Source organism: bacterium (assembly GCA_035528375.1).
In the GTDB taxonomy this organism is placed as follows: domain Bacteria; phylum RBG-13-66-14; class RBG-13-66-14; order RBG-13-66-14; family RBG-13-66-14; genus RBG-13-66-14.
The window spans coordinates 1-57,671 of the sequence record DATKYS010000132.1 but is presented as its reverse complement, the minus strand read 5'-3'; the positions used below and the strand labels follow the sequence as shown (position 1 = coordinate 57,671).

Sequence of the window (57,671 nt, the reverse complement as noted above, 5' to 3'; positions counted from 1 at the left end):
CGCATCCGCCGTGGACCTCACCCCCGCCGAGGAGGAGCTGGTCCGCGGCCTGGGCCTGTTGACGCTGAAGCCGACCATCACGCTCCTGAATGCGGACGCCGACGGGCGCGACCTGTCGAAAGATTTCGATCAAATGACCGCCGAGCCGCTCGTCATCCACGGGAAGCTGGAGGGCGAGCTGGCCGGCCTGGAGCCTGAAGAAGCCGGACTGATGAGGAGGGAGTTCGACCTGCCCGAAGACGGCGTCCAGCGAGTGATCAGGGCCTGTTACGACACCTTGGGCCTGTCGAGCTTCTTCACCTCCGGCGAGAAAGAGACCCGGGCCTGGACTCTCCCGCGCGGCGCATCCGCCCTCGAGGCGGCGGCCTGCATACACTCCGACATCGCCCACGGCTTCATCCGCGCCGAGGTGGCCCACTTCGAAGACCTGCGCGAGCACGGCTCTATCGCCGAGCTCAAAAAGAGAGGCCTCTACCGCATCGAGGGCAAAGACTACCCGGTCCAGGACGGCGACGTCATCCTCTTCCGTTTTTCCGTATAAAGGAGACAAGGGGTTTAAGCCCCTTGCCGGCACGAGATAGACGACGATAATCAACGACCCAGCGCAGGAGGCACCCTTGAGCAAAACCGTGGCACAGGTGCTCGCCCAGGCCATAGAGGCCGAGATAACCGGTTTCACCACCTATCTGGAGTTCGCCCGGCAGACCAGGGACGAGACCGGCAAGAACATGTTCATCACCCTGGCCCGGGAGGAGGTGGACCACTACGAGATTCTGCGGCGGCAGTTCAACGACGCCTTCGCCGGGAAGCCCATCGAGCCGATAGAAATCTCGCAGACGGAGATTGCGGAGCTCGTCCCGAAACTCGATTCGGTGGCGAAGAGGACCGCCGGGGCCGAGGGCGCCAACGAGCTCCACGCCATCAAGACGGCCATTAACCTGGAGCGGGAAGCCATAGACTATTACACCGAGTGGTCGCGCAAGGCCGACGATGCCACCGTCCGCGAGACCTTTAAAAACCTCGCCCAGATGGAGGAGGGTCACTTCGAGCTGCTCAGGTCACAGCTCGATTACATCAACAACACCGGCCACTGGTTCGGCATCAACCAGTGGACGATGGAGGACTGACCGTTCGCGGGTTTTTAAAAAGGCGGGCCGGGCCCGCCTTTCGTTAAAACTACGGCTTGAAGTGGATGATGAGCACCACCGCCGCGGCCCATAGTAAAACGTCCACCAAAAGCGAAACGTCCTTGGAGAGGATGGCCGAGGGGTTGCCGCCCAGCCGCCGCTGCTCCACGTCGTAGAGGTAGCGGAAGACGCCGTAGAGAACGAGGGGGACCGTGTAGACGAGCCCCTCGGTCCCGAACCGCTCCACGGTCGAGGGCCAGAGGGTGTAGAGGCTGTAGGCCACCACGGTGGCGGTCGTGACCACGGCGGACATCTGGTCCAACAGGCGCGTGGAGTACTCGCTCAGGGTCTTGCGGTGGCTCTCCGCGCCTTCGGCCAGGGACGTGAGCTCGGCCCGGCGCTTCTCCAGGGCCAGGAAGAGCGCCAAAAAGAGCGTCACCGCCAGGAACCAGGGGGAGGACTTCAGGCCCGGCGAAAAGTCCACCAGCGCCTCCACGCCGCCGATGGCCCGCAGTACGAAGCCGAAGGCGACGAGGAGGACGTCGAGGATGACCACCTTCTTGGCCCAGAAGCTATAAATCAGGTTCAGGCCGAGGTAAACGGCGCCGACGATGAGGAAGCCCTCCGTGACCGTCCAGGCCGCCAGGAGCCCCCCGGCGGCCAGAACGATGGACCAGGAGTAGGCCAGCGACCGGGGCACCAAGCCCGAGGCGACCGGGCGGTTTTTCTTGTGTGGGTGCGAGCGGTCGCGCTCGGCGTCCACGGCGTCGTTGAGGGCGTAAACCGCCCCCGAAAGGAGGCAGAAGATGCCGAAGGCCTCCAGGGACCGCAGAAGCGCCGCCGGGGAGGTGTAAAGCTGCGCGAACACGACGCCGGCGAAGACGACGACGTTCTTCAGCCACTGCCTGGGCCGCATCAGCCGGATCAAGCCGTAAAGTTTCCGCATGGGTTCCCTCGGAACCAGTATAAACCAGTCCGCGGACCGCCGCTACATGGACTCGGGGGCCGATATGCCCAACAGGCCGAGCCCGTGGGCCAGGATTTTCTGCAACGACCGGCATAAAGCGAGCCGCGCCAGCGCCGTCCCCCGTTCCTCCACCAGCACCTTGACCTTCTTGTAGTACGGGTGGAAGACGCCGGCCAGGTTGTGCAGATAGGCGGTCACGCGCTGGGGGGCGTAGCCCGCCGCGGCGCCCGCGACCACGCCGGGGTAGAAGATTATCTGCCGCAGGAGTTCCCGCTGACGCTCGCCCGCGTCGTCGTCGGTAAAGAGGGGCGTCAGGTCGGCTTCCGCCAGTGAGGCATCGCCAAGCTCATCCTCGCTAAAACCTTCCTCCCGGGCCACGGAGAAGATGCTCTCGATGCGCGCGTGGGCGTACTGGATGTAGTACGCCGGGTTCTCCGAGGACTGCTGGACGGCCAGGTCCAGGTCGAAGTCCAGGTGCGCCTCGGGCGAGCGCTCGAGGAACATGTACCGCGCCACGTCCACCCCGACCTCGTCCAGAAGCTCGTCCAGGGTGACGATGTTCCCCTTGCGCTTGCTCATGGAGACGATTTCGCCGCCGCGTTTGAGCGTCACCCAACCGGAGATTAAAACCTCCAGCCTGTCCGGCGGGATGCCGGCGGCCTGGAGGCCGGCCTTGGTGGGGAGGATGTGGCCGTGGTGGTCCGGTCCCCAGATGTCAATCATCAGGCGTCCCGACTCGTCCCCGCCGAGCCGTTCCCACTTGTCCAGGTGGTAGGCGATGTCGGTGAGGAGATAGGTCGGCTTGCCGTTGGAGCGGACGATGACGCGGTCCTTCTCGTCGCCGTAGTCGGTGGTCCTGAGCCAGACCGCGCCCTCGGACTCGTAGGCGATCCGTAGCTCTTTAAGTAGGTAAAGGGCATCCCGAATTGGGCCTGGAAGTCGCTCAATGTATAATTCATCGTTTAAAATATAATTTTCAAGTACGCTCCTATAGGATGGACGAACCGATGGGAAGTAGAGATAGTGCTCTTTATAAAACTGTTGGAACAAACAACCAAATCGTTTTAATGTAATTTGTTGCTTTTCCAGCTGAGCAACTACACTGTTATTTACTTCATCTATATATGCTTTTTCGTCAAAGATCATTTTTCGCGTAGTCGCCATGTATTCTTCTATAAAGCTCTTATAAACAGTGTCAGCTACATCAGAAGTAGTATCACCTGCATAGCCTCCCTCGTTACCCAAATCATAAACATTATTTGGTATCTCATATCCAGCCTTACGATACTTGTCCCTATTCTCCCGGAACACGCTCTTGCCGAACTCGACCACTTGGCTACCAGCATCGTTGACGAAATACTCTTCCGTGACCTGGTGGCCCACCGATACGAGGATTTTCGCCAACGCGCTGCCCAGGGCCGCGGCGCGGCCGTTCACCACCAGCAGCGGACCCGTCGGGTTGGCGCTCACGTACTCCAAGTTGATCTTTAGCGGCTTCTCGGCGGGCCAGAGGAAGGGCTTCTCTTCCGCGAGAATGGACTTCACCGGCTCGGCCTGCGCCCCGGCGGCGAGGTGGAAGTTCAAAAAACCCGGCCCGGCGACCTCGATCCGCTCCACCAAATCCCCAAAAACCTTCTCCAACTCTCCGGCCAATGCCTCGCCAATCTGCCGCGGGCTGCGCTTCAGCGGACCGGCGAGCTGCAACGCCAGGTTGCAGGCGAAGTGCCCGAATTTCGGCTCCGCCGAGGGCGAGAGGTCGAAGGCGGGCGGGCCGTCCGGGAGGTCGAAGAGCCCCTCGGCCGTTTTGCCGATTATCGCCGACAGGCTTTTCTTTAAATCTTCCAGAGGCATAAAATCATTTGTGGTACGGGTGTCCGGTGAGGATGGTGAAAGTGCGGTAGAGCCCTTCGATGACCACCAGGCGCGCCAGCTCGTGGGGCAGCGTCCACGGTCCGAGGGAAAGCATGAGGTCCACCTTCATCGGCTCCAGCCCCGCGGCTCCGCCGAGAATGACGTCCAGGCCCGGCTTAGTCCGCCTTGCCCCGTCGAGCCATTTCGCGAACTCCTCGCTGGAGAGCTGCCGCCCCCGCGGATCCACCTGAACGGAGGCGAATCCCCCCGCGCGCTTGGCGGCCAGGGCGACCGCGGCCCGCCGGCGGGCCCATTCCGCCCCCCCCTTCTCCCCCTCCTTCAGGGGAACTTCACGCACCTCCACCAGATGAAAATTGCAGAAGCGGTTCAGGCGCTCGATGTAGAATGCGAGCCCGTCGCGGACGAAATCGCGCCGCGTCGGGGAGACGGTGAGCAGCCGGACGGTGAACACTTAAAGTCCCAGCTCCAGCGCCGGCGCGTCGCCCCAGAGCCGCTCCAGGTCGTAATACCGCCGCACCGGGCGACGGAAGACGTGCACGACCACCTCGAAGTAGTCCAAGAGAACCCAGTTACAGGTCTCGAGCCCCTCGCGATGGAGCGGCTTGGCGCCCTTCGGGACGAGGTCGCGCTCGATTCGCTCGCACAGCGCCCGGACGTGGTTGTCGGTGACACCCGAAGCGATGACGAAATAGTCGCTCATCGCCCCGATACCCCTAAGGTCGAGGGCGACGACCTCCTCCGCTTTGCCCTCGTCGAGGCAGAGCGCGATGAGGCGGACCAGCTCCTCTCCCTCGGGCGGTGATTTCCGGGTGGTGCTCATTTTAAAGCCCGTTCCAGGGTCGCTATCTGGGCCAGGGCGTTCGGGTGGACCTCGAGCCCCTGAGCGGCGACGAAACCGGTGGTGCTCTTCAGACGCTTAACCAGGGCGGCGACGGGGTCGCGCCCGGCGGTTTCTCGAATCTCCTCCACGCCCTCGTGCGCGCGGCCCGGCTCGATTGCGTCGGCCAGCATCAGGGAGCACAGAAGCGGCGTCGGCGAGGGGTGGCCGATGGTGTGGTACCGGACGGCGAAGAGCACGCCCGCGTCGCGCAGTCCCCCATCGTAGGCGAACTGGGCCGCCAGGGCGGCGTGGGCGAGCTTCCAGGGGTAGCGCGCCTCAATCTCGTCCAGGGGGAAATCGGGTGTGGGGCCGGAGCCGTCGCGGTGTGAATCGTGCAGGATGCCGGCCAGATAGGCCCGCGAGGACAGCGGCACACCGGCGACCGGTTCCTCGTCCGGCAGGGAGAGCTCGCGGAACCTTCCCTCCATCCCCGGGGAAAGCCCGGCGGCGACCTGGGCGGTCCTCAGCACATGGCCGCCCCGGCGCTCGTCCAGGGCAGCCAGAGCGGCCTCGATGAGTCGGGTTTGATAATCCAATTCCGCGGCGAGTCCTTAACGCAGCAGCCGCGCCATGTCGGTGATTATTCCGCCGGTGGCGTCCCAGACCTTGGCCAGGTTGGCCTTTTCCGTCGCCACCACGGCCAGGGTCAGCTGGTTGGGCAGCCGGGAGAGGACGATGACGCCGGACTGGAATCGGGTGACGGATTGGACTACGGCCCCGTAGTTGAGCTCCTCGCCGATCTGCTTGAAGGAGAGGTAGCCGCTGGCGCAAATCGCCCCGATGGCCTCGACGTCGGCCTCCTCGGAGCCGGCGGAATCGAGCACGAGCCCGTCCTCCCCGACCACCACGGCGACCTTGACCTCTTTGACCACGAGCAGGCGTTTCAGGATTTCCACGACCTCATTCACTGCTCGACTCCTTTGTCCTCTTCCTCTACCTCTTCGTCTTTCCGTCCGGCCATGCCGGAGAGCCAGCTCGAGAAGGTCTTGAAAGCGGGTTTATCGGATTCTTCGGTGGGAATAATCGGAGCCGTGTCCTTCACCGGGGGTATCTCCGGGGGCACCTCGTCTTCGGGCATCACCTCGACGTGCTCCGGTTCCACGAGGGCCAGTTCCTCGGTGTCGGGCGGCGGAGGCACGGGCACATCAACATTGATTTCGGGCTCGTCGCCGGCGTGCCTCACCGGCTTCTCCCCTCCGGCTTTCGACGGGTCCGGGGGAACCACGTCCTTTTCAGCGACAGTTTCCCGGGGCTCATCATCCACGATGTCGAGGGGCACCACCGGGGGGATGAGGTCCAAATCTATCTCCGTGGGTTCGCCGTTCGAGCCGGAGTCAGCCGGTTCCACACCGGTCGCAGCCTTCCCGGTGATCGGCGGTGAATCAGCACCATCGCCGCTTCCCCGGGATTCCCCCACCGAGACCTCCGGTCCATCCACGGGCGGCTCCGTCACCGGCAGAGCCTCGCCGGATTCCCGGGATGAGGGGAGGGATCCAGCCCGCATCACGTTCTCGAAGTCGAGGGTGTCCGGAGGCCTCTCCTCGACCTCCTCGATCTCGCCGGAGAGAGGCTCGGTGGCCGGGATCTTCGTCGCGGTGGATTCAATGTCTATCTCGATGACCTCACCCTGGTTCTGCGAGAGGGCCTTGCCCTCCAGTTTCGCCAACTGCTGGGCCGCGGCGTCGTTGGACGGGTCGAGTTCGAGGATGCGGCGGTAGATGGTGGCCGCCTCGCCGTAGCGCCGCTGGTGCAACCTGACGTTGGCCATGGAGGAGAGCGCCACGAGGTTGTCCCGGTCCAACCGCAGGATGTCCTCAAAGGTGGTCTCAGCCTTGGGGTAGTTGCCCAGGTCCAGGTAGCACTTGCCTAAAACTATCTTGGCGGGGATGTAATCGGGACGCCGGCCCATCCCCCGCTTGAGCACCGCGAAGGACTCCTCGAAGAGGCCGCTCTTGCGGTAGGCGTCCGCCAGGGGCACGAAGGCTAGGGAATCGGGATCGCGCGCCAGGAGCTGTGTGTAGCGCTCGATCTCCGGTCCGAGCTGGAAACGTTTAGCCATTTGGGCGAACATCTCCCTGGAGCGTTTTTCACCGAACCCCACTGAAGTTTAGCCCGCTGACGTTTTTTAGTCAAGGGTAAGAATTGTAAGACGTTGCCCCACCGTGCTATACTGCCCTAAAAGCCTCTCAACCCAAACCGAGGACGCCGATATGAGGTACATGCTGCTCTTCTGCCTGCTGACGGCCTTGCTCGCCCCGAGCGCGGCCCGGGAGGAGGTCACCTACGACCCCGGCGACGGAGAGGAGACGACCACACCCACGACCCCCGACGCCGAGGGCAACTTCCACAAACCCGGGGCCATTTCCGCCGGGCTGATGCTGGGTTACATGACCTGGCCCGTGAACGGCTACGGCCACGACGGCGGCGGCTTTCTGGTCGGGGTTTCCGGGGCGTACTACTTCGCGGAAAACCTGGCGGCGAAGCTGGGCCTGGATTTCGGCCTCGGCGAGTACACCAACATGATCCACGTGGACCTGGGGGCCCAGTACAACATTCCGCTGAGCGAGATGTTCACCGCCTTTCTGGGGGCGGGCATCGCCCTGGACATGGGCTCCTGGAAGGCCTTCGATTACGCGGACCGCGGCGATGACGACCCCGAGGACAACGCCGACCCGGTCTACCACGACGGCGACAAGACCAACGTGGGCTTCAACATCAACGGGGGGATAGAGGTCTTCGTCATGGACTTCCTCGCCCTGCGGCCGACGACCTTCTTCGACTTCGCGGGCAGCGTCCACTGGGCCATCGGCCTGGGCGTTAACTACTACTTCTAGGGCGGAGGGCGATGCCCCGGCGCATTTTCGTCATCCTTTCCCTTCTTTCTTGCGGGGCGGCGGCGGTGCCCTTCGCCGGTATCCGCGGCGGCGTGGAGGGCTACACCTGGCCTTCCGGCGGTGGCTGGCGGACGGCTTTCGGGCTGGAAATCTTCCTCGACACTGACGGCGCCGCCCTCGAGTTCACCTACGGCGTAAACTTCGAGTTCAACACGGTGAACCGGATGACCCTGGGCATCATCCGGTACTACGAGATAGCCCGGCGGCAGGCGTTGCGCTTCGGCTTCGGCGCCGGGATGAGCTACCCCTTCACCTGGCAGTGGTTCAACTGGGACCTGCGTTTGGATCGCGCCTGGTGGGAGATGAACCTGGACGGCGGCTGGCGGTGGGAGATCGCCCACGGTCTGGCACTGTTGGCCGACGTGAAGCTCTCGGTGGGCGCCGGCCGTGAATGGAACCTTTTTGGCAATGGGCCGATCGAGACCGGCGTGGGCCTGACCGGCTGGCTGGGGCTGATCGTATACCCCTGAACAGGAACCGGGAATCGAAGACGACCTAGGTTGTATAGGTGCGGCTTTATTTCCCTCGGAAAATAAAAAAAGATTCGACGGTACTTACCGGTAGAGGAGAATATTCGTAAGCCCTCAACCCGGTTGCGCTGACGTAGGGGCGGGTGTCCACACCCGCCCGTTTTAACGAGGCAGCCCTCACCCCCGACCCTGTGCCTCGCAGACCTCCCACGTGGATAGGGGAGCGGGCCGACCTAAAGGTCGGCCCCTACAGAATCACGACAACACGAAAAAGGGCGGGAAATATCCCGCCCTCTTTTTTTTATACGGCCAGAACACCTAGTACATGCCCATGCCGCCGCCGCCCATACCGCCGCCTGGCATCGGCTTCTCCTCCTCGGGCTTGTCGGCCACCAGCGCCTCGGTGGTGAGCATGAGCCCGGCGATGGAGGCCGCGTTCTGCAGGGCGATGCGCGTGACCTTGGTCGGGTCCACGATGCCCAACTTGAACATGTCGCCGTACTCGTTGGTGTAGGCGTTGAAGCCCGCGGAGCCCTTCTTGGCCTTGACCGTCGCGACGACGACCGCCCCCTCTACGCCGGCGTTGTCGGCGATATGGTAGAGCGGCTTCTCCAGGGCCTTGCGGATGATTTCCACGCCGGTGGCCTCGTCGTCCTCGAGCTTGAGCCCGTCGAGCTTGGCCATGGCACGCAGGTAGGCGACACCTCCGCCGGGGACGATGCCCTCCTCGACGGCGGCCCGGGTGGCGTGCAGGGCGTCCTCGACGCGGGCCTTCTTCTCCTTCATCTCGGTCTCGGTGGCCGCGCCGACCTTGATAACCGCCACGCCGCCGGCCAGCTTGGCCAGCCGCTCCTGGAGTTTCTCTTTGTCGTAGTCCGAAGTTGTCTTCTCGATCTGGGCCTTGAGGGTGTTGATCCGCCCCTCGATATCGGACTGGGAACCGGCGCCCTCGACGAGGGTCGTGTCGTCCTTGTCCACGGTGATGCGCTTAGCCTTGCCCAGGTCGTTGAGGGTGGCGTTCTCGAGCTTGAGACCCAGCTCCTCGCTGATGACCTGGCCGCCGGTGAGGATGGCGATGTCCTTGAGCATTTCCTTGCGGCGGTCGCCGAAACCGGGAGCCTTTACGGCGCAGACCTTGAGCGTGCCGCGGATTTTATTGACGACCAGGGTGGCCAGAGCCTCACCCTCCACGTCCTCGGCGATGATCAGGAGCGGCCGGACGGACTGGGCCACCTTCTCCAGCAGCGGCAACAGGTCCTTCATCGAGCTGATTTTCTTCTCGTGGATGAGAACCACGGCATCCTCCAGCACCGCCTCCATGCGCTCCGGGTCGGTGACGAAGTACGCCGAGAGGTAACCGCGGTCGAACTGCATGCCCTCGACGAGGTCCAGGGTCGTCTCCATCCCCTTGGACTCCTCGACGGTGATGACGCCCTCCTTGCCCACCTTCTCCATGGCCTCGGAGATTTTCTGGCCGATCTCCGAGTCATTGTTGGCGGAGATGGTGCCGACCTGCTCGATTTCGCGGGAGTCGGACACTTCACGGGAAATATCCTTCAGGCCCTCGACGATCACGGCCACGGCCTTGTCAATCCCGCGTTTGAGGCTCATCGGGTTGGCCCCCGAGGTGACGTTGCGTATCCCCTCGCGGAAGATGGCCTCGGCGAGAACGGTGGCGGTGGTGGTCCCGTCGCCGGCCACGTCCGAGGTTTTCGAGGCGACCTCGCGGACCATCTGGGCGCCCATGTTCTGGAAGGGCTCCTCCAGCTCGATCTCCTTGGCCACGGTGACGCCGTCCTTGGTCACGGTGGGCGAGCCGAACTTCCGGTCCAGGACGACGTTACGCCCACGGGGACCGAGTGTGGCCTTGACCGCCCGGGCGAGCGTCGTCACGCCCTCGAGCATATCTTTGCGCGCTTCCTCGGAAAATTCCAGGATCTTAGCCATCGGGTGTCTCCTTAATATCTGCGACGGCACAGCCGTAAAACGAAACGTGTGTCTTTAGCTACTCGATGACGCCCAGGACGTCGTCCTCGCGCATGATGATGTACTCCTCGCCGTCAATCTTGACCTCGTTGCCGGAGTACTTGCCGAAGAGAATCTCCTGGCCCTTCTTCAGGCGCATGGGGAGGAGGTTGCCCTCCTCGGTGCGCTTGCCCTCGCCCAGCGAAACGACCTTCCCGCGCTGGGGTTTTTCCTTGGCCGTGTCGGGGATGATGATGCCGCCCGAGGTTTTCTCGGTCTCATCCACGAGACGCTTGACCAGAATCCGGTCTCCGAGAGGCTTGAACTTCATGTCTCCTCCGGGAAAGGCTGAGGTTGTTTAAAAAATGAACCGAAACACTGGAACAGGATAGTCCATTGGGTGGTAAAGCAAGCAGCGTGCCAAAGGAAATCGGCCGCCACGGGCCGTTTTACGACGCACCGTCCCCGATTTTAAAGCGCCACCTTGACACCGCCGCAGGGGAGAGTGCCTTTTTGGCCTAGCCGCGGTCCCTCTTCTTTATCCTCGTCTTGAAAATCCTCCGCGCCGGAGGGTCGGCATAAGCCTCGACGGCCAGGGCGGACTTCGGCAGGAGCCGCCACCAGGCAAGCCCCAACAGCACGAAGCCGACGACGACCGCCCACTGGTTCGTCGTCAGCCCCAGCCAGAAGGCCTGCTTGTCGGCCCGGAGAAAGTCCATCACGAAGCGGATAGTCCCGTAGCCGAAGCCGTACACGAGGAAGGTCGCCCCCTGACGCCTTTTTTTGCAAAATTTCTCGAAGAGTATTATCCCGATGAAGAGGAGGAGGTTCAGCCCCGACTCCAGGAGTTGGGTCGGGATGAGCGGGACATCCTTCAGCCCGCAGACCGAATCGGGGTGGGTGAAGGTGACGCCCCACCAGGCGTGGGTGGGCTTGCCGTAACAGCAACCGGCGGAGAAGCAGCCCTGGCGCCCCAGGGCCTGGGCCAGCGGCAAGGCCCCGGCCAGGGCGTCGGCAACTCCGAGGAAACCGATCCCCTCCTTCCGACGGGTGCATAGCCAGAGCGCCAGACCGCCCCCCAACAGCCCGCCGGTGATGCTGATGTTGCTCCGACCGAAGAGGAAACCCAGGGGATCGGCCCAGAAGTAGTCCAACCGGAGGAAGACCGTGAGCAGCTTGGCCCCGAAAAGACCGGCGGCGATGACGATCACCGACAGGATGAGGACATCGTCGAAGGGCAATCCCAACATGCGCCTGCCGCGCCGGGCGAAGACGAACAGGCCGACGAGAAGCGCCACCATGAACCAGACGCCGTACCACCGGATATCGAAGGTCTCACCGGTGAGCGGGTTCGGGATGTCGCGGAGAAAAACGGGGTACACGGAAACCTCGCGCGCGTTGGGAGCGGTTATCTTACCAGACGGCCCCCGGCTTGTGAAGCGGCACGGTTACCTCCGCCCGCTTGCCCGTCCCCGGCTAAACCTTTATAATGGCCTGAAACACGCCCGAAGAGGTTTGCATGCCGCCCCACACCATCACCCACCGGGTTCTCTACGCCGAGACGGACCAGATGGGCATCGTGTACAACGTCAACTACCTCGTGTGGTTCGAGGCGGCGCGCACCGAACTCCTCCGCGAGGCCGGCCTCCCCTACATCGAGATGGAGCGGCGGGGCTACTACCTCCCCGCGGTGGAAACGGGCGCCAGGTTCGTGAATAGCGCGAGGTACGACGACCTGGTCGAGGTCACCGCCGTGGTCGGCGAGCTCAGGCCGGTCAGCCTGCGCATTGACTACGAGATTCACCGCGACGGCGAGCTCCTGGTCACCGGCTTCACCCGGCACGCGGTGACGAACCGGGACGGTACGCCCCGTCGTCCGCCACCCTGGCTCACCGACGCCTTCAAACGGTGTCTTCCAATCTCGGAATCCCGTTGAGCGAGTTCCGCTACATCTACCTGGACAACTCGGCCACGAGCTGGCCCAAACCGCCCGCCGTCGCCCGTGCGATGACCCGCTTTCTCACCGAGGAGGGCGGTTCGGCGGGGCGCGGCTCACACACCCGGGCCATCCACGCCGCGGGGTCTGTCTTCGCGGCGCGGGAGGCGGTAGCCCGGCTCCTGGGCGTGACACAGCCGCAGCGCATCTGCCTGGGCCCCGGCGCCACCTGGGCCCTGAACCAGGCCCTCTACGGCCTCCTGAAACCGGGTGACCGAGTCCTCGCCTGCGTCACCAACCACAACGCCGTGCGCCGACCGCTCCTGGACCTGGCCCGCCGGGGGGTCATCGGGCTGGACTGGTTCGCCCCGGCCGATCACACCCGGCCCCACGATCCCGCTGCCGTGGACCGTCTGCTCGGTGAGAAGCAGCCGAGGATGCTCTGCCTGAACCACGTGTCCAACGTCCTGGGAACGGTCCAGCCGCTCGCCGAGCTTACGGCGGTCGCCCACGCGCACGGCGTCCTGGTCCTGGCCGACATCGCCCAGGCCTCCGGCGTCGTCCCCCTCGAATTGGAGAAATGGGGCGTGGACGCGGCCGCCTTCACCGGCCACAAGGGGATGCTCGGACCACAGGGCACCGGCGGCCTGTACGCGGCCGAGGGTGTCGAGCCGATTCCCCTCCTGCGCGGCGGCGGCGGGACGCCCATCACCGAGGACATGCCCGAGGAGTTGCCCGAGAGGCTCGAGTGCGGCACCTACAACGTCGTCGGCCTGGTGGGGCTCACCGCCGGCATCGAGTGGGTTCTGGACCGGGGCGTGGAGGAGTTGCACCGACAAAAGACCCGCCTGCTGAAAAAGCTCCTGGACATTCTGAAAAAAAACGGGGCCCGGCTGATCGGACCGCCCGACGTCGAAGGCAGGGTCCCCCTCGCCACGTTCACCATCCCGGGCCGGGACGCCAACCGACTGGCCGCCGACCTCGAGGAGCGCGGGGGGATTCAGGTCCGGACGGGCCTGCACTGCGCCCCGGGAGCACACGAGCTGGCGGGCACCCATGAGACCGGGGCCGTGCGGGTAAGCCTCGGGGCCTTCAACACCGAAGACGACCTGGACGTGCTGGACCGGACGCTGGGGGGGATACTCGCTTGACGGGTTTCGCCTACTACACCTTCGGCTCGAACACACGGACCATGATGGCCTACCGCTCGATCGTCAGGGAGGGGATCGAGGCGAAGCTCGTCCCCAACCCGCCGGGCGACCCCGACTGCAGCATGGCGGTCCGCATCCCGGCCGAGAAACAGGACCTCGCCGAGGACACCTGGACCGGGGCGGAAATCGGATGGAAGATCAAGGTGGTCGGCTAGGTATCCGTGCATTGAAAAGGCCGGGACCGCCGGCCTTTTTTAATCGAAGATGTTCAATCCGCGCCGGCCGCGCTCGAGCCGGCGACGTACCCCGAGGACCAGGCCCACTGGAGGTTGAAGCCCCCGCACTCCCCGCACACGTCGAGGACCTCACCCGCGAAGAAGAGGCCGGGGTGTATCCGGCTCTCAAGGGTCTTCGGCCCCACCTCCCGTGTGTCCACGCCGCCGAGCGTCGCCGCCGCCTCGTCCCACCCCAGGGTGCCGGTGCAGACCAAGGGGTACGCATTCAGGAGGCCGACCAGTCGCTCCCGCAGCTCCCCCCGCATCTCCCCGAGAGCCCCGCCGGGATCCATCCCCTGCCGGCGGAGCACCGCGGGAAAAACCTTCCGCGGCAGGACGCCCAGGAGAAGGTTTCCCAGCTCGCGTTTGGGGTGCGCTTCGGCGCGTGATTGCAGGAACGTGGACAGTTCTTCCGGCCCCATCTCGGGCAACAGGTCCAGTTCCAGGTCCATCGGACCGCTCTCGACAGCCAGACCGATTTCCACGGAGAGCCCCAGGGCCAGCGGACCTGAAACACCGTAGTGGGCGAACATCAGCTCCGCGGGACCCGCCTCCAACCCCAACCGGGGAGCCCGCAACGCCGCCGTCACTTTCACGCCCTGGAGGAAGTGGCCCAAATTCCCCGCGACGGTGAGCGGGACGATGGCCGGGGCCACCGGCGTAATCCAGTGCCCGAGCTTCCCGGCCAGAGTGAAACCGTCGCCGTCCGAGCCGGTCTTGGGCGCCGAGCGACCGCCCGTCGCCAGGACCACCGCCCGGGTGGACCAGCTCCGACCACCCGCCCCCGCGACTACCCAGGGCGGGCCGGGGGCCAGCCCGACGACCCGCGCGTTGGCGACCACCTCGCCGCCGGCCTCGCGGTAGGAGAGTTCCAGGGAATCGGCGACGTCGGCCGCCGAGAAGGACCGGGGGTAGTAGTGGCCGTCCCCCTCGTCCACACAGGGAACCCCCAATTTCGAAAAAAAGGCCAGGGTGTCGGCGACGGGGAACCGGCGCAGGGCGCCGTAGCAGAATCGCGGCTCGGCGCCGCGGTAATGCTCGATCCCGTCGGCCAGGGCGTTCGTCAGGTTGCAGCGGCCGTTCCCGGTGACGAGAATCTTTCGTCCCGGCCGGGGACCGCGCTCCAGGATTAAAACCCGCGCGCCGCTCCGGGCCGCGGACAATCCCGCCGTCAGACCCGCCGCGCCACCACCGACAACGACCACGTCGTAGGTCATCCCTTAATCACCGCCAGCGGTTCCAGGCGGACGACCCTGCGCGCCAGCCCCGCGCCCTCGCAGACCGCGGCCACCTCGTGAACGTCCTTGTACGCCAGGGGGTGCTCCTCGTAAAGCGTGTCCCGCCCCTCCCAGCGGACGGTGACGCCCCGCTCGCCCAGTTCCTCGACAATTTTCCGACCCCGGAGTGTCCGCACCGCCTCCTTGCGGCTCATCCGCCGACCGGCCCCGTGACCCGTCGAGCCGAAACTCTTCTCCAAAACGCCGGGTATGCCGAGGAGCAGGTAGCTGGCCGTGCCCATGTCGCCGGGTAGAATCACCGGCTGGCCCAGGGGGCGGAAACGCTCAGGCAGGTCGGGATGGCCGGCGGGAAAGGCCCGGGTCGCCCCCTTGCGGTGGACGAGTAGTTTCCGCTTCCGACCGTCCACGACGTGCTCCTCGAATTTCGCCACGTTGTGGGCCACGTCGTAGATCTGGCGGAGTCCATCCGGCCGGACGCCGAAAATCTTCTCGAAGACGCCGCGCACCTTATGGGCGATGAGCTGGCGGTTCGCCCAGGCGTAGTTGGCCGCCGCGGCCATCGCCGCCAGGTAGCGCCCGCCCTCGGGGGAACCGATCCGGGCGTAAACCAGCTCCCGGTTCGGCCAGTCCCCCCCGCCCGCCCGGAGCAGCTTCAGGTAATCGTCGCAGACCTGGTGCCCCAGGCCGCGGCTGCCGCAGTGGATCATCACCGTGACCCGGTCCACGGTCTCGACGCCCCACTCGGCGGCCACGTCGGGATCGTACACCTCGGCCACGCGCTGCACCTCGAGGAAGTGGTTCCCCGACCCCAGGGTGCCCAACTGGTTCCGCCCACGCTCCTTGGCCGTGGCGGAAACGGCCCGGGGATCGGCCCCCTCCACCGCGCCCTCCGACTCGCAGGCGGATAGGTCCTCCCCGAAGCCCCGCCCCAGGGCCACGGCCCACCCGGCGCCGTCTCGCATGACGCGGTCCAGCTCATCGTCGGAGAAGGACTCCCGGGTGTGCGAACCCACGCCGCAGGGAACTCCACTGAAGAGGGCGTCGGCCAGCCGGTCCACCCATTTCCGGACCTCATCCGCGGTCAGGGGTGTCGTCAGGGCCCGCACCCCGCAGTTGATGTCGTACCCCACGCCGCCGGGGCTGACTATTCCCTCCACGGCATCGAAGGCCGCCACGCCGCCGATCGGGAAGCCGTACCCGTGGTGGATGTCCGGCATCGCAAGCGCCTCGCCCACCCCGCCCGGCAGGCACGCCACCTCGGCTATCTGCCGCAGGGCGCCGTCGGCGTGCGCGCGCTCCAGCTCCTCCTCGCCGACGAAGATCCGCGCAGGACGGAGCATCCCGCGAAAATACCACGGCTCGATGCGCCACTCGAACTCACCCAACCGGACGATGTTTTTCGGCAACGACATTCACGGCCCCCTCGGTCGCAACCCGAGAATAACCGATGCTTCGGTCGAGCGCAAGGCGCCTCCGAGCCGCTTCTTGACAGCCTCTACACCCTCGGTTATACTCGCGAGCGCGCTGGAGAGATGGCAGAGTTGGTCGAATGCGGCGGACTCGAAATCCGCTGTGGGCGTATGCCCACCGGGGGTTCGAATCCCTCTCTCTCCGCCACCAGCGCGGGGCGCTGGACCCCGATTCCGCGGGGAGAGGTTTCATCCATTTAAAAGTTACCGCCGCGAGCGGAGCCTGCTTAAAAATCTGTCAGTACAATGCACCGCCAGCGTAGCCGCGACGAACGGTTCCATACATTCAATAACAACCGCCGCGAGCTGTATTAATTCAAGTATTAAAGATGCAGCCTAACGCCCCACTGACAGCTTCGAACTCCAGGCACGCGGAGAGGTGTCCGAGTTGGTCGAAGGGGCGCGACTGGAAATCGCGTAGGGGACTTATCCTCCCCTCGAGGGTTCGAATCCCTCCCTCTCCGCCAGCGGCTGAGCCGCCAGCGTAGCCGCGACGAACGGTTAATCCATTCGAAAGTCAACGCCGCGAGTGGAGCCCTTTTTCAGTTCCTTATTTTTTCTTGAAGCGCGGGGCGCTGGACCCCGGTTCCGCGACGAACGGTTAATCCATTCGAAAGTCAACGCCGCGAGCGACGCATGTTTACAATTCCGCCGTTTCTGTTAATGTAGGGCGGCCCCGTAGGACGAGTCCTCTGCGGGCCGCCGAGAACGGGAAATTTACCTTCCGTACGCAACGCAATTGTAGCTAATTTTAAAAATTCCCCCCGCGACTGTGCCCCCCCCAAGATGGGGGGGTTGAGGGGCTTCAAACGGAAACCGGGCTCCGCACGCGGCGGTGATTGTCGAATCGAGAAAAATTCCCCCCGCGACTGTGCCCCCCCAAGATGGGGGGGATGGGGGGTTTGAGGGGATGTAGCTCAGCTGGGAGAGCGCAGCCTTCGCAAGGCTGAGGCCGGCGGTTCGAGCCCGCTCATCTCCACCAGTCGCAAACGGGCCTGCCTTTGGGCGGGCCCTTTCGAGTATCACGCTCACACCTCCGCAGTAGGGGCGGGTGTCCACACCCGCCCGCGGGCCGACCTAAAGGTCGGCCCCTACGAGGGCGTTGCGCTTCCTTAATGTAGGGCGGGGACTTTAGTCCACGCCGTCTTTTATCAATAGTGGCCCTCACCCTCAATCCCTCTCCCGGAGGGAGAGGGAGGTCGCGGGCCGCCGTTTCCACATTCCCTACCCCGACCCTCACCCTGGCCCGTCGGCTCCTACGAGCTTTCCTTAAATGTAGGGCGGGGATTCCTATCCCCGCCGCTTTCCACCCCTCACCCTAGCCCTCCCCCCAACGGGGGGAGGGGACACGCGGCAGCCCTCGCCCATCGGTCGCCCCGAAAAAAAGGCCGACCAAATGGCCGGCCCGTTTGACTACACAAGGGCTCGGAATCAAGTGGCCAGGACCGCCGAATGGTCGGCGTTGGCCAGGGCGCAGACCAGCTTGACGGCGCCGGCGAAATCGTCCATGTGCGCCATTTCGCTGGGTTGGTGGACGTAACGGGTCGGGATGGAGATGACGCCGCAGGGCACGCCGGTCTTCGTGAACTGGATGGCGAAGGCGTCGGTGGCGCCGCCGCGCAGCACCTCCATCTGGTACGGGATGCCCTTCGCCACGGCCGTATCAACCATCAGCTTGCGGACCTTAGGCGAGACGATGGTACCCTGGTCCATGGCCTTGATCGCCACACCCTTCCCCAGCTCGACGTTCATCGGCTCGACGAGGGGCGTGTCCCCCCAGCCGGTGATGTCAATGGCGTAGCCCACGTCGGGGGTGACGCTCCAGGCGCTGGTCCGCGCCCCGCGGACGCCCACCTCCTCCTGGACGGTGAAGACGAAGTGGACCTCGTTCTTCGCCTTTTTCTTCAGCTTCTTCAGCGCCTCGACGAGGACGGCGCAGCCGATGCGGTCGTCCAGCGCCTTGGAGATGAAGACCCTGCCCTGGGCTACTGTTGAGCGCACGAAAACCCCGAAGTCTCCCACGGCGATGAGCTTCTCCGCGTCCTTCTTCGACGTGACCCCCACGTCGAGGAACAGGTTGTTCCAGTCCGTGTCCTTCGGCTCGGTGCCGAGTTGCTCCCGGCCGATGACGCCGACGGTACCGTTGGCGAACTGAACCCGCCGCCCGTAGAGCCACAGCGGTTGCACCCCGCCCACGGGGGAGATGCGGGCGAACCCTTTTTCGTCTATGTAGTGCACCACCACGCCGATCTCGTCGGTGTGGGCGGCGAACATCAGCTTACTGCCGCCCGAACCGATCCGGGTCAGCAGGTTGCCCATCACGTCGCGGCGAAGCTCGTCCACGTGCGGCTTCACCATCTTCTCGATCCTCTCCACAACCCGTTCCTCGTGACCCGAGGGGCCGTAGAGCTGGCACAGGGCGCGGATGGTTTCCTCCATCGGTAGTCCTCCGGACTCTTCGGCTAGGGCTTGAATTCCTCGAGGCGCCGGATGACGGCGGCTACCAGCCGCTTCGTGTTCCGATAATCGCCCTTGTCGAGGATGCCCACCGGGGAATGGATGTAGCGGACCGGGACCGAGATGGTCACGACGCGCACGCCGGCCATGCTCCGCTGCACGACGCTGGACTCGGTGCCCCCCGTCACGAACCTCTTGAACTGGTACGGGATGTTCTCCTCGCGGGCGATGTTTTGGACGAACTCGAGCCAGGCGGGGTCGGCGATATGGGAGCGGTCGAGGATGGAGAGCGCCGGTCCCCGTCCCAGTTCGGTGGAGGGCGAGGCGTCGCGGCCGATCCAAGACGGCGGTCCCTCACCGGCGGCGGTACCCTCGACGGCGATGTAAACGTCGGGCTTCACCGCGTTCCCTATCACCCGCGCCCCCCGGACGCCTATCTCCTCCTGGGTGGTGAAGGCGGCGTAGAAGGGCGTTCCGCCGGTCAGTTTCGGCGATCCCTTGACGACTTCCGCGATGACGGAACAGCCGGCCCGATCATCGAAGCACTTCCCGAAGACCCGGCCACCCTGTTCGAAGTATCGGGTGTCGTAGTAAATCCCGTCCCCCACGGCGACGAGCTTCTCCGCCTCCTCCTTCTTCGAGCAGCCGATGTCCACGTACAGCTTGTCGTAGTCCAGGACTTGCTCGAACTCCTCGCGCTTCTTGTGCAGATGCGGGCTCTTCATGCCGATGACGCCCGGTACCCCGGAATCCTCGTGGCGGACGACGACCCGCTTGCTCAGAAGCACGCGGTCATCGGTGCTTCCCATCTTTTGGAACTTCAGGTCGCCGGAGCCGGTGATTTCGCTCGCGACGAAGCCGACCTCGTCCATGTGGGCCGAAAGCAGGAGGCGCGGCCCCTTATAGCGGGCGCGGCCGGACACCCGCACGATCAGGTTGCCCAGGGTGTCCACCTGGTGCAGGTCCACCTTCTTGGAGATCTCGCCGAGGATTAGCTCGCGGACCTCTTTCTCGTATCCCGACGTACCGAAGGCGTTGGAGAGCTTGTCGAGCATGGATGAATCCTTTACCAGTCCACCGGCGGGATGACCGGCAGCCCATCGGCGTCGGCGATGGCGAGGATCAGCCGGCCGGCGTTCTTCACGTCGCCCATGTCCAGCATCTCCACCGTGGAGTGCATGTAGCTCAGAGGGATGCCCAGGTTGATGGTCGGGATGCCGGAGTGCAGGGTTTCGACGGTGGACCCGTCGGTGCCGTAGGGGCTGGGCCAGAAGAACTTCTGGTGGGGGATGTTCTGGGCCGCGGCGACCTTAAGGGTCGTCTCGACCAGGTCGGGGTAGTTGTTGAGACCGAAGCTGACCGACGGCCCCTTGCCGAGCTCGACGGAGTCCTTTTCCGGAACGCCCTCGTGGCGCCCCTGGTCCACGTCTACGACGATCGCACAGTGCGGCTCGATCCCGTAAACCGCCGCGTAGGCGCCGACTCCGGTACACTCCTCCTGCACCTCGGCGACGGCGTAGATGTCGTGCTTGTGCCGCTGGCGCCGGGCGAGCCGGAGCGCCCAGGTGAGGGCGGCCACGGAACAGCGGTCGTCGGCCCCGGCCATCACCCGACGGTCGTTCTGCAGCTCGACGAAGGACGTGGGGTAACCCACGGGGTCGCCCACCCGGACTCGTTTCCGCACCTCGCGCTCCGGGAGCCCGGTATCCAGGTAGAGGTCGTTCCAGGAGGTGACCTTATTCTTCTCGCCGGCCTGCTGCAGGTGGGGGGGGACCGAGCCGACGACGCCCTTCACCGGCTCGGAGCCGCACACGGTGAGGAGCTGACCCGGCAGGATGCGCCGGTCCACCCCGCCGACCCGGTGCAGGCGCAGGTAGCCGCCCGGCTCGATCTTGTGCACCACGAGGCCTATCTGGTCTAGGTGGGCCAGAACGGCCAGGCGGAGCCTTTCAGCCTTGGGTCCGTCTCCCCGCTTGAACCCGATGACGCTCCCCATCCGGTCCGTGCGCAGCTCGTCGGTGTACGGCTCCCAGAGATCGCGGACGACCTGGGCGGCCGATTCCTCCATCCCGGTGAGCCCGATGGTTCCGGTGAGCTTTTTGAGGATCTCTTCCAAGCGGGCTCCCCTTTGGGTCGGTTCCTTCGAGGGCACAGTATACGGGGAATCCCCGGTATGGTCAAGGGGCAAGTGCGGTGGCGAAGCCGTAAAAACGGCGGTGTGCACGGACGCAAACCGCACCCCCGAACCGGCGCCGCAGGTTGACACGACAGCCGGGAAGGCCTAAAATCTCGCTTTGCGCGGGTTTTCACCGGGTTGCGAACCGGAGTCGAGTCCTTATTTTTGATGACACTATATAGAACATGAATATTCTGACACTTCAAGAGCTCACCCTCCGTTTCTACCGCTTCTGGGCGGACCAAGGCTGCCTTATAGGCCACGGCTACGACATGCCCACGGGGGCGGGGACCGCCAACCCGCTGACCTTCTTCGGCGTCCTGGGGCCGCAGCCGTGGCGTACCGCCTACGTGGAGCCCTCGCGCCGGCCCGACGACGGCCGCTACGGCGAGAACCCACACCGCTTCTACAAGCACTTCCAGCTCCAGGTCATCCTCAAGCCCTCGCCGGCCGACATCCAGAACGTCTACCTGGACTCGCTCCGGGCGGTGGGCATCGAGCCGCTGGACCATGACGTGAAGTTCGACGAGGACAACTGGGAATCCCCCTCCCTGGGCGCCTGGGGCACCGGCTGGCAGGTGCTCCTGGACGGGATGGAGATAACCCAGTTCACCTACTTCCAGCAGATGGGCGGCGCCCTGCTCAAACCGGTCACCGTCGAGTTGACCTACGGCCTTGAACGTCTGTTGATGCACATCGCCGGCGTGGATGACGGCTTCGAGCTCCTCTGGTCGCCCGACGTGAGCTACCGGCGGGTCCAGCAGATGTCCGAGTACGAGAACAGCCGCTACTCCTACGAAACGGCCGACGTGGAGCTTTACACGAGGCAGTTCGACGAGCTCGAGGCGGAGATAGAGAAACTTCTCCAGGCGGAAGAGCCGCTCATCTATCCCGCCTACGATCTCGTCAGCTACGCCGCCCACCTGTTCAACGTCCTGGACGCCCGGGGGGCGGTGGGCGTGGCCGAGAGGGCGCGTTACCTGGGCCGGCTGCGCAAGATTACCTCCGCTCTCGCCGCCCTCTACCTCGAACGAATCGAAAAGAGGCCGGACTGGATTCTCGGTTCCGGGGCGGTGGTTGCGTGATGGACTTCCTTCTGGAAATCGGCGTCGAGGACCTGCCGAGCCGCTTCCTCACCCCGGCCCTGGGCGACCTCGCGGCCCTTCTGCGCGAAAAGTTGACCCAGAATGACCTGGGCTTCGTCTCGATAACGGCCCTCGGCACCCCGCGGCGGCTGGCGGTCCACGCCTCCGGGCTCGCGGACCGGCAGCCGGAGAGGACCGACCTCAAGCTCGGCCCTCCCATCCACGTGGCTTACGACGGCGAGGGCAATCCCACCGCGGCCGCCATCAGCTTCGCCGCGAAATTCGGCCTCACCGAGGCCGACCTTGGGATAGCCCAGACGCCCAAGGGGGAACGGGTGCAGGTGGAGATAAAAACGGGCGGAGCATCCACGGTGGACCTGCTCCCCGGCATCTCGGAGGCCCTCGTCACCGAGCTGCCGCTGCCCAAGGCCATGCGTTGGGGCGCCGGCGAGGTGAGGTTCCTGCGGCCCATCCGCTGGCTCGTGGCCCTGGCCGACGACGCGGTGGTGCCGCTGGAAATAGGCGAGATCAAGGCCGGGCGCCACTCTAGGGGGCACCGTTTCCTGGCGGACGTCGAGTTCGAGCTGCCCGACGCCTCCCTGGACACCTACGTCCGCGCCTGCCGGGAACACGACCTCATCCCCGACGGCACCACCGTGGACGACGAGGGGGGCGTCCAGTCGCCGGGAGAACGGTATTCGTATCTCAAAAAGCGTCTGGAAGAACTGCTCTCCGCGCACGGCAACGTAATTTTTGACGAAGAGCTGCTCCTCGACGTCACCAATGGGGTGGAGCATCCGACCTGTCTGGAGGGCGGGTTCGAGGAGCGGTTCCTGGAATTGCCCGAGGTGGTGGTCTCCAGCGTCCTGAAGGAGTATCAGAAGTACTTCGAGGTGCGCGACGCAACAGGTGCGCTCCTGCCGCGTTTCATCGTCGTGCGGGACGGTGGGGACAGGAACGTCGGGGGCGTCGTCGCCGGTCACGAGCGCGTCCTGCGGGCGCGGCTCACCGACGCCGCCTTCTTCTGGGATCAGGACCGCAAGCGGTCCCTGGTTTCGTTGACCGAGGAGCTCGCCGACCTCCAGTTCATCCGCGGTCTGGGAAGTTATTCCGACAAGAGGAACCGCCTCCTCACCCTCGTGCAGTCGGTCAACGCGGAGGGGTTTTGCGGCGCCGACCCGGCCGTGGCGGGACACCTCGAGCGGGCGGCCTCCCTGGCCAAGCAGGACTTGCTCACCCGTCTCGTCGTCGAGTTCACCGGCCTGCAGGGGCTGATCGGCGGCGAGCTGGCGCGGACGCAGAAGGAGCCCGAGCCGGTCTGGCGAGCCGTCTGTGAGCAGTACCTCCCGAAAAGATTTTCGGGCCGGGCGGAGGAGCTGCCGCAAACGGCGGCGGGATGCCTCCTGGCGCTGTTGGACCGGTTGGACACCCTGGCGGGGTGCTTCGCCATCGGTCTTTCCCCCACCGGATCGAGGGACCCCTACGGGCTGCGCCGCGCCGCGCGGGGGATCATCGGCATCGCCGCCGGGGTGGAGGGACACGAGCCCACGGGATTCGACCACGCGCGGCTCGACCTGGAACCGCTCCTGCGGATTGCGGTCTCGAATTTCAGCGGAACGACCAAGAGGGCTTTCGACGAGGGCGAGGTGTACGGGAAGCTGGTGGCCTTCCTCGCCGAACGCGCCCTCCGCCTGCTCGGAGAGCTGGGTCTGCCGACCGATGCCGTTCGGGCGGCGCTGGGGGCCTACCCGACCCGCCCCTGGTCCGCCTGGCGCTCGGCCCACTCCCTCGCCCGGGCCAAGGGGAGTACCGAGTTCGCCGACGTGGCGACCGGCTACAAACGGGCCTGCAACATCCTCCGCCAGGCAGCCAGGGAATTCGACCTCACCGAGTTTAAGCCCTTCGATGCGGCCAGGCTGGAGCAGGACGAGGAACGCAGGCTGGCGAAGCTGCTCGCCCGCGACGGGGAGGGGGTGGCCGCCGCAGTCCGGCGGGGAGACTTCGACGCCGCTCTGGGGAAAATCGCCGGCTTCCGCGAGGCAATAGACCGCTTCTTCGACGAGGTGACGGTTTTCACCGACTCCGAGGAGCTCCGCGACAACCGCCTGGCACTATTGAACGAGCTGGTGGGCGTTTTCGGCCGTGTGGGCGACCTCTCTTTAATCCAGGCCGAGTAGGCGACCCCTCCGGAGTGTGCGACCCGCGCCGCGGAGGGTCTCTTTATACCGTCCCGAGAGGGGAACCGGGAATCAAAGAACGTCGTATCCTGTTTGAGATTAACGTATTCCGCCGTTTTCAATCCCCGAAGCCCCGCCCGGGAGTTATCCGTTGCGCCCTGTCGTCCCGGTAATCCTGGCCTTCCTCGCCGTCCTCCTCGTCGTCGGCACACTCCGGGCGAGACCCGACGACGGCTACCGGATCGAGAGGTTCTACTACCGGATCAACCCGCCCAAACGCCACCCCTACGAGGCGTTCTTCACCCCCGAGCTCGAGAACCCGAGAACCCCCGGCTTCTACGAGGAGCTCGTCCTCGAGCCCTTCGCCTACGCACCTCCCACCGCCGAGGAGCTCGGGGAACGGCTCTGGAGCTACAACCGCACCTACGACGCCTTCGGTGATCCCTACCCCTACCCCTTCAACCTCGACGAGTGGTCCGAGCGGGTGGCGAATCTCCGGTTCCGCGAGCGGACCTACGCCCGCGAGGCCGACGAGGGGCTCATCGGCGACATCTCCATAGACTGGCTCGCCACCACCCTGAAAATCACCGGCCGCAAGCTCTTCGTCCTCGGCTACACGTCCAAAACCTACGTAAATCCCCCCGACCCACTCCTGGTGGGTACCCAGGGTGATTTCAACATGGACCAGGAGACCCAGATCCGGGTCGAGGGGACCATCGCCGAGCGGGTTACCGTCAACGTGGACTACGACGACACCCGGGAGAACGACTCGCGGAACAAGCTGTCCCTCATCTACACCGGCCGGGAGGACGAGCTCATACGCCGGGCCGAGCTGGGCGATGTCAACCTCTCCATCCCCGGGACGCGGTTCGTCAGCTACTCGGCGAAGAGCCTCTTCGGGGCCAAGGTCATCGGCGGGCTGGGCGAGTGGTTCACCTTCACCCTGATCGGCTCCCGGGAGAAAGGCATCACCGAGGAGGAGGAGTTCACCGGCACCGGCCAGCTTCAGCGGGAGGACATCCGGGACACGAGCTACTCGGAGCGGATCTACTACCGGGTGGACACCAACCCGGCCCACTTCGGACCGCAGTTGCAGATAGCCGAATCCCCCATTGACGGCAGCGCCCTCATCGAGATCTACGTTTATTCCTACGGCCAGCAGCGCGACCCCACCTACACCTACTACTCGCTCGACGCCCAAATTTACTCGGACGGCGAGGGGGGCAACCCCACCGACCCGCCCATCCCGACAGGCGATGATCCCATCAGTTCCAACTTCTGGCGCCGGTTGGAGAACGTGCAGGATTTCTACGTCAACAAGGCGACCGGCAGGGTCACCTTCTCCACCAGCATCAGCACCACCGATTACGTGGCGATCAAGTACAAGGTGGCCAGCCCCTCCAGCCCCACCGGCGTCATCTACTCGGTGGGCTACGGTGGAGGTGCGACGGCGAACCCCAAGCTCGTCAAGAGCGGGATCATCAACCCGCTTTTGACCGGGTACATGTACCACAACATCTACTACCTGGGGGCTTCCGGGCTGCAGAACGACTCCGACTTCATCCTGGAGATTTTCGACCTCCAGGACCGGGCCAACGACGCCGACGACTTCGACGGGGACGGCAACACCTCGGAACCGCTGTTACGCGTCTTCGGGCTCACCCGCGCCGCCGACGGCTCCGACGACCGGGTCAACATCAACTACATAGACTTTGCCAACGGCCTCTTGATCTTCCCCAAACGCTACCCCTTCCAGAAGGAGGGTGAGGAGGGCACCGACGAGGACGCCTACGACGAGAGCTACTCCCGGCGCAACCACCGTTACGACATCCACGTGGAGTACCACAGCGCCTCGGCCGTCCGCTTCCTCAAGCCCAACATCATCCCCGGCTCCGAGGAGGTGACGCTGAACGGCCGGCGCCTGGTCCGCGACGTGGACTACATCATAGATTACGACTCCGGGTACATCGAATTCCTGGTCCCCGGCGCCGACTCCTCGGACGCCGACCTGAATATAAAATATGAGTACAAGCCGCTCTTCGGCGAGGCCGGCAAGACGCTGGCCGGCGGCCGGCTGGAGTTCAACCTCGGCGACGTGCTGTCGCTGGGGGGGACCTACATCGGCGAGTGGACCGACTTACCGGTGGACAAGCTGGAGATTCCCGAGCTGCGGGCCATCCCCAGCTCCCATCAGGTGATGGACGCCGACGCCAGCCTGAACGTGCGGAACCAATTCATGACCGACTTCATCAACCTCCTGCCCTTCGTCGAATCGAAGGAGGAATCGAACATCACCCTCGAGGGCGAATGGGCCTACAGCTTCTACGACCCGAACCGGGCGGGTCGGGCTCACGTGGACGACATGGAGAGCGCGCACCAGTCCATCTCCTTCCCCGCCGACGGCGACGAGTGGGGCCCGAGCTCACCGCCGGTAACCCAGGACGGCGCCTACGACCAGGCCTACCGGAGGCTCATGAAGGTGGGGGATGAGGAGTGGATCCGCAGCCAGATAAACGACGAGTGGAACGAGGACGTCGTGCGCGTCATGGTTTTCGGCGCCGACGAATCGCGGCCGTTGCCCCAGGAGGCGGGGCAGTGGGACTCCGTTTGCCGGATAATCTCCCCCAACGGCCTGGACCTCGAGGAGAAAAACCTCAAGTACCTGGAGTTCTACCTCTACCGCCGCGGCGAGATCAACGGCGGCGTGCTGCACTTCGACATCGGGTTCATCAACGAGGACTCGGACGGCGATTACACGGGTTTCGGCTACGAGGGCTACGACACCGAGGACGAGGGGCTGCACGAGGGTATCTCCGACGACCTCTCCGATCCCGGCGAACTGGACGGGCGGTTGAACTACTCGGAGGACGAGCGCGGCTGGACCTTCAACAACACGGGCGACGGCGGCATCTACGACGAGGTCGTCATCGGTCGGAACAACTCCCTCCTCAACACAGAGGACCTGGACTTCAACCTCACCCTGGACACCACGGAGCAGCACTTCGGCTACGCCCTCCCCCTGGCGGACATCCCCGAGGAGTACCTGGGGCGCGACCTGGGCAACGGCTGGCTGGCCATCCGCATCCCCCTGGAAACCGACGAGACGCGGCCGGGGGACTACATGCCGCCTCTGTCCAAACTGATCAAGGCCATGCGCATCTGGATCGAGTCCGAGAACACCGGGGATTTCGTCGGAGGCGAGGACACGGCCGTCCTCGTGTACAACCTCCGGCTCACCGGCGTCCGGTGGGAGGCGCCGGTCACCGAGCCCGAAAACCCGAGGAATCACTTCGCCGTGGGCACGGTGAACTCCGAGGACAACCAGGACTACGAGCCGCTGGAGCAGCGCGAGGACACGCAGGGGTTTTTAATCCGCGAGCAGGCCCTCGACCTTGCCTACAACCTCGTCCGCTGGAACGACTGGGGCTACGACGGACGTTTCGGGCGGGGCTCCTTCCAACCGAATCCCCGGTTCCGCGACACCGGCGAGCCGGACAACGGCGAGGGGGACGGCATCCTGAACACCGAGGATACGAACCACAACGGCATCCTCGACCCCGGCGAGGACGTCGGGTGGTCCGGCTACGACCCGGAGGCCACCGGGGCCGGCAACGGTGTGCTGGACACCGAGGACGTCATCCGAGGCTACACGGTGCAGGAGTTCCTGGAGAGCCGCGACTTCACCACCCACGACCGTCTGACCGTATCCATCAACAACCGAAACCTGGACAGATCAGGCGAAGACCTCTTCTTCATCCGCTTCGGCACCGACGAGAACAACTACTACGAGGCGGCGATGCCCCTGGCGGCGCCGGGCTGGAACAAGCTGGAAGTGGACTTCACCGAGCTCATCGCCCTCAGGCAGGAGTACGAGGCCCTCGACCCCGAGGTGCGTCCGGAGACATACACGAGGAACAACCTCACCGTGGCCGGGTCTCCGCAGTTGGTACGCACGTACGAGGTCACCTGCGGCGTCGGGACCACCAGCCCCATGAGCGGCGCCTTCCAGCCGGGAGGGGGACTGGGTCGGGTCTGGGTAAACAATATAGACCTGGAAAACCCGGTCGTGCGCGAGGGGCTGGCTCAGCGGGGGAGGCTCTCGCTGAAGTTCGGCGACGTGCTCACCGTGGAGGGCAGCTACCAGAAGGTGGACGGGGACTTCCAGTCCATCGGGCTCCGGCGCACCGGGGTCACGGCCGAGGACCTGGACGGGGCGGCCACCCTGGCGCTGGGCGCTTTCATGCCCGACGATTGGCGCGTCAACATACCGCTGACCGGCTCCATGACCCACTCCACCGTCTACGTGGAAAACATCGCCGATTACGAGGGTTCCGTCGAAGACCTGGGCAAGACGGTCTCGGACACCGCCAAGGCCAACCTGGCCTTCTCGAAGACGGGCTGGCCCACGCTCGGCTTCTCCTACACCGACTACCGAGGGTTGAACGAGACGGCCCGCCGCAACGACCACGATGAGTCGGCGAGCGCCAGCTTCGATTACTCGTTAATCTCCGAGCTCTTCTTCGTCCCGACAAAGATAAACGCCCGGTACCTCTACAAGAAGGACTCCACCGATTACGACGAGGAAACGGGGCGGGTGGACACCATTACCGGAAAGGAAGAGGTCACCACCTCGGTAACCTGGCAGTTCATCCGCGGGCTGTCCTTCTCCCCCAGCTTCTCCATCTCGGATACCCGCGACCTGCTGCACTCCGAACCGGTGAGTCACACGCAGAACTCCGGGCTGATGCTCTCCTTCAGCCGATTCCGCCTGGCTCAGCCGTCGCTGGATTTCGGCACCACCTACTCGGAGCTCTTCAACCCCCCCTCGGATTACGCTTCCGAGACCTACGACGTGAGCGTCAGCAACAACTTCTCGGCCAGCCTGCCCCTCTCACTGGGAACCCTCATCGAGAAGTGGTTCGGCTCCTGGACGACCAACCTGAACTACACCCTCCGGAGGAGCTCGACTTACGACGAGGTCACCCAAAAGCCGCCCCCCGAGTACGTCTGGGGCTGGGACCACATCTGGCACGAGGCCGGCGAGCCCACCTATTCGGGGCGGGGCTACTCCTATCTCGTCTCGAACCGCTTCCGCCCGCTGGAGTTCTTCCGCGGATTCGACGACCCCGAGCTGGCGAGCTACGACGTCCTTCTCGGGGAAATCAAGTACTCTTTCTCCACGGACCTCTCCGAGGCCTACGGCAGCAGCAGCCGGACCTGGACCGAGGTCTGGCCCGCCGCCGAGCTCACCATCACCGGGCACAAGTATTTTCCCATCTTCGCGTCCCTGTTGCAGCAGTCCACGGTCAAGCTCTCCTACCAGAAACAGACGACGAAGTGGATCGGGGTCAGCCTGTCGCGGACGTACACACCGAGCATCTCCTGGCGCGCCGCCTGGTCTGACGACCTCTCCACCATGCTCTCCTACACCGAGGCCTCGACCATAACCGACGAGAGCGGGTCGGCGTACGGCATCGGCGACACCCACCGGGTCACCAACACGTACAACCCCGGGGCGAGCCTCACCTACGTGATGGAGCTGCCGGGCTCCTTCCGCATCCCCTTCCTCGGCGAGAACGTGCCGCTGCGCAACGAGCTGCAACTCACCGCGAGCTACAGCCTGACCATCGTCGAGAACAGCGTCTCCGGAGGCAGCCAGACGCCGCCCGACGACACCAATCGCCACACCGCCTCGCTCACCGGCGGGTACTACCTCACCACCAACATCCACGCCAATCTGACGCTGACCTACGAGGACTTTACCAACAAGACCTCGGTGGGTTACGACTACTCGAGCTTCGACGTGAAATTGGCTCTGGAGCTGAAGTTCTGACGCGGGACGGTGACGAAAAGGGGTACGGGTGCGGACACGCGCCCCCACGTCATCGCAATCCGCGAGGCGCGGGCCGGGGTTGGGGGTCGAAAAAAGGCGGGGACCGAACCCCGCCCGTTTTTAAAACACCGACTTCGCCAGAGCAAGATGTACGAACCTGAAAAAAAGGCGGGGGACCAATCCCCCGCCGTTTGAAACACCGAGGGCTACTAGAACGCCGGCAGGGTCTTGCCGACCAGCGGCTCGGAGAACTCCATCCCGGTATCGGGGTTGACCTTCTTGCGGATAATCTTGAAGTAGTACTCGGCCGAATCCCAGGTGTAGAACATGATCCAGCCGGAGAGCGTCTCGCCGGGCAGGATGGTCGCGGTGTCGGGCAGATAGGTTTTGCGCGGATCGCGGGAATCCTTCTGGTCGGACGCCATCGGCTCGTCGAAGTTGGTCTCCAAGGACTTGTACAGGCGGCAGTTCGCCAGCTCGAACTCGTAGGGCTCGGGGCCGCCCATGTACTCCGGATCGTTGCTCCGGTTCGTGATCTCGATGAGAACGAAGACCATGTACCTGTACGGCTCGGCGTTGAGCCTGTCGCCGCCGGAAAGCTCGATGGATGTCTCCCGGGTGTCGCTTTTAACCGAGAGGTCTACGGGGCTGTCGTCGGCGATGTGGCTCGGGATGCCCATGAAATCCTTGGCGTAATACTGGGAGGCGTAGTCGTCAATGATGACGGTCTTCAGCTCATCGGAGTACTTGAGATAGGCCCGCTTGGTGAGCTTCTCGGTGTGGATGGTGTCGTTCATGATGTAGAGATAGCCCTTAGGCGGAACGGGGCCCTCGTATACCAGGTCCTCGGGGGGTTCGGGCCAGCCCATGTACACCGTGTATGCGCAAACCACGCGGGTGCCGGTTTCTATATCCACCTCCTCCTTCAAGGCCGTCTGCACCTTGGCCAGCATCTCCTGGGTTTCCTCCATATGCTCGCCGCGCTCCACCTTGGTCAGGTATGTCTCGGCCGGGAGGAGGGCCACATCGAGGCCTTTCTTGTCGAAGTTGTCGAATTCGATGGACCCCATCTGGAACCAGCAGTCGTTGATGCTGTTCAGGACGCGTTCGTTGCCGACGCCGTGGTCCGTCAGAATATCGAGTATGTCGTCGAGCGGCAGCGAACCGGGGTCGGCGATGCTCTCGAAAATGTCACTGTACTCCACGAGGCAGGCCTGCCTGTACTCCTCCAGCGCGGCCTCGTACTCGTATTTCCCGTATAACTGGTCACCGGCGCCGCGATGCCCCTCGGTTCGATCCAGGGACAGTAGGTAGACGACGCCGAGGCAGATGATGAAGAGGACGAAGGTGACCAGAACGTTGAGATAGCGCTTCGCGCCCAATTCGACCTCCCGGGGTAAAGTCAACCAGCACCCGGCTTTTTGACTTACGGCTCCGCCGCGCCACACAACCGCCCGCGTCCGACCGGGGCGGACTCCCCGAAGGGCTAAGGCGATATCATTTACCCGTTCGCCCCACCTTTTATCACCGACACCGGCCCACCGGACCGATGGTGGCGGGGCGCGGAGTCGAACCGCGGACACGCGGATTTTCAGTCCGCTGCTCTACCAACTGAGCTACCCCGCCCCGCGGCCTTTTTACAGCAGGGCGAGCGTAGCAAGAACGGGTCGGACATGTCAAGGGTTCGGCCTATTCCACGAATTCCAGCCCGGCCAGAATCGCGCTGGCCAGACGGTCCGCCCCCTCGGGATCATCCCCGTACATCACGGGATCCAGGCAGTTGACGGTGACGTTCACCGTCTCGGTGTTCCGGCGCAGGAAGAGACTCCAGCCGTGCCCCATGAAATCGCTCGAATACTCGGCGCAATAACTCTCGTCCGCGCCGTAGGCCGCGAGCGCTTCGGGATGAAGGTACCACTCGCCGACGGGGAGGAGATTCGAACCGTACAGCAACCCCTCCTGCATGTCCGCCCACTGGGTGACGTCGTCGCTGCAGTCCACGCAGGTGGACACCTGGACGTTCCAACCGTCCGAAGGATCGGCGTAGAAGGCGGTCACGTCGGCCGAGTCGCTCAGCGACCACCCCGCGGGCAGGGGCACGGCCAGGATGCCCTTGGCCGGCGTCACGACCTGGGGCAGCTCCACACCGTCGTTCTCGTAGCGCATCCCGGAAGGCTCCTCGGGAGGACCGGGCACCTGGACGAAGAGCGTGGAGACGTTGAAGTAGTTGTCGAGGTACACGACCAGCCCCAACTCTGGGTACGACGCCCCGGCCGCGCGCACACCCAGGGGGGGACGACCGTAAAGGGCGACCACTTCGGGCCACGTCGCCCCGACCCCTATCCCCTCGGGGGTGATGATGGCGGGTGGCGGTAAATCCGCCATACCGCCCAGGGCCAGCCCGACGATGGGGAAGGTCATGGAATCCATGTCGTACTGGCCGATGACGGTGAAAGCGTAGGGTCCGTCCTCGAAGAAGTACCAGAAGGGGTAGTCCATTTCCTCCATCCCGCCGCCGACGCGATTGTACATGTCGGAGACCAGATCGCCCAGCTCCAGCTTCCCCACGAAACCCCGACCGGGGGTGAAGGGGGTGTCGCCGAAGAACTCCCAGTAACTCAAAGAACCCTCGGGCATGGGGTAGGTGGCCTCGGCGAGGAGCGCCCCGACCGCGAGAAGCAGCAGGGCCGTGACGGCTTTCCGGACCATGGTGTCTCCTTTGAACTCCAGGGAAATGGGCTGTCCCACACCCGATCATCATACCACAACGACGCCGGAGGCATCCGCTTGCCCCGATGCCGCGTATGGGTGTAAGCTACAGATTGGAGAGCACTTCGCTCGGAGCACGGGCCACCTCACGGCGAACGACGACCCGGGAAGCCGATTTGACGGATAAGGAAAAGAGACGCCTCAACCTGCACTGGCAGTTCGCCATCCTCGTCGGGCTGCTGGTCCTCGTCACCGCGACGGGGCTTACCTGGTTTCTGGTCGCCTCCGAGCGGGCGAACCTCTACCAGGGACTCCAGACCTCGCTGGTGCGCCAGGGTCGGACCGTCGCCCGAACGCTCTCCCCGATCGCCCGGGATCCCGACGCGGGGGAGGGGATCGTGCGGACGCTGGCCGAGGTTTTGGAGGACAACCCGCACCTCACCGGCGCCTACTACTTCGACGACCGGGGCGGCATCTACTCGGCCGACGAGGAGATAGTCCCCCTGAACGTCGGGGGGGAGCCGGCGGAGCTGGGATCTCTCCGGGCGAGGGAGGAGCTCGTCTCCGACGGCGGGTCCTTCTGCCTCACCCTGCCGGTGTACCACCCCGCGCGCCCGCCGGGTGATTTCACCACCCTCGGGAAGCTGCGCCTGGTGATGTCGGCGGAGCCGGTGCGCCTGGCCCTGGAGCGGGCCACGGTCAACGGCGTCCTCATCGGCGCGGCGGCGTTCCTCATCACCACGGGCCTGGGCGTTCTCTTCATCCTGCGGATCCTGGGACCCCTGAAGGAGCTCCAGCGTGGGGTGAGAAAGCTCGGGGCGGGCAACATCACCTACCGCCTGAAGGCTTCCGCCAGGAACGAGCTCGGTCGGTTGGCCGCGGCCGTCAACGACCTGGCCGAGAGACTGGAGAACCCGCGCGACGCCTCCGGCGACAGGGGGCGTCTCCTGCGGGACCTGGAAATCGCCCGCCAGCTCCAGCTCTCCTACCTGCCCGACGAACCGCCAGACTACCCGGGCATGGCCGTTGCCGGCCTCTGCGAACCGGCCTTCGAGGTGGGCGGCGATTACTACGATTTCATCCCCATAGATGAACGGAGGCTGGGCGTGGTCGTGGCCGACGTGTCGGGGAAAAGTCTCCAGGGGCTCATGGTCATGCTCATACTGCGCACGATACTCAAGAGCACCGCCCCGCGGCATTTCGACGCCCTGCCCACCCTCTGCGAAACCAACACCCTTCTCAGCCCCGACATGCGCTCCGGCAACTTCGTCACCTGCCTCTACTACGTTTACGACTCCCGCAACGGAAGCCTGGACGTGGTCAACGCCGGGCACAACTCGATGCTCGTATTCCGCGCGAGCGAGAAGCTGGTGGAGGTCGTCAAGACCCGGGGACGCCCCCTGGGTCTTATCGAGCCCGACGAGTTCTGCCGGACCCTGGAATCCACGACGCTTCGCCTGGAACCGGGGGACACCGTTCTCCTCTACACCGACGGCGTCTCCGAAGCCATGAACGAAGAAATGGAAATCTTCGGTGACAGAAGGCTTCAGGATGCTTTCGCCGCCTCCGCCGAGCTCGCGCCGCCGGAGTTGGTGAAAAGGCTGGCGGAAACGGCGCGCGCATTCGCCGGGGAGAAGAGGCAGTTCGACGACATGACCCTGGTCGCGCTGAAGGCGCTCGAGCCGGAAGTCGAGGAACCCCTGGACGTGGACCTGGCCGAAGAGGTCAGCCTGACGGTGGACCGATACATATCCGAGGGGGGGTAAATGGTTCGCACGGACTCAGGCGAGAGGCCCCCGCGGGGGCCTTTGGACTCGGGATGACTCCCGGACACGTGACCGTGGTCGGAGGGGGGCTGGCGGGCTGCGAGGCGGCGTGGCAGCTCGCCCGGGCCGGGCATCCGGTGCGGCTGTTCGAGATGCGCCCCGGCAAGGGGACCGGCGCACACACCGGCGGCGGGCTGGCCGAGCTCGTCTGCTCCAATTCGCTCAAGAGCGTCGAGCTCCACAACGCCCACGGCTGCCTGAAGGCCGAGCTGGAGCTCCTGGGGTCCCTTTTAATCGAAGCGGCGAAGATTTACCGGGTGCCGGCCGGTTCGGCGCTGGCCGTGGACCGGGAGCTCTTCTCGGCGGAGGTGGAGCGTAGACTGACGGCCAATCCGCTCGTCGAGGTCGTCCGGGAGGAGGTGACCGAGCCCCCGGAGGCTCCGGCCGTCCTGGCCACCGGCCCGCTCACCGGACCGACGCTCATGGGAAGGCTGGATGAGGAGCTGGGTCGCGGGCGGCTTTTTTTCCACGACGCTACCTCGCCCGTGGTGACGGCGGAGAGCCTCGACCCGGAGAAGGTCTTCCCCGCCGGGCGCCACGGCCTCGGGGACGACTACATGAACGTGGGCCTCTGTGCCGAGGTGTACGAGAATTTTTGGCAAAATCTGCTCACGCTGCCCCGGGCGCCGGTTCACGCGGTGGACCGGGAGTTGGTCGGGGACGCGTTCGCGGTCTTCGAGGGTTGCCTGCCGTTGGAGGTCCTCGCCGAGCGGGGCCGGGACGCCCTGCGCTTCGGTCCGTTGCGACCCGTTGGTCTCCGCCGGCCGGACACCGGGCAGTCTTACCACGCCGTCATCCAGCTCCGGGCCGAGAATCGGGAAAGGACGCGGTACAGCCTCGTCGGCTGCCAGACCCGCCTGACCCCGTCGGCCCAGCGAACACTCCTGCGCTCCCTGCCCGGCCTGGAGCGGGCCGAGTTCGTCCGCTACGGCCGGATGCACCGCAACGGCTACCTGGACGCCCCGGCGCTGCTGGAGGCGAGCCTGGAGCTTCGGGGACGGCCCGGCGTCTTCGTCGCGGGGCAGCTCTCGGGGGCGGAGGGGTACGTCGAGGCAGTCGCCACGGGCCTTCTGGCGGGAAAGAACCTCGCCCGCCGGTTGTCGGGGTCGGAGCCGATCGTTCCGCCAAGGGAGACGGTGCTGGGCGGTCTGGTGAGAACCCTGTCCGGCGCGGACCGTAACGACGAGGACGATCCCCCGTGCCCGGTAAACGCCCACTACGGACTCCTGCCGCCGCTTTCGACCCGGGTGCGGGGAAAAAGGGACCGGCGGACGGCGCTGGCGCTCCGGGCCCTGGCCGCGATGCGCGCCTTCCGGTGGCGGATCGAGTCGCCGGGGGCGTAGCTCCGTTCATGTGTAAGGCAAGGGGCTAACCCCTCGTCCGGAATAACTTCGTTTTGCCGGGGACACGGCTTCCTTTTTTGGTACACTTGGCCGGAACCGCACCCGGGGAGAGACAGATGATCCGCAACGTCCTGGTCGGCACCGACGGCTCGCGCTACGCCGAGGGAGCCGCCCGTTACGGCGTCTGGGCGGCGCAGGCCGCTGGCACCAAGCTGATCGGCTGCTACGTCCTGGACATCCGCCTGCTGGATGGGCCCTTTTTCGCCCGTCTGGCGGCGATGCTGGGCTTCGCCCCGGCGACCGACTTCCGCGCCGCGGCCGAACCTGTCCTGCGCGGCCTGGGCGAGACGGCCCTGGGCTTCATCTCCGAGCTGGCCCGCAAGGCGGGGGTTTCCTACGAGGAAATCATCACCAGCGGCCCCGTCGCCACCACCCTGGTCGAGAGGGCGCAGAGGGCCGATCTCGTCGTCATCGGGCGCCAGGGCGACCACGCCGAGTACGAGAACGACATGCTCGGCAACGTCGCCGAGGGGGTGCTCAAGCGGGTGAACACCGCGGTCATGCTGGCCCCGGCCGATTTCGAGAAGCCGTCCCGCGTCGTGGTTTTCGCCGACGACAAGCCCTCCGCCGAGGAGACCCTGCGGTTCGCCGCCGACCTCTCCGGCGGGCACCGGATTCTGGTCATCCACGAGGGCGGGACCCGCGCCGACGCCGAGAAGCTCCTGGCGAGCTACGACCGACCGGCCGAATACGAGGAGCTGACCCTGCCCCTCGAGGAGCGCATCGCCGATCTGGACCCCGGCGAGCTGGTCGTCATCGGGGCCACCGGGAGCGCGGATCACCTCATCCTGGAGCCTAGGACCCAGCGCGCCATCCGCGACGCGACCGGACCTATCATCGTAACCGCGTGAGCCACCTAATCTTCTGGATTTTAGGCGTCATCGCCTCCTGGCCCCTCCGCCCCGTCATCGGTCCCGCCGGGACGATGGTCGCCGAGGTGCCGAAGGGCTGGGAGGTGTCCTACCGGGATCGCTCACTCCTCGCCGAACGGGCCGACGGCGCCGCCGGATTCAGCCTGACCCTGCTGCCGAAACTGGAAGCCCCCCCCACCGACGGGGGGCTCGTGTCGTTGGGAGGGCTTGGGGGCGCGGAATTGTTGGGCCCCTTCATCTCCCGGGAGCTTGACGGGACCTACGCCCGCACCGTGGAGTACCGGCGGGGGAACCGGTTCGGGCTCTTCGCCGGCATCTACGCCGCGCGCCGACTCTGGCTCTGGAAGCTGGAGGGGCCGTGGCGGGAGCGGGACCGGCTGGCGGCCCTGGGGACGGTGGCCCTCCGGGACCTGGATTGCCGCCTGCCCCTGGCGGTCGCCCAGGAGAGCCGCGACTTCGGCGGGGAGCTCGTCATCCGCGTCGGACCGGGTTTCCGACTCGCCCTGCCGCAGGAGTGGCGGATAATCCCCGCCGGGGCCTACGATTATCTGGCCGAGCTCACCGACGAGAGGGCGCCGGTGGCCGAGATCGGGGTCATCGTTTCGGGAGCGGCCGCCGACAACGAGAACCGCGCCCTGTTCCTGGAAAGCCTGCTCCTGGACGCCGAGAGCCACCGCCCCGGATTCCGGCTGCTCGACTCGACACCCGGCGAGGCCGCCGGTCTGGCGGCCCAGAGACTGAACGGCATCTACCGGGTGGACGGCGTCCCCTTTCGCTGGCGCTGCGTCGTTTTATACGGCAACCGCGGGACCTACGCCATCCACGGTGAAACCGCCGAGGCGAACCACCGCTCCTTCGAGGCACTCTTCGACCGGGTGGTGGAGAGCCTGCGAGAGGGCTCGGTAAGCACGTGGTACGAGACCCTGTGGGAGTACCTCTCCACCCACCTTTTAACCGCATTCTTCCCCCTCTTGATCGCCGTGGCCGCCGGGCTGTACTTCGGCCTGCGCTGGCTGTGGCGCTTCCTGTTGAAGTACACGCGGTAGACAGACACGCGTGAAAAAGGAGAGCCGACCGGCTCCCCGCAGATCAAAAAGAAAACCGGGATCATTCGGGCGCCGACTGCGTCAGCATCAGGTGGACGATCCCGCCGTCCGTATTCAGGAAACCCCCGGAGAGGTGGCCGTCGTTGACGACGACGAACTCGCCCTCGCCCACGGTCTCGCCGGGGTAGGTGAAGGTCGCCAGACCGCCCAAATCCCCCAAAAACTCCTTCACCAGCTTCCCCGGTTCGGGATGGCCGGGCTCCTCATCCAGGACCGCCACCTGGGTCGCGTAGGCCACGCCCAGCTCCCCGGACAGATCGCCGAAGAGCGCCGCGTTATCGAACACGTCCAGCCCCAGCACGTACCCCCCGCCGAAGAGCAGCACGCCGCAGGCGCCGTCCTCGGCGAACCCGTTGAAAATATCCCCCAAATCCCCGGCGATGCCGCTCACCACCGAGTCCTCGAGCACAACCCGGTAGGCCGACGTTTCGGAGTACCGGCCCACGCTCTCCTGCACCTCGGAGACCTTGGACCAGACCGTCCCCTGGTCGGCCTGGAGGTTCACCGCGCCGCGAACCTCGTTGCCGACCACCATCTTGGCCGCGGTGAACGCCGTCGGTCCGCTGGTCCAGCGGCCGGACTCCACGCAGTAAACGGGCAGGGGACCGCGCCCCTGACCGATCACGAGCACGTCCCGGGCGAAGACCCGGTCCTGCTTCGCCCCGCGGATCATCTGGCCGGCCATGATGAAGAGCGGCCTCTTCGTCTCCCAGACGAGCTCCACCGCGTTCACCTCCGCCGACTCCAGCTCGTTGACTCCCAGGAGGCCCTCCTCCCCGGCCTCGGCCAGGGTGAGGTACTCCCGCGTCCCGGGTTTATCCAGGTACAGTGGGAAGACCCAAGCCCCTCCCACCCGCTCCGGGGAGCCGAGCCTGAGCCCGCCGGCCAGGGCCGCGAGGGTGTCGGTGTCGAGTGGTTCCAGGGTCGCCTCGGGCTCCGCGCAGAGGTTGGACACCTGTTCCAGTTGCGGCTCGCCGGCGTTCTGCGACGGGGACTCGTTTTCCTGGGCCGAGAGCGACCCCAGGAAGCCCAGGGCGACGAAGACGACGAGAACGATGAGAAAATGCCGTATCCGCATGACGACTCCTCGGGAGAAGGGACGATTAGTATTCTACGTCCCCGTTCCGCTCCAGGTTCCTGTAGGAAAAAGGGACCGGTGGTCCCTTTTTAACGATTCCCACCGGCGCGCCGCTATTCGGGGATGCGGCCCCGAATCCACCCCAGCTCGGCGTCGGGGAAGGAGTGAAATTCCGGGATGTAGGGGCGGATGTCCAGGATGGGGCTGCCGTCGGTCATGTCCCCACCGGCGACGACCAGCACGTTCCCCTCGCGGCGGAGCAGCCGGACGATGTCCAGCCCCAGCCCCGACGGCCGCCTCGGCGAGCAGCAGGCGAAGGCGCCCACCTCGTGGTCGTAGAGGTAGGGCTTGGTCACGAGGGTGCGCTCCCGCTCGGAGACGAGGTGGAAGTGGAACAGGACGATGAGGTGGGAATAGCCCTCCAGGCCGTCCAGACAGGCGTCGTAGGGCGGGAAAATCTCCAGGCGCGACTCGACGTCCTCGCGGAAGACGCCCTGAATCGGCCCCTGCGCTTCGGGGGTGTACGGGGTGTGGGCCACGCCGCAGGGCCGTACGACGACGGAAGGGCTATCCTCCATCGCCGGCCTCCAGAACCGCCCGGGCCCCGTCCACCAGACCGCGGGCCGTGTCCTCGTCGGGCGCCTCGGCGAAGATGCGCACGATGGGCTCGGTCCCCGAGGGCCGCAGGTGGAGCCAGCGGTCCCCCCAGTCCAGCCGGAGACCGTCCAGCTCCGAGAAAGCCGCGTCGGGATGGACGTCCCGGAGGCGGTCGTAAACCCGGCGCAGGACTCTCTCCTCGGGCATAGGGGCCTTCCGCTTCAGCATCACGTACACGGGGAGTTCCTCGACGAGACCCAGAATCCCCTTGCCCGACCGGGCCAGGAACTCGACGATGAGCGCCGTGGCGACCAGGGCGTCGCGTCCAAGGTGCAGGCGGGGGTAGATGACGCCGCCGTTCCCCTCGCCCCCCGCGAGGCAGTTTTTTTCGACGATGGTCTCGACCACGTTCACCTCGCCCACGGGGGTTCGGTGGACCTTCACCCCGAAGCGGGCGGCCACGTCGTCCAGGCCCCGGCTGGTCGAGACGTTGGTCGCCAGGTCACCCCGCTCGCCCCGGTCCAAAAGGGCCCAGCAGGCCAACTGCAGCGTCCGCTCCTCTCCGATGGGCTTCCAATCGGTCCCGACCAGAGCCAGGCGATCCACGTCGGCGTCGTAGGCCAGCCCCAGGTCGGCCCGCGATTCGACCACGGCCTGGGACAGCTCGGCGAGGTTCTCGGGCACCGGCTCGGGGTCGCGGGGGAAGCGCCCGTCGGTCTCGGCGCCGAGACAGCGGAACTTCACCCCCAGCTTCTCCAGGAGGCTCGGTATGACCGCGCCGCCGGCCCCGCGGCAGCAGTCGGCCACCACGTTCAGGCCGGCGTTTTTTATCTGCCTCGGGTCCACGAGCCCGACCACCTCGTCCACGTGGCGGGCGACGAGGTCTTTTCTCTCGGAGACGGATCCGATTCGGTCGTGGGACACCCAGCCGTACTCGCCGTTGGAGTGGATTTTCTTCAGCCGGGAGAGCTCCTCGGGCGGGATGAAGGTCCCCCTCGCGCCGACGAATTTCAGGCCGTTCCAGGCGGCGGGGTTGTGGCTGGCGGTGATGATCATCCCTCCGGCCGCCCGTAGCCACTCCACGGCGAGTTGCACGGTGGGGGTGGGGCAGATGCCCAGATCCACCACATCCCGCCCGCAGCCCGTCAAGGCGGCGATGACGGCCCGTCGGAGCGCCGGCCCCGAAGTCCGGCTGTCGCGGCCGAGGATCACCGGACCCGTCGGTAAAATCCCCGAGAAAGCTGCGGAGAGCTCGAGAGCCAGCTTGGGGTCCAGGCCGTCGCCCACTATTCCCCGCGCCCCGGAAACGGAAAACCGGAAGAACAATCGGCCTCCAGTGAGTCTCAAAGGGTATTAAAAAGAGTATAGGCACCGTCTTCCTGGTTGTCAACGAGCGCATTTTCGGCTAGAATGACGTTCGAGCACTGCGAAACTAAAAAAAACCGCCCCCGACGGGACGCAAAATGGAGGACCATTGGCCGAGAAAATCACCAAGGACATGATCATCGAGGACGTCGTCCGGAAGTACCCGAAGACCATCCCCGTCTTCATGGCCCACGGCCTGCACTGCATCGGCTGCCACATCGCCAACTACGAGACCATCGAGCAGGGCGCCCTGGGCCACGGCTTGGACGACGTCGCGAACCTGTTGAAGGACCTGAACGAAACCGCCGCGGACACGGGCGGCAACTGAGCATGGCGGATAAAATCACCCGGGACACGACGATGGCCGAGCTCATCGGCCGCTCCCCGCGGCTGGCCGAGGCGGTAAAGCGGATAACCGGCTCAGACTGCGCCGGTTGTCCCGCAGCCGGGGACGAAACCCTGGAGCTCTACGCCATCCTCCACGGGCTCGATCCGGACGACCTTTTACGTGAGCTTAACGCCGTCGAGCCGTAGGATTTTACGACGACGAGCCCCTGCCGCACCGCGGCGGGGGCTTTGGCGTGGGTGGCTAGACGTACATAAAAAACCGGAACGACAACGGTTCACCCGGAACAGCCCGGTCGTCCGAAATATAAAAAATACACGCCGGCTCTTGACATTTCCTTATTTCAGGCTATTCTTACAGTGGAGGATCTGCCAAATCCCCCCGAAATCGGAGGCTGCGCGATGAGAAGAGGATTGCTCGTATTCGGCATCCTCACCCTGGCGCTGGCGGCCCTGGCGGAGGTCCACGAGGTCAGCATCGGCGACAACTTGTTCAGTCCCGCGATAGTCACCGTCTCACCCGGAGACCGCGTCCGTTGGACCAACGACGGCGCGCACACGCACCGTACCAAATCCGTGGACGGGCTGTGGGACTCGGGATTTTTGGATCCCGGCGAAACGTACACCCGCACCTTCAACACCTCGGGCTCCTTCGATTACAACGACCCACAGTACCCCTACGCCACCGGGACCGTCATCGTGGAGCCCAGCGGTGTGGCGATGACCAGTTGGGGTGTAATCCTCAGCCTTTACCGCTAGGATCGCCGAAGGGAAAAAGCCCGCAAAACGACGAAGAAAAACGCCAGGGGGGGCGTTTTTTATTTCAGCTTCGTGGCGGCCCGGGCGGGGGACGCCCGCGAGCCGGCGAGAAAAACGCCCGAGGGGGCGTTTTTTTAATCGTTATTGAGCTGTATTCCGCCACCGTCAACAGAAACACTAATATGCGCGGGAGTCTTTTTCTCAGCTCGACGTATCGCGGTATTCCGGGGCGCAGACCCGCCTCCAGCCGACCCTACTGGCTGGTGAAACTGAAGAGGACGATCAGACCCACGGTTACGGCGGTCACGATAATCGGCTCCAGAATCGGCGTCTCCTCCTCCTCGGGCGACGTGGGGCCGATGTCGGCGTAGCGGGTGTCTATCAACTCCTCGGCGGCCGTGGTGGACACGACGTCCTCGGCGGAGCCGGTGATGTCGCCGGCCCAGGCGTACCCCTCGCCCGAGGAGCTGGGGATACGGAAATGAACCACCGCCACGGCCTGACGTTTCACGCCCGATCCAGCCCGGGTGTAGATGACCCGGCACTCGACCAGACGGTACTCCAGGGTGCCCGGTTTGGCCACGGTATGGGTAGAGTCTTCGGTCCGGGACGGGGAGGACGGAGAGGACGAGGGGGTGGATTCCACGGGATCCTGGGCCCCGGCGGTGTTACCGTCAGCACCCGCTCCGGACACCACCATCTCCTTCTCTTCATGCGCTTCCCGCAGCGCCTCTTCCGTCTCGCTCTCCTCCTCGGGCGCGGCCACGGCCCCGACGAAGTAGCCCCGTCGGGTTAAGATGCTGATGAGCTCCTCTTCCAACCTATCGTGCAGGGCGGTCTTGTCCCCCTTGGAAACGTCGCTGATCCCCTGGATGAGGCCGGGCATCATCTCCGGCCTGCGGGCCAGGATTTCCACGACGTCGGTCAGGGCCATGATCTTCAACTGGCCGTCGGTGGGCGTGTCACCGTGGACGTTGAGGGGGAGGTCCGTGCAGGCGAGGGCCAGGAGAAAAACGAACGGGACGGCGTAAATGAGGGAGCGATTCATGAACTGATCTCCCTTTTTCTGGTCAGTCCGCTGGATTTTACGGTTAAGAACGAGGGGCTGTCAAGCCCGCGGTTTATCGGACCTGCCGCGGATACGTTTTCTCATCGCCGCCGGGACGGATCAGCCCTCGAGGACGGCCACGGCCTCGATTTCGATGACGGCCCCCCTGGGGAGGGCTCCGACCTGGACCGCCGAGCGCGCGGGCGGGTCCCCTTTAAAAAACCCGGCGTAAACCTCGTTCATCCTGGAGAAAAGCCCCAGGTCGGTCATGAAAACGGTGAGCTTGACCGCCCGATCCAGGGAGCTTCCGGCGGCTCGCAGAACCGCGTCCAGGTTCGCCAAGACGCGCCGGGTGGCCGTCTCGATGTCGTTCTGCTCGAGCTCGCCCGTGGAGAGATTGAGCGGAATCTGGCCCGCCGTGAAGACGAAGCCTCCAGACACGACCGCCTGGCTGTAAGGGCCTACCGCTTGCGGAGCCTCGTCGGTGGATACGGTGTGGCGCTGCATCGAAACCTCCTGGTCTTTATACGTCGGGGGGCGGCTCGGGTTTCCCCTTCCCACCGGGAACCTCCGTGGGCTCCGCCCGCTTCTCGGCGCTCTCGTGGTAGTCCCGCGCGGCCCTCCGGCGCACACCGAGGATCAAGAGGGCGTCGAAGAGGGGGTTGAACCGGGTGGGCAGGCTGCCGAGGACGATCTTCGCCCGGCGCGCCAGCTCCCGGGGGAGGGATCCCGCGTCGGAGGCCTCCAGCTCGGCCAGGGTCCGCTCCAGATTCTCCAGATACCCCTTGGCCTGGAAGGCGCGGGCGGCCTCCGTCGCCACCTGGCGGACCAGGCCGGCGGCGGCCGCCTCGAGCTCCTCCCGCTTGGCCCGGTTGTCCAGAGCGGCCCGCATCAGCTCCACCGCCTGGTCTGAGATGACGTCCAGGGTCCGCTCCACCAGGTCATCGTCGGGAACGAACCCCTCGAACCGCTCGGCGGCGAGGGTCGTCAGCCGGGTCGTCTCGCAGACCTTGACCGGAACATCCTCGGGCTTGACCCCGAGGCTCTCCGCCAGACCCCCGAGGTCAATCGCCTCCGCCTCCCAATCCTGGGCCAGCACCTCGCGGAACACATCGCCCTGGAGAAGGTCCGGATCGAGCACCTGCCCCACGAAGCCCATTACGTTGCGCTGAAACACGTAATCGCCGTAGTTGAGCCAGAACAGGTGGTGCAGTATCGGGATGCCCCGGGGCTTGGCCTCGGGATTGGTGAAAAGGTTGAGCATGACGAGGTTCATCCAGGCCAGGCGGTCCTCGTTCCGGCCGACCAGGTTCACCTGCGCGCTCAGGGCGATGACGGTGAGTCCCATCCGCGCCTGGTCGTCCACGATTTCGTCCAGGCAGGTCCCGATGTATTCGGCCATCGCCTCCTCTTTGCCCCCCTCGGGCGGCTTCTTCGAGGCGATGTAGTCGGCGATGACCCGCGGGTCGAGGCGGACGTTGGACCACTCGGGGACCTTGACGAGTGCGGCCACGGCTGCGCCGAAGCCGTCCCGGTCGTCGAGCAGCCTCTTCTCGCCGTCGGGGTCCCGTTTCTGCAGGGCCTTCAGCGCCTTCTGCGCGTTGGAGCGCAGCCTGGCGAAATCGTGGCGGCGGAAGGCCACCCCTTCCCGCTGCGTGCGGAAAGCCGGCCGTTTGACTTTATCCCGCTTACTCAAGGGCGATCCACCTCGGATAAAAAAAGAAGCGGCTGGACGCGCCGTTCCCCATCCCCGCCGCGACGTTCAGAGCTGCAACCAGTTGCCCGCTTCGTCGAGGTAGTACATCCCCGGGGCGAGTTTCTCCCGGTAGTAGCGGGCGAAGACTTTCTCCACCTCGGCCCGGGGGTCGGGGAAACGGGCCAGCTCCGGCGTGGTGACCGCCAGCCGGTCGTATACGAGGCCCCGGTTGTTGTTCTCGCGTCCGACGATCTCCTCGGCGTAGACGCCCCCCTCGCCGGCGGGGGTCACCGCCAGGTAGCCCCCGGCGGTCTCCCCGATGAGCCCGGTCGCCTTCAGGCGGGTGACCTCATCGGCGGTGTAGAGCGTGTCCAGGAGCGCGGTCAGGGCGGCGGCCTTCTCCGGGTCCAGCTCACCCTCGAATATCAGGGGCTCGTAGCCGTAGATGAGCTCCCCGGTCGCACGGACGTTGGAAACCATCCACACGTCTTCCCCCAGCTCGGCGTAGCTGCCCAGAACCTGGTTTTCCAACATCGTCTTGGCGTCCACCAGCTCGACGTTGAACTGGGCCTGAACGCAGCCCAGGGAGCCGAGCAGGAGGAGCGCGGGAAGCGGAATCAGGGCTTTTGCGGCGGCACCCATTTCCACCGTGGATGGTATTCCCGTTAAACCGTTGTGTCAAGGGAGCCCGCGGGCTAGAACGTCACGACGAAGCTCAGGAGGTGGTAAATCTGGTCGGCGGTCTGGTTCTTCAGAAACGTGTAGTTGAGGATGTAGTTGCTCTGGGCCAGGTTCGTCTGGATGCCGCCCGCGGCGCCCAGGCTGCCGTCACCCACCCCCAACCCGAGGCTCCACAGGTGCTCCTCCTCACCCGTGTAGGCGTAACCGGCCCGGAAGGTCAGGTGGGGCAGCAGACGCTGATCCAGCCCGACCCTTACCTCGCGGAAGGCCTCGGCCCGGCTGTTGACCAGGTTGCGTACGTCCAGGGAGAAGACGACGTCGGGAAAGGGGAACCACGCGGCGCCGACGTTGATGGTCTCGTCGCCCAGGCCCTCCAGGTTGGCCCGACAGCCGGGGAGATTATCGGGGAGGTCCACATAGGTGGCGGCCACGTAGGCGCGGGGGATGAACTCCCAGGTGGCGCCCACGGTAAAGCCGTAGCCGCTCCTGCGCTCCCAGTCAACGACTTCATCGAGAGCCCCACCCTCACGCACCACCGGGTACTCGCGGGAGTAGTAGCTCCCGCTCACGGCCAGCGTGACCCCCTCGGGGAAGCGGTATCCCGCCCCGAGGGTGTTGGTGCGATCGGCCCAGAGCCCCTTGACGTGGAAGAAATGGGGGTCATCGAAGGTCGCCGGATCGGCGAGGCTCTCCTCCCAGAGGTTGCAGAAGGCGTAGAATCCACCGACGGAGTAGCTGAGCGCTTTGGCGCCCACCAGGGTGGAGAGGGCGAGGGTGGCGAAATCGGAGCCCGGAGAGCCGCCGAGCTCCACGTCCTGCATTCGGGCCTCCTCCCCGAATCCGCGGCAGAGCCAGTACATGGTGAGGCCCAGGTTCAGCACCCCGCCGAACCCCTCCCCGTGGACGAAGCCGGCCGGGTTGTAGAGCGCCGCCTCGAACTCGCAGGGTACGGCCAGAAAGGCGCCGCCCATCGCCAGGGGACGGCAGTTTAAATTTGAAAGGGTGCGGTAGTAGGCCTCCGTCGCACCGGAGGAGACGGCGAGGAGCGCCAGAAGCACCAGGAGGGTCGCGAATAATCTCACGGTGGTGATTATACGGCCTGGGGCGGCCTAAGACAATAGACGCCAATTCGGCCCTTGATACAAAGGGCGGAGCCGGGTATCCTTGGGGCGTGAACCTTACACGTTGGCGCAGTGTTTTGGGAAAAGAGCCGCCCGCCGTGGCCCTCATCGCCGGTCCGGAGGCGGGGCTGCGGAGGAGGGCCCTGGCAGCGCTGCGCGACACCCTGGGGGCGGGAGCCGACCTGGAGCGGTACGGCACCGACGTGGCGCCCGGCGAGCTCGCCGACGCCGTTCAGACGCTGCCCCTTTTCGGCGCCGCACGCCTCGCCGTCATCGAGGGGGACACCCTCCCGGCGGAGCTGGTGGAGACGGTACTCAAACTTCTCCCTAATGTCAGACCGCCCAACCACCTGGCGGTGGTGCTGGAACGGCTGGACCGGCGCACCCGCCTGTCGAAGGAATTGCAGGACTCCACCGTCGAGTGCGAGCCGTTGAAAGAGGCCGACCTGCGCAAGGCCGCCCTCCACTTCCTCGACGAGCGCGGTGTCAAGGCCGCCCCCCCGGCGCTGGAGCTTATCCTGGCCGTCGCCGGGAACCTGGACACCCTGGAGAACGCCTGCGAGAGCCTGTCCCTCCTCGTGGAGAAGGGGGGCACGCTCACCGCGGAGCAGGTGGCCCAGGCGGTCGGCACGGCGCCGGGTTTCGATCCCTTCCGTCTGTGCGACCTGGTCACCGCGGGTCGGGAGGCCGAGGCCTGCCTCATGGCCGCCCGATCCCTGGCCGACCCGGCCGAGATGCCCCGCCTCGTCGGCCTCCTGGCGCGTCACTACCGGATTTTACAGCTCATCCGTTTCCACTCGCGGCGCGACCTCGAAAAAGGCGAGCTGGCGCGTCTGGCGGGGGTGACTCCCTACTTCCTCGACGGTTACCGGCGGGCGGCCGGACGGCACACGCCCCGCGAGCTGTGGGAGGCGCAGTCGGCGCTGCTGGGCTTCGATGCGGCGGTGAAACGCGGACTGCCGGCCATCGAGACCGCCTTCCTCGAGCTCGTCCACGCCCTGGCCGCGAAGGGGCGGGGCGGCTGGCCCGCATTCCTGGAGGAGCTCACCGGGGCGTGAGGCTCAGTCCTCAAAATCCCGGATGTACCAGCCCGCGTTCGTGCGCACCACGGTGAAGCGCCAGACCCGCGACGACTCACCCCGGTGTACCCGCGCCGTAACCTCCCGGCTCTCCAGCACCTCCCCCTCGCCCGGGCGCTCCGCGCCCACGGTGACCTCGCCCCAATTGGTGATTCCCGCGCCATCGAGGTTTTTAAGCTTCTCACCCAGCCCGGCGCCCTCCTCACCCACCCCGGGCGGGTAGAGCATCTCCCCGAGCTTCTCGTCCTGACCGAGCTTGGCGGCCAGGAGAAAGGCTTCCACCGCCGCGGTCGGATCGCCGGCGGGGAACCCCAGGGGCTCGGTGACGTCGGGGGTCTCGGCAGCGGTGGACCGCGGGTCCTGAACGTACTCCTCCCGGGGCGGCTTGCCGCCGCAGGAGGCCAGGAAAACGAGGGTAATCAAAACTAGAGGAACCCTTCTCATAAACCCTCCCGGTGGTTCGAACGGGGCTACGGTAACACAGGGGGAACCCGCCGGCCAAGCGGCAAAACCTGGATAACTGCGGGCTCTTGCCGCTATAATTGGTGGCGGAAAGGCGGCTGAACCGTGCCCAAAGGGCTCTTCGCAATCATATTCTGCCTGCTCCCGGCGGTCGGTGCCGCCGCCTTCACCGGCGAGGCGGAGGCGGAGGAGCTCATGCTGGAGCTCGTCAACGCCGCCCGCGCCGAGGATGGCGTGGCCCCCCTCGCCATGGACCCCGCCTTCACCCAGGTCGCCCGACAGCACTCCTGGGAGATGGTTACCCTGGGCTACTTCAGCCACGAGTCGCCGGTTTCGGGGAGCGAGACGGTTCCCCAACGCGTGGCCAACGCGGGGCTGACGGAGGTCTGGGTCGGGGAGAACATCGGGGCCGATTACCGCAGCGGGCCCTACGACTGGGCGACCCTCACCCGGTCCACCTTCGAGGGCCTGATGGATTCGCCGCCCCACCGGGCGAACATCCTCGACCCAGATTTCAACCGGGTGGGCATCGGAATCGTGCACAGCTCCCGGGGGGACCTGGAGGGAATCCACGTCACGGAGGTGTTCACCTCGAAGCGCATCGAGCTGAACCCGATATCCATCGTCTCCGACGGCGCCTTCTACAACGTGAAGCTGACCGGCTGGCTCCTGGCCGACGGCTGGCCCGGCTGTTTCGTCCGCGGTTCCGCCCAGGAATTCGCCCCGATAACCCCCGACCCCGACGGCTTCTTCGCCACGGTGATCAAGCTCAGGCAGGAGACGGGAACCTACACGCTCAAGCTGGGAATCGGCCCCGAGGAGTTCGGCTCGAAGGACATCTTCAACCAGTTCAACGTGGACACGAACCAGCCGGTGGAGCGTGCGCTACTCATCAACGGCGCCCATTAGCCGGGCGCCGTCCATCGAGCGGCTCCCGAGGCGGGGGCGGAAAAAGGCGGGTCGGAACCCAACAAGACAAGGGGCTTAAGCCCCTTGCCTAATTTCGTCGTCGCGGACACATGGACACAAGGCTCTATTCGAGATAGATGCTCACGTCGGTGACCTCGCCGGTCTCGTCGTCCACCTGGTGCACCTCGACGATGTTCCCCGTCACCTCGCTCTCGACGACCCGGATGATTTCGTCGAAATCGAAGTCCACCGATTCGCCGTTCACGTCTATCCGCTTGGGCACGAACAACTTCGCAATTTTCGCCAGACCGATGGGCAGGCGGACGTCCACGTTGGTTTTGTCCCCCTGGCGGACCTTGATCATGAGGAACCTGTTCCGCCCGGCCACGGCGGGGACGTCCCCGACGAGGAGCCGGTCCGCCTCCTCGGCGGAGAGCTCGCCACCTACCACCCGATCCAGCACCTCGCGCCTCTCCTCGGACTTCATCTCTGCCTCCCGTAGTGCCGTTATTCGAGATAAATTTCCACGTCGGTAATCTCGCCGGAGTCGTCGTCCTCCTGGTGCACCTCGACGATGTTGCCCTCGACCTCGGACTCCACGAGGTTGATGATCTGGTCCATGTCAACGTTGAGCGGCTTGCCGTTGACCTCGATGTCCTTGGGGATGAACATCTTGGCCAGCCGGGCCAGGGCGAGCGGTACGCGCACGTTTACGTTGGTCTTGTCGCCCTGATGAACCTTGATGATCAGGAACTTGTTGTCGGCCCGGACGATCCTCGGTGTGTCGTCGTCGGGTCCGGCGGCGGTGAACAGCCGTTCGGCCTCGTCGGTGGTGACGGTCCCGTCGGCCACCATCTCCAGTATTTTCTTTCTCTCCTCGGCGGTCATCGTTCCTCCTCTTCGTTCATCTCCTCGAACCGTTTGGAAACCTCGTCGGCCGTCATCTCGCCGGCCGCCAGCATCTCCAGCAACCTGAGCCTCTCGGCGGCCGCCCGTTTGGGGTCCGGTCGGGGGAATCGGTGCCCCACGCCCAGGATGTCGGCCAGCTCGGCCAGCCGCTTTTTCACCGTGGGGTAGCTGATGCCCAGGATGCCCTCCATGTCCTTGATGCTCCCGCCGACGGCGACGAAGTGCTTCAGGAAGGCGCGCTGTTCAGAGCTCAGGCGGCAGAAATCGCAGAGGGTGAAGTCACCGCGCAGAGTGGCGCGGCAGCTCTTGCAGAGGAGCTCGGTGACGTTGAACTCCTTGCCGCAGACGGGGCAGTGGCCGGGTATGGGATAGGGCATTTTCGGCTCCTCGGACGATTTTGGCTCAGTACGGATCCCGTGCGTCTGGTAAAATGTCCAGGTTGGCGACTTCTTCTTTGCGCGTTCACCCGGTCCGAGAGAAAGTGTAGCGAGAAACATTTATAATGTCAAGTGCAAAATTAATTTAATTAATAAACGCATGAATTATTTTAAACCATGAGCCGCATCCTGATCGCCAGCCGAAACCCCGACAAGCTCCGCGAGCTCCGGGACATCCTCGGAACCGAGGGGTACCACCCGGTCTCCCTCCTGGAGCTCGACCCCGCGGGCACCCTCGAGATTGCCGAGACCGGCCGGAGCTTCACCGAAAACGCCGTCCTCAAGGCCACCGCCGTAGCCGAGAGGTTCGGCGACCTGGGGCTGGGCGAGGACTCGGGGCTGTCCGTGGACACCCTGGGCGGCGCGCCGGGTATCTTCTCCGCCCGGTACCACGCCCTCGACGCCGAAATGCTTCGCGGCATTTATCCAGAATACCCCGGAGGCCGTCCGCTGACGGCGACGGACGTCCCCGCGGATTCGCTCAACAACGTGCGGCTCCTCGCCGAGCTCGAGGGATTCTCCGACCGCATCGCCCGCTACACCTGCGCCGTCGCCCTGGTCACTCCGGCGGGGGAGGTTCTCCTGGCCGCCGTGGGGAAGGTGGAGGGGCGGATCGGGGACCGGCCGGTAGGCGACGGGGGATTCGGTTACGACCCCCTCTTCATCCCCGAGGGGTCGGAGCTTACCTTCGCCCAACATTCCCCGGAGGCCAAGCACGCCGTCAGCCACCGCGGCCGAGCGCTGAAGCGGCTCGTGGACTTCCTGAAAGAGGAACGGCCGTGAGGAGAATCGTCGCTCCACTCGTGGCGCTGGTCCTTACCGCGGGCTGCCGCTACACCTTCAGCCCCAACCTGCCGCCGGGAATCGAGTCGGTGGCGGTGCCCACCGTCGCCAACGCCACATTCGAGTACGGCATCGAGCAGGAGCTCACCGCCGCCATCATCGAGGAACTCCTGGTCAACTCGCCCCTGACCGTGGCCCCCGAGGCGCGCGCCGACTCCCTCCTCCTGGTCACCATCACCAGCTACGTCACCCGCGCCGTGGCCTACGACGTGGAGGAGGCGGTGAAAAAACGCGAGCTCACCGTGGAGCTCGAGGTGGTCTTCCGGGACCTGGACGCCAAACGCGACCTCTGGCGGGACACCTCCCTCTCCGAGCGCGTGACGTACTACGACGTCGAGACCGGCGCGGGGAGCGGGACCGAGGCGGAGGCCTACACCGAGTCGGTCAACCTCCTGGCCCAGCGTGTCGTGGACCGCATCGTCGAGGGCTGGTGACCGGTAAAACGCGCCCCGTCCGTATGATCGAAGCGCCGTCCGGCGGGGGGCGGTCAGTCAGAAGGGGTTGCACACCCTTGCATCACCCTCGATTTCTGCTATACTTCAGGGGAAGAATACCCGCCCCGAACGGGAAGTGGCCGTGAGAGTCAGACCCCCGTTATTGCTCATCGTTTTCCTGTCGGCGACGATCGCCCTCGCCCAGGCGCCCCGCGTATCCTCCGTCGAGTTCTCCACCGACGCCGGCGGCGACGAGATAGTCACCATCACCGGCGACGCCTCCCTGGTTTACGACGTCTTCTCCCTGGAGGACCCGCCCCGGGTCATCGTGGACATCAAGAACTCGGTCCACCAGTGCGACCCCCTGGTCAAGGTCGAGACCGGCCATAACATACAGCGCATCCGCTCCAGCCAGTACTCGGAGATACCCTCCAAGATAGTCCGCGTGGTCATTGATCTGACCCGGTTCGAACCCTACTACCTGACGAAGGAGGGCAACACCATCGAGGTCCGCTTCCCCGCCCCGCCCGGGGGACGGCCCGAGGAGCGGATTACGGCGGAGATAGCCGCGGTCGGCGACATCGAGGTGCGCGAGCTCATCGGCAAGACCCGGATAGAGATTACCGCCGACGCGCCGCTGAAGTTCGATTTCTCTAAGACCGTATCGCCGCGGACCTTCGTGCTGGACCTGATCGGCGCCCGGGTGGACCTCGACCAGCCGACCCTCTACCTGGACCGGGGCGGATTGGTCAAGGTCAGCGCCACACAGTACTCCACCACCCCCCAGCGCATCGTCCGCGTCGTCACCCAGACCACCGGCGACTACCCCTACCTCATCACCCGCCGGGGCAACGCCCTCTACCTGGACGTCATCACCGAGGAGACCGATCCCTTCGCCGGCCTGAGCTACGGCTACACCTCCAGCGTGGACCTGGAGCGCGTGGAGACCTACGTCACCGCCGAGGTCGCCGAGTCGGGCGTCGGCTCCACCTCCTACCACACCACCGAGACCTACACCGCCGAGACGGGCTACGGCGGCTCGAGCGGGGGAGGCACCATCCCCTCGGGCAAGCGCATATCCATGGACCTGAAGGACGCCGACATCGGCAACGTCCTGCGGATGCTGGCCTTCGAGACGGGGATGAACATCGTGGCCGGGCCCAACGTCACCGGCAAGGTCACCGTCGCCCTGCGCGACGTGCCCTGGGACGAGGCGCTGCGCGTGATTCTGGCCGCCCACGGCCTCTCCTACCGCGTCGAGGGCTCCATCATCCGGGTCAACACCCCCGAGGAGCTGGTGAAGATGGCCGAGGCCGAGGCCGCCTCGCCCGTGGGCACCGAGATAATCACCCTGCGCTACGCCACGGCGGCCAGCCTCAAGGCCAGCTTCGAGTCCATGATTTCGGACCGGGGCCAGATTCAGGTCGAGCCGCGGACCAACTCCCTCATCGTCACCGACACCCTGGAGCGCCGCGACCGCATCCGCCGACTGGTCGAGCAGCTCGACGCCCGCACCGCCCAGGTGATGATCGAGGCGAAAATTTTCGACGTGCGCATCACCACCCTCACCGAGCTGGGCATAGACTGGGAGTTCGGTCTCCGGGGCAACTCGGTGGTCATAGACACCCCGTCCAACGCCGGCACCCTCACCGCCACCGGCCGCACGGCCCTCGACGCCGCCACACTCCAGGCGACCCTCCAGGCCAACGCCGCCGACACCGACACCAACATCCTCTCTGCCCCCCGCATCACCACCCTGGACAACCAGGAGGCCCGCATCCTCGTCGGCAGCCGCATCCCCGTCAACCTACTCGACGAGAACGGCAACACCTACGTCGAGCTCTACGACGTGGGCATCAAGCTCTCGGTCACCCCCCACGTGAACTCGGTCAACGAGATAACCCTGGACATCCGGCCGGAGATTTCGGAGATGTCCCGCACCCCGGCGCCGGGGCTCGAGTTCCAGGTGGACACCACCGAGGCCAGCACCACACTGTTGCTGCAGAACGGCGAGACCGGCGTCATCGGCGGCCTCCTGCGGCGCAAGACCGAATCGATTGAGCAGGGGGTGCCGCTGTTATCCAGCATCCCGGTACTGGGCCTGTTGTTCAAGAGCACGTCGGATTCCGACGAGGTGCGCGAGCTGTTGATATTCGTCACCCCGCACCTGGTCCGCCCGGAGTAAACTCTGTGGTAGAAGCAAATAATAAATTATACGATTACCTTAGAGATTTATCAAAACCACATGAAGAACTATATGAATCTATTATTAAGCCACTTATAACGGCATTTCCAATAGTTGGTTCATCAATAGATAATATTATTAGCTATCGAATTACTAAAAGGAGATTTGATGTATTAAAAAGATTACTATTCGAAATAGCAGCGGGTTTGAATGAATTATCGAATAAGCATATATTAGATGATAATTTTCTTCGAACCGATGAATACACCTGTTTTTTCGAAGACGTTTTAATAAGTGCCACAACCGCCAAGAATACAAGCAAAATTAATAATTATAAAAATGCTATTTTAAATATATCAAAAAAAGAACGTATAGAATTAGATTTAGCTGACTATTATTTACATTGCCTTAATAGCCTAACAAGTTTACATCTAACTCTCTTAGAAATATCAGTGCAGAAAGACATTTATGATAGGTTTTTACAACACAATCCACCTAATAGTCCACAATATTTACTAATTAAAGAAGCATTACCAGACTTACCATCCGACATTGCTCAATCAATAATCACCTCTACACACATTTTCTTCTTATATGGTGGTTATACAAAACAACAAAACATTCAAGATGATAAGTATAAATATGATACAAACAAATACCACACAAATATAATTGACACATCTGGTTTGAAATTCTTAGATTTCATAAACAGATACTAAAATATAGCTGTACAGAAACATACATTAAATTACCTAGCACTCTATCAGGACAAAATGATTTTTTCAACTCTAAAGGAAAGGTGAGGTGATGGGAATGAGATACAAATACGGCGCAGTAGGTCAAGAATCATACAGGCAAATACCGGAAAATCTGTTAAATAGAAGGTCATTTCCTATTTGGGCGTTGGGAAATAACGCAGCTGCTTGGTGTCCGGCGTGTAAAATTATATTCCCAGTTAACACTTTTAACACAAGTCCTTTCACTTGCCCTAACTGTGGGGAATTCAATGTGGTTACAATCCCTTCAGGTACAGGTACCCCCATCCAAGAAGTCAATGAAGTTTGAATTAAAGCGATATTAAAAAGGCGGCACGGGCCGCCTTTCTTGTTTCGGACTTCACGGTTACAACTCGGTACAGAGACGGGAAACGGGGCGGCGGTTTACATCTCAGCTCGGCGGGCCTCCAGGTTCCCCTTGGCCTCGGGGGACTTTTCGATGAAACCCCGGAGTTGCTCGCAGGCGTAGTCGGGGCACTCGGCGCAGGTGGAAACACCCCTCCCCCGGGCGCAGGCCCGGATGCCGCACTCGAGGCAGTACCCGATGAGCGGGTCGGGCGGGTCGCCGTAACAGCCGACGCAGCGGGTGTCCTCGGCGGTGGCGTCGGCCATGCCCCACTCCTCGCGGGCCTTGCGGGCCAGCTCTTCCAATTTGGCCAAGTCGTTGTCCACGTGGGCCAGCCGCGCCTCGCAGGCGTCGCAGTCCAGCCCGCAGTAAGCCCCATATTCGTGCATCGTTACCCCTTGGAATAGAGCAAAACAGCTCGACGCATCGTATCCGCGGTCAGCGCCCGCCGGCCTCGATACGGAGAAAACCTCACCGAACGGGGGTTAACTGCACTTCGAGTAGCCGCAGGCCGGGCAAATCAGGCACCCTTCGGCGAAGTAGAGCTGGCCGTGGCAGTCGGGACAGGCGGACTTCACCGGGAGCATCACCTTCTGCTTGCCGCCGTTGTTCCCGTCGCCTTGTTCTTCCGGCACCTTGCCCTCTATCGCCTCGAAGGTCATCTGCTTGGCGGCGCGTCCGCCGAAGCCGTGCTTCTCGGGGTCGAGGTAGTACTGGATGGCCCGGGCGATGGCGTCGGGGCAGGAGAGAATCTGCTCGCCGCCGTGCCAGATGGGGGTGGGGCAGCGGATGCCGCGGAGCTGGTCCACGATTTTGTTCACGTCCACGCCGGCGCGGATGGAGGTGGAGATGAGGCGGCTCACCGCCTCGCTCTGGCTGGCCTCGCACCCGCCGGCCTTGCCCATCTGGGCGAAAACCTCGCACAGGCCCTCGGCGTCCTCGTTGATGGTCACGTAGAGGGTTCCGCAACCGGTGGTCATCTTGATGGTCTGGCCATGGGTGACCATGGGGCGCGGGCGCGGCTCACGCAGCTTCTCCTCGACCTTCTTCTCCTCCCGGCCGATGTTGAGGACCTGCGCGTCGCGCGAGCCGTCGCGGTAAACGGTGATCCCCTTGCACCCCAGGTCGTAGGCCACCCGGTACGCCTCTTTTATCTGGGCCTCGGTGGCGCTCGTGGGGAAATTGATGGTTTTCGACACGGCCGCATCCACGTGATTCTGGAAGGCGGCCTGGATGCGGATGTGGTCTGCGGGCTCTATCTCGTGGGCGGTGACGAAGATGCGCCGGACGTCCTCGGGCACGTCCTTGAGGCCGGCCACGGAGCCGTGCTCCGCCACCTTCTTGAACAGGTCATCCGAGGCGAAACCCCGCTTCTCGGCCACCTCCCGGAAGAGGGGATTGATCTCCGGGAGCTTGTCGTCGTCGAGCACCCGGCGGTAGAAGGCCAGGGCGAAGTAGGGCTCGATTCCCGACGAGCAGCCTGCGATGATGGAAATGGAGCCGGTGGGGGCGATGGTGGTCAGCGCGGCGTTGCGCAGCTTGGGGCCCTTCTCGCGGGCGAAGGACGAGTGGGGGTAGTTCGGGAAAAGCCCGCGCGTCTCGGCCAGCTTCTCGCTCGCCTTGCAAGCCTCGGCCTGGATGAACGACATTACGTCCCCGGCGATTTTCACCGCCTCCGCCGAGTCGTAGGGGACCCACAGCCGGACCAGCATGTCGGTGAAGCCCATCACTCCCAGGCCGATCTTGCGGTTGGCCCGCGTCTGTTGTGAAATCTCCTCCAGGGGATAGCTGTTCAGGTCTATGACGTTGTCCAGAAAATGCACGGAGTCGTGGACGGTGCGGGCCAGCTTGTCCCAGTCAATCTCGTGGGAATCGCCTGAGCGCTTCATCATCCGCCCCAGGTTGAGACTGCCCAGGTTGCACGACTCGTAGGGCAGAAGCGGCTGCTCACCGCAGGGGTTGGTGGACTCTATCTCGCCCAGCTCGAGGAGCGGGTTGGTGGCGTTGATGCGGTCTATGAAGACGATGCCCGGCTCGCCGGTGGCCCAGGCGTTGTGCACGATTTTGTCGAAAACCTCCCGGGCCCGCAGGTGGCGGACCACCTCGCCGTCCTTGGGGGTGACGAGGGGGTAAGTCCCGTCCTTCTCCAGGGCGTCCATGAAGGCGTCGGTGACGGACACCGAGATGTTGAAGTTGGTGAGCTGGGCCAGGTCCTGCTTGGCGTCTATGAACTCGAGGATGTCGGGATGGTCCACGCGCAGGATGCCCATGTTGGCTCCGCGGCGCGTGCCGCCCTGCTTGACCGCCTCCGTGGCCGCGTTGAACACCTTCATGAAGCTCACCGGCCCCGAGGCCACCCCCATGGTGCTGGCCACCAGCGAGTTCTTCGGGCGCAGGCGGGAGAAGCTGAACCCCGTCCCCCCGCCGGATTTATGGATCAGTGCGGTGTGCTTGATCGAGTCGAATATCTCCTCCATCGAGTCGCCCACGGGCAGGACGAAACAGGCGGAGAGCTGCCCCAGCTCACGCCCCGCGTTCATCAGCGTCGGCGAGTTGGGCAGGAACTCGAGGTTGGCCATCATCTCGTAGAAGCGGGCCGTCGTGGCCCCCGTGTCCACGGAGTGGGTCAGGTCGGCGTAGTTTTCGTCGGCCGAGGCGATGGCCCCCGCGACGCGGTGGAAGAGCTCCTCGGGGGTTTCGACGGGTCGGCCCT

54 protein-coding genes and 4 tRNA genes (1 of these 58 running past the window's edge) are annotated in these 57,671 nt (G+C 64.7%); 26 read left to right on the top strand and 32 right to left on the bottom strand.

What is annotated here, in order from left to right:
• Both VM054_10700 and VM054_10695 read left to right on the top strand, forming a co-directional pair.
• On the top strand, positions 1-541 hold the 3' portion of the coding sequence (locus VM054_10700) for a DUF933 domain-containing protein (GenBank protein ID HUT99527.1). Its footprint begins 524 nt before the window's first position; only the last 541 of its 1,065 coding nucleotides appear in the window; its start codon lies beyond the left edge, outside the window; its stop codon occupies positions 539-541.
• Positions 542-617: 76 nt separating this feature from the next.
• Positions 618-1,127, top strand: a complete 510-nt coding sequence (locus tag VM054_10695; protein HUT99526.1) for a ferritin family protein — start codon at positions 618-620, stop codon at positions 1,125-1,127.
• Between the two features lie 49 nt (positions 1,128-1,176).
• Here VM054_10695 and VM054_10690 read toward each other — a convergent pair whose 3' ends face one another.
• From VM054_10690 to VM054_10660, 7 genes are read right to left on the bottom strand one after another with little or no spacing between them, the layout of a single operon-like run.
• Complete coding sequence (locus VM054_10690) at positions 1,177-2,073, bottom strand: decaprenyl-phosphate phosphoribosyltransferase (GenBank protein HUT99525.1); 897 nt, start codon at positions 2,071-2,073, stop codon at positions 1,177-1,179.
• A 42-nt stretch (positions 2,074-2,115) separates the two neighbouring features.
• Entirely contained in the window at positions 2,116-3,945 is a 1,830-nt protein-coding gene (locus VM054_10685; protein ID HUT99524.1) for an arginine--tRNA ligase, read from the bottom strand.
• A gap of 4 nt (positions 3,946-3,949) precedes the next feature.
• The gene (locus tag VM054_10680) at positions 3,950-4,417 is read right to left on the bottom strand and encodes a 23S rRNA (pseudouridine(1915)-N(3))-methyltransferase RlmH (GenBank protein ID HUT99523.1); all 468 of its coding nucleotides are present in this window, start codon (positions 4,415-4,417) and stop codon (positions 3,950-3,952) included.
• A complete protein-coding gene (rsfS, locus tag VM054_10675) occupies positions 4,418-4,786 on the bottom strand; it encodes a ribosome silencing factor (GenBank protein ID HUT99522.1) in 369 nt (122 codons plus the stop codon).
• Positions 4,783-5,382 carry an HD domain-containing protein gene (locus tag VM054_10670; GenBank protein ID HUT99521.1) on the bottom strand — a complete coding sequence of 200 codons (600 nt, stop codon included), beginning with the start codon at positions 5,380-5,382 and terminating at the stop codon, positions 4,783-4,785. Before VM054_10670 ends, rsfS begins: the two co-directional genes overlap by 4 nt.
• Positions 5,383-5,397: 15 nt before the next feature.
• Positions 5,398-5,754, bottom strand: coding sequence for a roadblock/LC7 domain-containing protein (locus VM054_10665; protein ID HUT99520.1), 357 nt, complete (start codon positions 5,752-5,754; stop codon positions 5,398-5,400).
• A complete protein-coding gene (locus VM054_10660; GenBank protein HUT99519.1) occupies positions 5,751-6,905 on the bottom strand; it encodes a tetratricopeptide repeat protein in 1,155 nt (384 codons plus the stop codon). Before VM054_10660 ends, VM054_10665 begins: the two co-directional genes overlap by 4 nt.
• Before the next feature lie 151 nt (positions 6,906-7,056).
• Here VM054_10660 and VM054_10655 point away from each other — a divergent pair, with 151 nt between their 5' ends.
• A complete protein-coding gene (locus tag VM054_10655) occupies positions 7,057-7,680 on the top strand; it encodes a hypothetical protein (protein HUT99518.1) in 624 nt (207 codons plus the stop codon).
• Positions 7,681-7,691: 11 nt separating this feature from the next.
• Entirely contained in the window at positions 7,692-8,210 is a 519-nt protein-coding gene (locus VM054_10650; protein HUT99517.1) for a hypothetical protein, read from the top strand.
• Between the two features lie 318 nt (positions 8,211-8,528).
• Here the strand turns inward: VM054_10650 and groL are convergent, their stop codons facing one another.
• The 3 genes from groL to VM054_10635 form a co-directional block, all read right to left on the bottom strand.
• On the bottom strand, positions 8,529-10,157 hold the full coding sequence (gene groL, locus VM054_10645) for a chaperonin GroEL (GenBank protein ID HUT99516.1): 1,629 nt from the start codon (positions 10,155-10,157) through the stop codon (positions 8,529-8,531).
• A gap of 58 nt (positions 10,158-10,215) precedes the next feature.
• Positions 10,216-10,506: a co-chaperone GroES gene (gene groES / locus VM054_10640; protein HUT99515.1), complete on the bottom strand. Its 291-nt coding sequence runs from the start codon at positions 10,504-10,506 to the stop codon at positions 10,216-10,218.
• Positions 10,507-10,693: 187 nt separating this feature from the next.
• Positions 10,694-11,557 carry a prolipoprotein diacylglyceryl transferase family protein gene (locus VM054_10635; GenBank protein HUT99514.1) on the bottom strand — a complete coding sequence of 288 codons (864 nt, stop codon included), beginning with the start codon at positions 11,555-11,557 and terminating at the stop codon, positions 10,694-10,696.
• Positions 11,558-11,694: 137 nt separating this feature from the next.
• On the opposite strand from VM054_10635, the gene VM054_10630 reads away from it, so the two are divergent.
• The 3 genes from VM054_10630 to VM054_10620 are packed head-to-tail and all read left to right on the top strand — an operon-like array spanning position 11,695 to position 13,477.
• Complete coding sequence (locus VM054_10630; GenBank protein ID HUT99513.1) at positions 11,695-12,111, top strand: thioesterase family protein; 417 nt, start codon at positions 11,695-11,697, stop codon at positions 12,109-12,111.
• On the top strand, positions 12,108-13,262 hold the full coding sequence (locus VM054_10625; GenBank protein HUT99512.1) for an aminotransferase class V-fold PLP-dependent enzyme: 1,155 nt from the start codon (positions 12,108-12,110) through the stop codon (positions 13,260-13,262). Before VM054_10630 ends, VM054_10625 begins: the two co-directional genes overlap by 4 nt.
• Entirely contained in the window at positions 13,259-13,477 is a 219-nt protein-coding gene (locus tag VM054_10620) for a DUF3343 domain-containing protein (GenBank protein HUT99511.1), read from the top strand. The genes VM054_10625 and VM054_10620 overlap by 4 nt, the downstream gene beginning before the upstream one ends.
• 53 nt (positions 13,478-13,530) lie before the next feature.
• Here the strand turns inward: VM054_10620 and VM054_10615 are convergent, their stop codons facing one another.
• Positions 13,531-14,754, bottom strand: coding sequence for an NAD(P)/FAD-dependent oxidoreductase (locus VM054_10615; GenBank protein HUT99510.1), 1,224 nt, complete (start codon positions 14,752-14,754; stop codon positions 13,531-13,533).
• A complete protein-coding gene (locus tag VM054_10610) occupies positions 14,751-16,187 on the bottom strand; it encodes an RtcB family protein (protein ID HUT99509.1) in 1,437 nt (478 codons plus the stop codon). The genes VM054_10615 and VM054_10610 overlap by 4 nt, the downstream gene beginning before the upstream one ends.
• 114 nt (positions 16,188-16,301) lie before the next feature.
• On the opposite strand from VM054_10610, the gene VM054_10605 reads away from it, so the two are divergent.
• From VM054_10605 to VM054_10595, 3 genes are all read left to right on the top strand, one after another.
• Positions 16,302-16,392, top strand: a tRNA-Ser gene (locus tag VM054_10605).
• 225 nt (positions 16,393-16,617) lie between these two features.
• A tRNA-Ser gene (locus VM054_10600) sits at positions 16,618-16,711 on the top strand.
• Between the two features lie 439 nt (positions 16,712-17,150).
• Positions 17,151-17,226 (top strand) — tRNA-Ala (locus tag VM054_10595).
• Positions 17,227-17,675: 449 nt separating this feature from the next.
• On the opposite strand, the gene VM054_10590 is transcribed toward VM054_10595, so the two are convergent.
• From VM054_10590 to VM054_10580, 3 genes are read right to left on the bottom strand one after another with little or no spacing between them, the layout of a single operon-like run.
• Complete coding sequence (locus tag VM054_10590; protein HUT99508.1) at positions 17,676-18,683, bottom strand: M20/M25/M40 family metallo-hydrolase; 1,008 nt, start codon at positions 18,681-18,683, stop codon at positions 17,676-17,678.
• A 23-nt stretch (positions 18,684-18,706) separates the two neighbouring features.
• Entirely contained in the window at positions 18,707-19,756 is a 1,050-nt protein-coding gene (locus tag VM054_10585; GenBank protein HUT99507.1) for a M42 family peptidase, read from the bottom strand.
• Between the two features lie 11 nt (positions 19,757-19,767).
• Positions 19,768-20,817, bottom strand: a complete 1,050-nt coding sequence (locus tag VM054_10580; protein HUT99506.1) for a M20/M25/M40 family metallo-hydrolase — start codon at positions 20,815-20,817, stop codon at positions 19,768-19,770.
• A gap of 245 nt (positions 20,818-21,062) precedes the next feature.
• On the opposite strand from VM054_10580, the gene VM054_10575 reads away from it, so the two are divergent.
• From VM054_10575 to VM054_10565, 3 genes are all read left to right on the top strand, one after another.
• Positions 21,063-21,962 carry a glycine--tRNA ligase subunit alpha gene (locus VM054_10575; GenBank protein ID HUT99505.1) on the top strand — a complete coding sequence of 300 codons (900 nt, stop codon included), beginning with the start codon at positions 21,063-21,065 and terminating at the stop codon, positions 21,960-21,962.
• Positions 21,962-24,139 (top strand): glycine--tRNA ligase subunit beta, encoded by a 2,178-nt coding sequence (gene glyS, locus VM054_10570; protein HUT99504.1) that lies wholly within the window; start codon positions 21,962-21,964, stop codon positions 24,137-24,139. Before VM054_10575 ends, glyS begins: the two co-directional genes overlap by 1 nt.
• A 151-nt stretch (positions 24,140-24,290) precedes the next feature.
• Positions 24,291-29,972, top strand: a complete 5,682-nt coding sequence (locus VM054_10565) for a hypothetical protein (GenBank protein HUT99503.1) — start codon at positions 24,291-24,293, stop codon at positions 29,970-29,972.
• 209 nt (positions 29,973-30,181) lie between these two features.
• On the opposite strand, the gene VM054_10560 is transcribed toward VM054_10565, so the two are convergent.
• The 3 genes from VM054_10560 to VM054_10550 form a co-directional block, all read right to left on the bottom strand.
• On the bottom strand, positions 30,182-31,354 hold the full coding sequence (locus VM054_10560) for a hypothetical protein (protein HUT99502.1): 1,173 nt from the start codon (positions 31,352-31,354) through the stop codon (positions 30,182-30,184).
• A 168-nt stretch (positions 31,355-31,522) separates the two neighbouring features.
• A tRNA-Phe gene (locus VM054_10555) sits at positions 31,523-31,598 on the bottom strand.
• 63 nt (positions 31,599-31,661) lie between these two features.
• Positions 31,662-32,681 carry a hypothetical protein gene (locus VM054_10550; protein HUT99501.1) on the bottom strand — a complete coding sequence of 340 codons (1,020 nt, stop codon included), beginning with the start codon at positions 32,679-32,681 and terminating at the stop codon, positions 31,662-31,664.
• Positions 32,682-32,857: 176 nt separating this feature from the next.
• Between VM054_10550 and VM054_10545 the strand changes: the two genes are divergently transcribed.
• The 4 genes from VM054_10545 (at position 32,858) to VM054_10530 (ending at position 37,828) form a co-directional block, all read left to right on the top strand.
• Positions 32,858-34,447 carry a SpoIIE family protein phosphatase gene (locus VM054_10545; protein ID HUT99500.1) on the top strand — a complete coding sequence of 530 codons (1,590 nt, stop codon included), beginning with the start codon at positions 32,858-32,860 and terminating at the stop codon, positions 34,445-34,447.
• 53 nt (positions 34,448-34,500) lie between these two features.
• Positions 34,501-35,850: a methylenetetrahydrofolate--tRNA-(uracil(54)-C(5))-methyltransferase (FADH(2)-oxidizing) TrmFO gene (gene trmFO / locus VM054_10540; GenBank protein HUT99499.1), complete on the top strand. Its 1,350-nt coding sequence runs from the start codon at positions 34,501-34,503 to the stop codon at positions 35,848-35,850.
• A 116-nt stretch (positions 35,851-35,966) separates the two neighbouring features.
• Positions 35,967-36,761, top strand: a complete 795-nt coding sequence (locus VM054_10535; GenBank protein HUT99498.1) for a universal stress protein — start codon at positions 35,967-35,969, stop codon at positions 36,759-36,761.
• A complete protein-coding gene (locus VM054_10530) occupies positions 36,758-37,828 on the top strand; it encodes a hypothetical protein (protein ID HUT99497.1) in 1,071 nt (356 codons plus the stop codon). Before VM054_10535 ends, VM054_10530 begins: the two co-directional genes overlap by 4 nt.
• A 61-nt stretch (positions 37,829-37,889) precedes the next feature.
• Here VM054_10530 and VM054_10525 read toward each other — a convergent pair whose 3' ends face one another.
• The 3 genes from VM054_10525 to glmM form a co-directional block, all read right to left on the bottom strand.
• Positions 37,890-38,966: a DUF6569 family protein gene (locus VM054_10525; GenBank protein HUT99496.1), complete on the bottom strand. Its 1,077-nt coding sequence runs from the start codon at positions 38,964-38,966 to the stop codon at positions 37,890-37,892.
• Positions 38,967-39,079: 113 nt separating this feature from the next.
• A complete protein-coding gene (tsaA, locus tag VM054_10520; protein ID HUT99495.1) occupies positions 39,080-39,544 on the bottom strand; it encodes a tRNA (N6-threonylcarbamoyladenosine(37)-N6)-methyltransferase TrmO in 465 nt (154 codons plus the stop codon).
• Positions 39,534-40,889 (bottom strand): phosphoglucosamine mutase, encoded by a 1,356-nt coding sequence (gene glmM / locus VM054_10515; protein ID HUT99494.1) that lies wholly within the window; start codon positions 40,887-40,889, stop codon positions 39,534-39,536. The genes tsaA and glmM overlap by 11 nt, the downstream gene beginning before the upstream one ends.
• Positions 40,890-41,061: 172 nt before the next feature.
• Between glmM and VM054_10510 the strand changes: the two genes are divergently transcribed.
• The 3 genes from VM054_10510 to VM054_10500 all read left to right on the top strand — a co-directional run bounded on the left by VM054_10510 (position 41,062) and on the right by VM054_10500 (position 42,032).
• Entirely contained in the window at positions 41,062-41,256 is a 195-nt protein-coding gene (locus VM054_10510) for a DUF1858 domain-containing protein (GenBank protein HUT99493.1), read from the top strand.
• 2 nt (positions 41,257-41,258) lie between these two features.
• Complete coding sequence (locus VM054_10505) at positions 41,259-41,462, top strand: DUF1858 domain-containing protein (GenBank protein HUT99492.1); 204 nt, start codon at positions 41,259-41,261, stop codon at positions 41,460-41,462.
• Positions 41,463-41,675: 213 nt separating this feature from the next.
• The gene (locus VM054_10500; GenBank protein ID HUT99491.1) at positions 41,676-42,032 is read left to right on the top strand and encodes a cupredoxin domain-containing protein; all 357 of its coding nucleotides are present in this window, start codon (positions 41,676-41,678) and stop codon (positions 42,030-42,032) included.
• Between the two features lie 253 nt (positions 42,033-42,285).
• Here the strand turns inward: VM054_10500 and VM054_10495 are convergent, their stop codons facing one another.
• The 5 genes from VM054_10495 to VM054_10475 all read right to left on the bottom strand — a co-directional run bounded on the left by VM054_10495 (position 42,286) and on the right by VM054_10475 (position 46,539).
• Entirely contained in the window at positions 42,286-43,080 is a 795-nt protein-coding gene (locus tag VM054_10495) for a hypothetical protein (GenBank protein HUT99490.1), read from the bottom strand.
• Positions 43,081-43,200: 120 nt separating this feature from the next.
• On the bottom strand, positions 43,201-43,587 hold the full coding sequence (locus VM054_10490) for a RidA family protein (protein ID HUT99489.1): 387 nt from the start codon (positions 43,585-43,587) through the stop codon (positions 43,201-43,203).
• A gap of 16 nt (positions 43,588-43,603) precedes the next feature.
• Positions 43,604-44,776, bottom strand: coding sequence for a hypothetical protein (locus tag VM054_10485; protein ID HUT99488.1), 1,173 nt, complete (start codon positions 44,774-44,776; stop codon positions 43,604-43,606).
• A 66-nt stretch (positions 44,777-44,842) separates the two neighbouring features.
• Complete coding sequence (locus VM054_10480; GenBank protein ID HUT99487.1) at positions 44,843-45,418, bottom strand: DUF1318 domain-containing protein; 576 nt, start codon at positions 45,416-45,418, stop codon at positions 44,843-44,845.
• Between the two features lie 53 nt (positions 45,419-45,471).
• Positions 45,472-46,539 carry a hypothetical protein gene (locus VM054_10475; GenBank protein ID HUT99486.1) on the bottom strand — a complete coding sequence of 356 codons (1,068 nt, stop codon included), beginning with the start codon at positions 46,537-46,539 and terminating at the stop codon, positions 45,472-45,474.
• 116 nt (positions 46,540-46,655) lie between these two features.
• On the opposite strand from VM054_10475, the gene holA reads away from it, so the two are divergent.
• Positions 46,656-47,636 carry a DNA polymerase III subunit delta gene (gene holA, locus VM054_10470; GenBank protein ID HUT99485.1) on the top strand — a complete coding sequence of 327 codons (981 nt, stop codon included), beginning with the start codon at positions 46,656-46,658 and terminating at the stop codon, positions 47,634-47,636.
• A gap of 3 nt (positions 47,637-47,639) precedes the next feature.
• On the opposite strand, the gene VM054_10465 is transcribed toward holA, so the two are convergent.
• Positions 47,640-48,101: a hypothetical protein gene (locus VM054_10465; GenBank protein HUT99484.1), complete on the bottom strand. Its 462-nt coding sequence runs from the start codon at positions 48,099-48,101 to the stop codon at positions 47,640-47,642.
• A 123-nt stretch (positions 48,102-48,224) separates the two neighbouring features.
• On the opposite strand from VM054_10465, the gene VM054_10460 reads away from it, so the two are divergent.
• A complete protein-coding gene (locus VM054_10460) occupies positions 48,225-49,028 on the top strand; it encodes a CAP domain-containing protein (GenBank protein HUT99483.1) in 804 nt (267 codons plus the stop codon).
• A gap of 124 nt (positions 49,029-49,152) precedes the next feature.
• Here the strand turns inward: VM054_10460 and VM054_10455 are convergent, their stop codons facing one another.
• Genes VM054_10455 through VM054_10445 form a run of 3 tightly spaced genes read right to left on the bottom strand, consistent with a single transcriptional unit; the run spans position 49,153 to position 50,314 of the window.
• The gene (locus VM054_10455; GenBank protein HUT99482.1) at positions 49,153-49,515 is read right to left on the bottom strand and encodes a hypothetical protein; all 363 of its coding nucleotides are present in this window, start codon (positions 49,513-49,515) and stop codon (positions 49,153-49,155) included.
• A gap of 20 nt (positions 49,516-49,535) precedes the next feature.
• A complete protein-coding gene (locus VM054_10450; protein ID HUT99481.1) occupies positions 49,536-49,916 on the bottom strand; it encodes a hypothetical protein in 381 nt (126 codons plus the stop codon).
• Positions 49,913-50,314: a DUF2089 domain-containing protein gene (locus VM054_10445; GenBank protein HUT99480.1), complete on the bottom strand. Its 402-nt coding sequence runs from the start codon at positions 50,312-50,314 to the stop codon at positions 49,913-49,915. Before VM054_10445 ends, VM054_10450 begins: the two co-directional genes overlap by 4 nt.
• A gap of 177 nt (positions 50,315-50,491) precedes the next feature.
• Between VM054_10445 and rdgB the strand changes: the two genes are divergently transcribed.
• The 4 genes from rdgB to VM054_10425 all read left to right on the top strand — a co-directional run bounded on the left by rdgB (position 50,492) and on the right by VM054_10425 (position 54,555).
• Complete coding sequence (rdgB, locus tag VM054_10440) at positions 50,492-51,157, top strand: RdgB/HAM1 family non-canonical purine NTP pyrophosphatase (protein HUT99479.1); 666 nt, start codon at positions 50,492-50,494, stop codon at positions 51,155-51,157.
• Positions 51,154-51,651 (top strand): LPS assembly lipoprotein LptE, encoded by a 498-nt coding sequence (lptE, locus tag VM054_10435; protein ID HUT99478.1) that lies wholly within the window; start codon positions 51,154-51,156, stop codon positions 51,649-51,651. The genes rdgB and lptE overlap by 4 nt, the downstream gene beginning before the upstream one ends.
• 142 nt (positions 51,652-51,793) lie before the next feature.
• Entirely contained in the window at positions 51,794-53,836 is a 2,043-nt protein-coding gene (locus VM054_10430; GenBank protein HUT99477.1) for a secretin N-terminal domain-containing protein, read from the top strand.
• A 5-nt stretch (positions 53,837-53,841) separates the two neighbouring features.
• Entirely contained in the window at positions 53,842-54,555 is a 714-nt protein-coding gene (locus tag VM054_10425; protein HUT99476.1) for a hypothetical protein, read from the top strand.
• A 441-nt stretch (positions 54,556-54,996) separates the two neighbouring features.
• On the opposite strand, the gene VM054_10420 is transcribed toward VM054_10425, so the two are convergent.
• Both VM054_10420 and VM054_10415 read right to left on the bottom strand, forming a co-directional pair.
• Positions 54,997-55,347, bottom strand: a complete 351-nt coding sequence (locus tag VM054_10420) for a DUF3795 domain-containing protein (protein HUT99475.1) — start codon at positions 55,345-55,347, stop codon at positions 54,997-54,999.
• A gap of 96 nt (positions 55,348-55,443) precedes the next feature.
• The coding region (locus VM054_10415; protein HUT99474.1) for a vitamin B12-dependent ribonucleotide reductase at positions 55,444-57,671 on the bottom strand (2,228 nt) is incomplete at its 5' end.

Excerpts from the sequence above, each read along its gene's own strand:
- VM054_10690 (HUT99525.1), bottom strand. The coding sequence starts at position 2,073 with ATGCGGAAACTTTACGGCTTGATCCGGCTGATGCGGCCCAGGCAGTGG.
- VM054_10685 (HUT99524.1), bottom strand. The coding sequence starts at position 3,945 with ATGCCTCTGGAAGATTTAAAGAAAAGCCTGTCGGCGATAATCGGCAAA.
- rsfS (HUT99522.1), bottom strand. The coding sequence starts at position 4,786 with ATGAGCACCACCCGGAAATCACCGCCCGAGGGAGAGGAGCTGGTCCGC.
- VM054_10660 (HUT99519.1), bottom strand. The coding sequence starts at position 6,905 with ATGGCTAAACGTTTCCAGCTCGGACCGGAGATCGAGCGCTACACACAG.
- VM054_10655 (HUT99518.1), top strand. The coding sequence starts at position 7,057 with ATGAGGTACATGCTGCTCTTCTGCCTGCTGACGGCCTTGCTCGCCCCG.
- VM054_10650 (HUT99517.1), top strand. The coding sequence starts at position 7,692 with ATGCCCCGGCGCATTTTCGTCATCCTTTCCCTTCTTTCTTGCGGGGCG.
- groL (HUT99516.1), bottom strand. The coding sequence starts at position 10,157 with ATGGCTAAGATCCTGGAATTTTCCGAGGAAGCGCGCAAAGATATGCTC.
- groES (HUT99515.1), bottom strand. The coding sequence starts at position 10,506 with ATGAAGTTCAAGCCTCTCGGAGACCGGATTCTGGTCAAGCGTCTCGTG.
- VM054_10630 (HUT99513.1), top strand. The coding sequence starts at position 11,695 with ATGCCGCCCCACACCATCACCCACCGGGTTCTCTACGCCGAGACGGAC.
- VM054_10615 (HUT99510.1), bottom strand. The coding sequence starts at position 14,754 with ATGACCTACGACGTGGTCGTTGTCGGTGGTGGCGCGGCGGGTCTGACG.
- VM054_10610 (HUT99509.1), bottom strand. The coding sequence starts at position 16,187 with ATGTCGTTGCCGAAAAACATCGTCCGGTTGGGTGAGTTCGAGTGGCGC.
- VM054_10590 (HUT99508.1), bottom strand. The coding sequence starts at position 18,683 with ATGGAGGAAACCATCCGCGCCCTGTGCCAGCTCTACGGCCCCTCGGGT.
- VM054_10585 (HUT99507.1), bottom strand. The coding sequence starts at position 19,756 with ATGCTCGACAAGCTCTCCAACGCCTTCGGTACGTCGGGATACGAGAAA.
- VM054_10575 (HUT99505.1), top strand. The coding sequence starts at position 21,063 with ATGAATATTCTGACACTTCAAGAGCTCACCCTCCGTTTCTACCGCTTC.
- glyS (HUT99504.1), top strand. The coding sequence starts at position 21,962 with ATGGACTTCCTTCTGGAAATCGGCGTCGAGGACCTGCCGAGCCGCTTC.
- VM054_10550 (HUT99501.1), bottom strand. The coding sequence starts at position 32,681 with ATGGTCCGGAAAGCCGTCACGGCCCTGCTGCTTCTCGCGGTCGGGGCG.
- trmFO (HUT99499.1), top strand. The coding sequence starts at position 34,501 with ATGACTCCCGGACACGTGACCGTGGTCGGAGGGGGGCTGGCGGGCTGC.
- VM054_10535 (HUT99498.1), top strand. The coding sequence starts at position 35,967 with ATGATCCGCAACGTCCTGGTCGGCACCGACGGCTCGCGCTACGCCGAG.
- VM054_10525 (HUT99496.1), bottom strand. The coding sequence starts at position 38,966 with ATGCGGATACGGCATTTTCTCATCGTTCTCGTCGTCTTCGTCGCCCTG.
- tsaA (HUT99495.1), bottom strand. The coding sequence starts at position 39,544 with ATGGAGGATAGCCCTTCCGTCGTCGTACGGCCCTGCGGCGTGGCCCAC.
- VM054_10510 (HUT99493.1), top strand. The coding sequence starts at position 41,062 with ATGATCATCGAGGACGTCGTCCGGAAGTACCCGAAGACCATCCCCGTC.
- VM054_10505 (HUT99492.1), top strand. The coding sequence starts at position 41,259 with ATGGCGGATAAAATCACCCGGGACACGACGATGGCCGAGCTCATCGGC.
- VM054_10500 (HUT99491.1), top strand. The coding sequence starts at position 41,676 with ATGAGAAGAGGATTGCTCGTATTCGGCATCCTCACCCTGGCGCTGGCG.
- VM054_10495 (HUT99490.1), bottom strand. The coding sequence starts at position 43,080 with ATGAATCGCTCCCTCATTTACGCCGTCCCGTTCGTTTTTCTCCTGGCC.
- VM054_10490 (HUT99489.1), bottom strand. The coding sequence starts at position 43,587 with ATGCAGCGCCACACCGTATCCACCGACGAGGCTCCGCAAGCGGTAGGC.
- VM054_10480 (HUT99487.1), bottom strand. The coding sequence starts at position 45,418 with ATGGGTGCCGCCGCAAAAGCCCTGATTCCGCTTCCCGCGCTCCTCCTG.
- VM054_10465 (HUT99484.1), bottom strand. The coding sequence starts at position 48,101 with ATGAGAAGGGTTCCTCTAGTTTTGATTACCCTCGTTTTCCTGGCCTCC.
- VM054_10455 (HUT99482.1), bottom strand. The coding sequence starts at position 49,515 with ATGAAGTCCGAGGAGAGGCGCGAGGTGCTGGATCGGGTGGTAGGTGGC.
- VM054_10450 (HUT99481.1), bottom strand. The coding sequence starts at position 49,916 with ATGACCGCCGAGGAGAGAAAGAAAATACTGGAGATGGTGGCCGACGGG.
- VM054_10445 (HUT99480.1), bottom strand. The coding sequence starts at position 50,314 with ATGCCCTATCCCATACCCGGCCACTGCCCCGTCTGCGGCAAGGAGTTC.
- rdgB (HUT99479.1), top strand. The coding sequence starts at position 50,492 with ATGAGCCGCATCCTGATCGCCAGCCGAAACCCCGACAAGCTCCGCGAG.
- VM054_10420 (HUT99475.1), bottom strand. The coding sequence starts at position 55,347 with ATGCACGAATATGGGGCTTACTGCGGGCTGGACTGCGACGCCTGCGAG.